This is a genomic window from Nocardia jiangxiensis NBRC 101359 (genome assembly GCF_000308615.1).
In the GTDB taxonomy this organism is placed as follows: Bacteria; Actinomycetota; Actinomycetes; order Mycobacteriales; family Mycobacteriaceae; genus Nocardia; species Nocardia jiangxiensis.
The window spans coordinates 230,687-286,906 of record NZ_BAGB01000174.1; the positions used below are offsets into that span (position 1 = coordinate 230,687).

General features: G+C 66.3%; 62 protein-coding genes (2 of these 62 only partly in view). 25 read left to right on the forward strand and 37 right to left on the reverse strand.

The genetic code is table 11. From position 1 onward, the window contains the following. Both ON40_RS47305 and ON40_RS47310 read left to right on the forward strand, forming a co-directional pair. Positions 1-523, forward strand: the 3' end of a protein-coding gene (locus tag ON40_RS47305) for an AMP-binding protein (protein ID WP_040832573.1). 1,025 nt of this gene lie to the left of the window's left edge; the window shows 523 of its 1,548 coding nt (coding positions 1,026-1,548); its start codon lies off the left edge, out of view; the stop codon is at positions 521-523. A gap of 48 nt (positions 524-571) precedes the next feature. Further along, the gene (locus ON40_RS47310; protein ID WP_040832575.1) at positions 572-2,185 is read left to right on the forward strand and encodes an MFS transporter; all 1,614 of its coding nucleotides are present in this window, start codon (positions 572-574) and stop codon (positions 2,183-2,185) included. A 52-nt stretch (positions 2,186-2,237) separates the two neighbouring features. Here the strand turns inward: ON40_RS47310 and ON40_RS47315 are convergent, their stop codons facing one another. The 14 genes from ON40_RS47315 to ON40_RS47380 form a co-directional block, all read right to left on the reverse strand. Continuing rightward, positions 2,238-3,266 carry a phosphotransferase gene (locus ON40_RS47315; protein ID WP_040832577.1) on the reverse strand — a complete coding sequence of 343 codons (1,029 nt, stop codon included), beginning with the start codon at positions 3,264-3,266 and terminating at the stop codon, positions 2,238-2,240. Further along, positions 3,263-4,333, reverse strand: coding sequence for a phosphotransferase family protein (locus ON40_RS47320; protein WP_040832579.1), 1,071 nt, complete (start codon positions 4,331-4,333; stop codon positions 3,263-3,265). The genes ON40_RS47315 and ON40_RS47320 overlap by 4 nt, the downstream gene beginning before the upstream one ends. A gap of 12 nt (positions 4,334-4,345) precedes the next feature. Further along, positions 4,346-5,026, reverse strand: coding sequence for a TetR/AcrR family transcriptional regulator (locus ON40_RS47325; RefSeq protein ID WP_040832581.1), 681 nt, complete (start codon positions 5,024-5,026; stop codon positions 4,346-4,348). A gap of 14 nt (positions 5,027-5,040) precedes the next feature. After that, positions 5,041-5,475, reverse strand: coding sequence for a nitroreductase family deazaflavin-dependent oxidoreductase (locus tag ON40_RS47330; protein ID WP_040832583.1), 435 nt, complete (start codon positions 5,473-5,475; stop codon positions 5,041-5,043). A gap of 21 nt (positions 5,476-5,496) precedes the next feature. Further along, a complete protein-coding gene (locus ON40_RS47335) occupies positions 5,497-6,744 on the reverse strand; it encodes a cytochrome P450 (RefSeq protein ID WP_040832697.1) in 1,248 nt (415 codons plus the stop codon). Positions 6,745-6,748: 4 nt separating this feature from the next. Then, positions 6,749-7,519, reverse strand: a complete 771-nt coding sequence (locus ON40_RS47340; protein WP_040832585.1) for an SDR family NAD(P)-dependent oxidoreductase — start codon at positions 7,517-7,519, stop codon at positions 6,749-6,751. 15 nt (positions 7,520-7,534) lie between these two features. Next, positions 7,535-7,744: a ferredoxin gene (locus tag ON40_RS47345; protein WP_040832587.1), complete on the reverse strand. Its 210-nt coding sequence runs from the start codon at positions 7,742-7,744 to the stop codon at positions 7,535-7,537. Position 7,745: 1 nt separating this feature from the next. Next, positions 7,746-8,951, reverse strand: coding sequence for an amidohydrolase family protein (locus tag ON40_RS47350; RefSeq protein WP_040832589.1), 1,206 nt, complete (start codon positions 8,949-8,951; stop codon positions 7,746-7,748). 26 nt (positions 8,952-8,977) lie between these two features. Beyond that, a complete protein-coding gene (locus ON40_RS47355; protein WP_051194647.1) occupies positions 8,978-10,483 on the reverse strand; it encodes an aldehyde dehydrogenase family protein in 1,506 nt (501 codons plus the stop codon). A 155-nt stretch (positions 10,484-10,638) separates the two neighbouring features. Then, a complete protein-coding gene (locus ON40_RS47360; protein ID WP_040832591.1) occupies positions 10,639-11,835 on the reverse strand; it encodes a thiolase family protein in 1,197 nt (398 codons plus the stop codon). After that, positions 11,832-12,260, reverse strand: a complete 429-nt coding sequence (locus tag ON40_RS47365; protein ID WP_040832592.1) for a Zn-ribbon domain-containing OB-fold protein — start codon at positions 12,258-12,260, stop codon at positions 11,832-11,834. The genes ON40_RS47360 and ON40_RS47365 overlap by 4 nt, the downstream gene beginning before the upstream one ends. Next, a complete protein-coding gene (locus tag ON40_RS47370) occupies positions 12,257-13,468 on the reverse strand; it encodes a CaiB/BaiF CoA transferase family protein (RefSeq protein ID WP_040832593.1) in 1,212 nt (403 codons plus the stop codon). The genes ON40_RS47365 and ON40_RS47370 overlap by 4 nt, the downstream gene beginning before the upstream one ends. 316 nt (positions 13,469-13,784) lie before the next feature. Beyond that, positions 13,785-14,063 (reverse strand): hypothetical protein, encoded by a 279-nt coding sequence (locus ON40_RS47375; RefSeq protein ID WP_040832594.1) that lies wholly within the window; start codon positions 14,061-14,063, stop codon positions 13,785-13,787. Positions 14,064-14,105: 42 nt separating this feature from the next. Further along, positions 14,106-14,993 carry an NAD(P)-dependent oxidoreductase gene (locus ON40_RS47380; protein ID WP_040832595.1) on the reverse strand — a complete coding sequence of 296 codons (888 nt, stop codon included), beginning with the start codon at positions 14,991-14,993 and terminating at the stop codon, positions 14,106-14,108. 159 nt (positions 14,994-15,152) lie between these two features. Here ON40_RS47380 and ON40_RS47385 point away from each other — a divergent pair, with 159 nt between their 5' ends. From ON40_RS47385 to ON40_RS47410, 6 genes are all read left to right on the forward strand, one after another. After that, entirely contained in the window at positions 15,153-15,767 is a 615-nt protein-coding gene (locus tag ON40_RS47385) for a TetR/AcrR family transcriptional regulator (RefSeq protein ID WP_040832596.1), read from the forward strand. A 103-nt stretch (positions 15,768-15,870) separates the two neighbouring features. Then, positions 15,871-16,839 carry a LysR family transcriptional regulator gene (locus ON40_RS47390; protein WP_040832597.1) on the forward strand — a complete coding sequence of 323 codons (969 nt, stop codon included), beginning with the start codon at positions 15,871-15,873 and terminating at the stop codon, positions 16,837-16,839. A gap of 188 nt (positions 16,840-17,027) precedes the next feature. After that, a complete protein-coding gene (locus tag ON40_RS49080) occupies positions 17,028-17,510 on the forward strand; it encodes a hypothetical protein (protein WP_051194648.1) in 483 nt (160 codons plus the stop codon). Between the two features lie 48 nt (positions 17,511-17,558). After that, a complete protein-coding gene (locus tag ON40_RS47400; protein ID WP_040832598.1) occupies positions 17,559-18,296 on the forward strand; it encodes a hypothetical protein in 738 nt (245 codons plus the stop codon). 165 nt (positions 18,297-18,461) lie between these two features. Further along, positions 18,462-19,583 (forward strand): RNA-guided endonuclease InsQ/TnpB family protein, encoded by a 1,122-nt coding sequence (locus ON40_RS47405; protein WP_040832599.1) that lies wholly within the window; start codon positions 18,462-18,464, stop codon positions 19,581-19,583. Further along, positions 19,583-20,629, forward strand: coding sequence for a phosphotransferase family protein (locus ON40_RS47410; protein WP_040832600.1), 1,047 nt, complete (start codon positions 19,583-19,585; stop codon positions 20,627-20,629). Before ON40_RS47405 ends, ON40_RS47410 begins: the two co-directional genes overlap by 1 nt. 28 nt (positions 20,630-20,657) lie before the next feature. On the opposite strand, the gene ON40_RS47415 is transcribed toward ON40_RS47410, so the two are convergent. The 7 genes from ON40_RS47415 to ON40_RS47440 form a co-directional block, all read right to left on the reverse strand. Next, entirely contained in the window at positions 20,658-21,491 is an 834-nt protein-coding gene (locus tag ON40_RS47415; protein ID WP_040832601.1) for an enoyl-CoA hydratase/isomerase family protein, read from the reverse strand. A gap of 19 nt (positions 21,492-21,510) precedes the next feature. Beyond that, positions 21,511-22,395, reverse strand: a complete 885-nt coding sequence (locus ON40_RS47420) for a TIGR03619 family F420-dependent LLM class oxidoreductase (protein ID WP_040832602.1) — start codon at positions 22,393-22,395, stop codon at positions 21,511-21,513. Positions 22,396-22,410: 15 nt separating this feature from the next. After that, positions 22,411-23,847, reverse strand: coding sequence for an aldehyde dehydrogenase family protein (locus ON40_RS47425; RefSeq protein ID WP_373282099.1), 1,437 nt, complete (start codon positions 23,845-23,847; stop codon positions 22,411-22,413). 214 nt (positions 23,848-24,061) lie between these two features. Beyond that, positions 24,062-25,135 (reverse strand): quercetin 2,3-dioxygenase, encoded by a 1,074-nt coding sequence (locus ON40_RS47430; RefSeq protein ID WP_040832604.1) that lies wholly within the window; start codon positions 25,133-25,135, stop codon positions 24,062-24,064. After that, complete coding sequence (locus ON40_RS54220) at positions 25,132-25,692, reverse strand: prolyl oligopeptidase family serine peptidase (protein ID WP_308418323.1); 561 nt, start codon at positions 25,690-25,692, stop codon at positions 25,132-25,134. Before ON40_RS54220 ends, ON40_RS47430 begins: the two co-directional genes overlap by 4 nt. Further along, entirely contained in the window at positions 25,581-26,051 is a 471-nt protein-coding gene (locus tag ON40_RS54225) for an alpha/beta hydrolase (RefSeq protein WP_218009009.1), read from the reverse strand. The genes ON40_RS54220 and ON40_RS54225 overlap by 112 nt, the downstream gene beginning before the upstream one ends. A gap of 54 nt (positions 26,052-26,105) precedes the next feature. After that, complete coding sequence (locus ON40_RS47440) at positions 26,106-26,993, reverse strand: LysR family transcriptional regulator (RefSeq protein WP_051194651.1); 888 nt, start codon at positions 26,991-26,993, stop codon at positions 26,106-26,108. 146 nt (positions 26,994-27,139) lie between these two features. Between ON40_RS47440 and ON40_RS47445 the strand changes: the two genes are divergently transcribed. Next, complete coding sequence (locus ON40_RS47445) at positions 27,140-27,367, forward strand: hypothetical protein (protein WP_040832605.1); 228 nt, start codon at positions 27,140-27,142, stop codon at positions 27,365-27,367. Positions 27,368-27,425: 58 nt separating this feature from the next. On the opposite strand, the gene ON40_RS53010 is transcribed toward ON40_RS47445, so the two are convergent. After that, positions 27,426-27,659, reverse strand: coding sequence for a hypothetical protein (locus tag ON40_RS53010; protein WP_245568304.1), 234 nt, complete (start codon positions 27,657-27,659; stop codon positions 27,426-27,428). A gap of 344 nt (positions 27,660-28,003) precedes the next feature. Between ON40_RS53010 and ON40_RS51055 the strand changes: the two genes are divergently transcribed. The 3 genes from ON40_RS51055 to ON40_RS47460 all read left to right on the forward strand — a co-directional run bounded on the left by ON40_RS51055 (position 28,004) and on the right by ON40_RS47460 (position 29,680). Beyond that, positions 28,004-28,219, forward strand: coding sequence for a helix-turn-helix domain-containing protein (locus ON40_RS51055; protein ID WP_083896471.1), 216 nt, complete (start codon positions 28,004-28,006; stop codon positions 28,217-28,219). Positions 28,220-28,226: 7 nt separating this feature from the next. After that, positions 28,227-28,802: an N-acetyltransferase gene (locus ON40_RS47455; protein WP_040832607.1), complete on the forward strand. Its 576-nt coding sequence runs from the start codon at positions 28,227-28,229 to the stop codon at positions 28,800-28,802. A gap of 188 nt (positions 28,803-28,990) precedes the next feature. Further along, entirely contained in the window at positions 28,991-29,680 is a 690-nt protein-coding gene (locus ON40_RS47460) for an LppX_LprAFG lipoprotein (RefSeq protein WP_169542029.1), read from the forward strand. Between the two features lie 56 nt (positions 29,681-29,736). On the opposite strand, the gene ON40_RS47465 is transcribed toward ON40_RS47460, so the two are convergent. From ON40_RS47465 to ON40_RS53020, 4 genes are read right to left on the reverse strand one after another with little or no spacing between them, the layout of a single operon-like run. Further along, on the reverse strand, positions 29,737-30,183 hold the full coding sequence (locus ON40_RS47465; RefSeq protein ID WP_051194652.1) for a 3-hydroxyacyl-ACP dehydratase FabZ family protein: 447 nt from the start codon (positions 30,181-30,183) through the stop codon (positions 29,737-29,739). Positions 30,184-30,192: 9 nt separating this feature from the next. Next, positions 30,193-30,645, reverse strand: a complete 453-nt coding sequence (locus ON40_RS47470; RefSeq protein WP_040832609.1) for a hotdog family protein — start codon at positions 30,643-30,645, stop codon at positions 30,193-30,195. A 5-nt stretch (positions 30,646-30,650) separates the two neighbouring features. After that, positions 30,651-31,289 carry a hypothetical protein gene (locus ON40_RS53015; protein ID WP_051194653.1) on the reverse strand — a complete coding sequence of 213 codons (639 nt, stop codon included), beginning with the start codon at positions 31,287-31,289 and terminating at the stop codon, positions 30,651-30,653. Continuing rightward, positions 31,286-31,498: a hypothetical protein gene (locus ON40_RS53020; protein ID WP_157186850.1), complete on the reverse strand. Its 213-nt coding sequence runs from the start codon at positions 31,496-31,498 to the stop codon at positions 31,286-31,288. The genes ON40_RS53015 and ON40_RS53020 overlap by 4 nt, the downstream gene beginning before the upstream one ends. A 268-nt stretch (positions 31,499-31,766) precedes the next feature. On the opposite strand from ON40_RS53020, the gene ON40_RS53025 reads away from it, so the two are divergent. The 13 genes from ON40_RS53025 to ON40_RS47545 all read left to right on the forward strand — a co-directional run bounded on the left by ON40_RS53025 (position 31,767) and on the right by ON40_RS47545 (position 44,708). Next, positions 31,767-32,210, forward strand: a complete 444-nt coding sequence (locus ON40_RS53025) for an SCP2 sterol-binding domain-containing protein (protein WP_157186851.1) — start codon at positions 31,767-31,769, stop codon at positions 32,208-32,210. A gap of 364 nt (positions 32,211-32,574) precedes the next feature. Next, positions 32,575-32,859, forward strand: coding sequence for an acyl carrier protein (locus tag ON40_RS47490; protein WP_040832612.1), 285 nt, complete (start codon positions 32,575-32,577; stop codon positions 32,857-32,859). 7 nt (positions 32,860-32,866) lie between these two features. Then, on the forward strand, positions 32,867-34,024 hold the full coding sequence (locus ON40_RS47495; RefSeq protein ID WP_040832613.1) for a StlD/DarB family beta-ketosynthase: 1,158 nt from the start codon (positions 32,867-32,869) through the stop codon (positions 34,022-34,024). Continuing rightward, on the forward strand, positions 34,021-34,980 hold the full coding sequence (locus ON40_RS53030; RefSeq protein ID WP_051194654.1) for a hypothetical protein: 960 nt from the start codon (positions 34,021-34,023) through the stop codon (positions 34,978-34,980). Before ON40_RS47495 ends, ON40_RS53030 begins: the two co-directional genes overlap by 4 nt. Further along, positions 34,977-36,656 carry an FAD-dependent oxidoreductase gene (locus tag ON40_RS47505; protein WP_157186852.1) on the forward strand — a complete coding sequence of 560 codons (1,680 nt, stop codon included), beginning with the start codon at positions 34,977-34,979 and terminating at the stop codon, positions 36,654-36,656. Before ON40_RS53030 ends, ON40_RS47505 begins: the two co-directional genes overlap by 4 nt. Next, positions 36,653-37,159 (forward strand): SCP2 sterol-binding domain-containing protein, encoded by a 507-nt coding sequence (locus ON40_RS47510; RefSeq protein WP_040832615.1) that lies wholly within the window; start codon positions 36,653-36,655, stop codon positions 37,157-37,159. Before ON40_RS47505 ends, ON40_RS47510 begins: the two co-directional genes overlap by 4 nt. Further along, positions 37,156-38,412, forward strand: a complete 1,257-nt coding sequence (gene fabF, locus ON40_RS47515) for a beta-ketoacyl-ACP synthase II (RefSeq protein ID WP_040832616.1) — start codon at positions 37,156-37,158, stop codon at positions 38,410-38,412. The genes ON40_RS47510 and fabF overlap by 4 nt, the downstream gene beginning before the upstream one ends. A 2-nt stretch (positions 38,413-38,414) precedes the next feature. Beyond that, positions 38,415-38,888: a DUF3237 domain-containing protein gene (locus ON40_RS47520; protein ID WP_040832617.1), complete on the forward strand. Its 474-nt coding sequence runs from the start codon at positions 38,415-38,417 to the stop codon at positions 38,886-38,888. Between the two features lie 7 nt (positions 38,889-38,895). Further along, positions 38,896-39,666, forward strand: coding sequence for an ABC transporter ATP-binding protein (locus ON40_RS47525; RefSeq protein WP_051194655.1), 771 nt, complete (start codon positions 38,896-38,898; stop codon positions 39,664-39,666). A 3-nt stretch (positions 39,667-39,669) separates the two neighbouring features. Further along, on the forward strand, positions 39,670-40,407 hold the full coding sequence (locus tag ON40_RS47530) for an ABC transporter permease (RefSeq protein ID WP_040832618.1): 738 nt from the start codon (positions 39,670-39,672) through the stop codon (positions 40,405-40,407). Between the two features lie 33 nt (positions 40,408-40,440). Continuing rightward, positions 40,441-41,433: a DUF1702 family protein gene (locus ON40_RS47535; RefSeq protein ID WP_040832619.1), complete on the forward strand. Its 993-nt coding sequence runs from the start codon at positions 40,441-40,443 to the stop codon at positions 41,431-41,433. Beyond that, entirely contained in the window at positions 41,430-42,854 is a 1,425-nt protein-coding gene (locus ON40_RS47540) for an ABC1 kinase family protein (protein ID WP_051194657.1), read from the forward strand. Before ON40_RS47535 ends, ON40_RS47540 begins: the two co-directional genes overlap by 4 nt. Positions 42,855-42,947: 93 nt before the next feature. Then, positions 42,948-44,708 carry a sigma-54-dependent Fis family transcriptional regulator gene (locus ON40_RS47545; RefSeq protein ID WP_040832620.1) on the forward strand — a complete coding sequence of 587 codons (1,761 nt, stop codon included), beginning with the start codon at positions 42,948-42,950 and terminating at the stop codon, positions 44,706-44,708. 90 nt (positions 44,709-44,798) lie between these two features. Here ON40_RS47545 and ON40_RS47550 read toward each other — a convergent pair whose 3' ends face one another. The 11 genes from ON40_RS47550 to ON40_RS47600 all read right to left on the reverse strand — a co-directional run. Continuing rightward, positions 44,799-45,125, reverse strand: a complete 327-nt coding sequence (locus ON40_RS47550; protein ID WP_040832621.1) for a putative quinol monooxygenase — start codon at positions 45,123-45,125, stop codon at positions 44,799-44,801. Positions 45,126-45,139: 14 nt separating this feature from the next. Then, entirely contained in the window at positions 45,140-46,789 is a 1,650-nt protein-coding gene (groL, locus tag ON40_RS47555) for a chaperonin GroEL (protein ID WP_040832622.1), read from the reverse strand. A gap of 45 nt (positions 46,790-46,834) precedes the next feature. Next, positions 46,835-47,860: an NAD(P)-dependent alcohol dehydrogenase gene (locus ON40_RS47560; protein ID WP_040832623.1), complete on the reverse strand. Its 1,026-nt coding sequence runs from the start codon at positions 47,858-47,860 to the stop codon at positions 46,835-46,837. Beyond that, on the reverse strand, positions 47,857-48,603 hold the full coding sequence (locus tag ON40_RS47565) for an iron-sulfur cluster assembly protein (RefSeq protein WP_040832624.1): 747 nt from the start codon (positions 48,601-48,603) through the stop codon (positions 47,857-47,859). Before ON40_RS47565 ends, ON40_RS47560 begins: the two co-directional genes overlap by 4 nt. Next, positions 48,600-49,637: an amidohydrolase family protein gene (locus ON40_RS47570; RefSeq protein WP_040832625.1), complete on the reverse strand. Its 1,038-nt coding sequence runs from the start codon at positions 49,635-49,637 to the stop codon at positions 48,600-48,602. The genes ON40_RS47565 and ON40_RS47570 overlap by 4 nt, the downstream gene beginning before the upstream one ends. 83 nt (positions 49,638-49,720) lie before the next feature. After that, positions 49,721-50,062: a propane 2-monooxygenase effector subunit MimD gene (gene mimD / locus ON40_RS47575; protein ID WP_040832626.1), complete on the reverse strand. Its 342-nt coding sequence runs from the start codon at positions 50,060-50,062 to the stop codon at positions 49,721-49,723. Further along, entirely contained in the window at positions 50,059-51,165 is a 1,107-nt protein-coding gene (locus tag ON40_RS47580; RefSeq protein ID WP_040832627.1) for an aromatic/alkene monooxygenase hydroxylase subunit beta, read from the reverse strand. Before ON40_RS47580 ends, mimD begins: the two co-directional genes overlap by 4 nt. Before the next feature lie 45 nt (positions 51,166-51,210). Then, positions 51,211-52,260, reverse strand: coding sequence for a 2Fe-2S iron-sulfur cluster-binding protein (locus ON40_RS47585; protein WP_040832628.1), 1,050 nt, complete (start codon positions 52,258-52,260; stop codon positions 51,211-51,213). A gap of 75 nt (positions 52,261-52,335) precedes the next feature. Then, positions 52,336-53,967, reverse strand: coding sequence for an aromatic/alkene/methane monooxygenase hydroxylase/oxygenase subunit alpha (locus tag ON40_RS47590; RefSeq protein WP_040832629.1), 1,632 nt, complete (start codon positions 53,965-53,967; stop codon positions 52,336-52,338). Between the two features lie 710 nt (positions 53,968-54,677). Continuing rightward, on the reverse strand, positions 54,678-55,403 hold the full coding sequence (locus ON40_RS47595; RefSeq protein ID WP_040832630.1) for an aspartate/glutamate racemase family protein: 726 nt from the start codon (positions 55,401-55,403) through the stop codon (positions 54,678-54,680). A 4-nt stretch (positions 55,404-55,407) separates the two neighbouring features. Continuing rightward, positions 55,408-56,220, reverse strand: partial view of an NCS1 family nucleobase:cation symporter-1 gene (locus ON40_RS47600; RefSeq protein WP_040832631.1) — the 3' portion only. Its footprint extends 687 nt past the window's final position; the window shows 813 of its 1,500 coding nt (coding positions 688-1,500); the start codon falls outside the window, past its right edge — the gene reads right to left on this strand; it ends in the stop codon at positions 55,408-55,410.

Below are 56,220 nucleotides of genomic sequence, written 5' to 3' on the forward strand. Positions count from 1 at the left end.
GATCTACACCGACGGCTGCCCGGCGTGCGGTGTAGAGGTGCGCCTGACCGAGGGCGGCGAAATCCTCAGTCGCGGACCGGATCTGTGCGTGGGCTACACCGACGACGCGCTCACCACCGCGCGATTCGACGCGCAGGGCTGGTATCACAGCGGGGACGTCGCCACGCTCGATGCCGACGGCTACATCACGATCACCGACCGCACCACCGATCTGATCATTCGCGGCGGGGAGAACATCAGCGCACTCGAGGTCGAGGACGTACTGATCACCATGCCGGGCGTGGTCGAGGCGGCGGCCGTGGCCGCACCCGATACCCGCCTGGGCGAGCACGTCGCCGCGGTGCTGCGGCCGGCCGCCGATATTCCGGCTCCCACCCTCGAGGATTTGCGCGCGCATTTCGCGAACGCCGGTCTGGCCAAACAGAAATGGCCAGAGGAGATCCACATCGTGACCGACTTCCCGCGCACGGCGAGCGGCAAGGTCCAGAAATTCCTGCTGCGCCGGAACCTGCGTTCCGCGTAATTCCCGGCGTCTTTTCGCCGTTCGTTCCATTCCTTCCGGGAGACACCCATGTCCACAACCCAGACCAGTCCGGTGCCGGACGATACCGGCGCAGCGGTCACCCACAGCGCCGGCCGACTCGACGACGCCTCGAAATTCCGCATCGCCGCGATACTCCTGGTGATCGTGCTCTACACCGAAATCGCCCCGCTGCAGTACACGATGGTCGCCGCGGCGCTGCAGAAGATGACCACGACGTTCCCCACGGTCGGCGGCAACATCAACTGGGCAGTGATCATCCTCGGACTCGTAGGCGCCTCGGCCACACCGGTTCTCGGCAAGGCGAGCGATATCTGGGGTAAGAAGCGGATGCTGCTCGTATGCGGGGTGCTGTTCCTCGCCGGATGCGTGATCTGCGCCTCGACGAGCAACTGGACCATTTTCCTGATCGGGCGCGGATTGTCCGCATTCGCCATCGCGACCCAGTTCATCTCCTACGGACTGGTGCGAGACCTGTTGCCCCGCAAGTATGTTCCGATCGGGCTCGGCTTCATCGGAACCGGCGTCGGCTTCTCCGGTGTGGCCGCGCCGCTGATCGGCGGAGTGCTGGTCGACCATTTCGACTGGCGGTCGATGTTCTGGTTCCTGGCCATCTTCACCATCGTGCTGACCCCGCTGGTGATCTTCGTGGTGCCGGAATCCACTGTGCGGCTGTGGGACCGGATCGATCCGTTCGGCGCGGTGCTGCTGTCCGCGGGTGCGCTGCTGACCCTGTTGTACCTGGACAACGGGCAGAACTGGGGCTGGACGCGAGCGACGAGTCTGCTGTGGCTGATCGTCGGCCTGCTCCTGCTGGTGTCCTTCGTCGTCGTCGAGCGTCGGGTGTCGCGGCCGATCATGGATATGCGGCTACTGCTGAATCCCAAGGTCAGCGTCGTTTTGTTGATGACGGTCATCGGTATGGGGATCACCGCCGTGCAGCCGCTGGCGCTGGGATACATGACCCAGACGCCGAACAGCGATACGTTGCGCGGGCAGATCGCCGAGGGTGCGGTGGCGCACGCGCAGGCCGCGGGACATCCGATACCGCGGGACATGATCCGCGTATTCCTGGACCCCGGTTACAGTTACGGCAACGGGTACGGCATGGTCCAGTACGCGGTGCACATCGGTATGTGGGCCGGGGTGCTGGGGATGATCGTCGGGCCGTTCGCCGGAGCGCTGATCCGCCGGATCGGCGGGCGGATACCCGCGATCATCGCCTTCGCGCTGCTGACCGTGTCCGCCATCGGATTCGCCGTCTCGCAGTACAGCCTGGTCACCTATCTGGTGCTGTACATCCTGTCCGGCATCGCCTTCGGCTTCCTGTACGCCGCGCTGCCTTCCCTGATCGTCGAGGCGGTGCCGCCGGAGCAGCAGGGCATCAGCAGCGGAATGCTCGGTGTGACAACCAGTTTGGGCACCGGTGCGGCCATGGCGGTGACGACGGCGCTGCTGAACAACAACCCGGTCGTCGCGCACATCGATATCGCGGGTCATACGACGAGCCAGGTGATTCCGCAGGTGTTCGCCGATCGCGGATACACCGACGGTTTCTGGGTGATGGTCGGCACGACCGCCGTCGCCCTGGTCATCGCGGTGCTGATGCGGCACGGCCGCAAACCGGCCACCGGCGGGGAGTGACGCGGCGAGGTGAATAACGCAGCGCCCGTTCGTATTCGAACGGGCGCTGCGCTCAGACGTCGAGTAGATCCAGACTGCGATGGCGTTCGACCGCGCGGGCCAGCCGGTCGGTGAGATGTTCGATGATCGGGCGTTCGACCGCGCGGGTGATCGCCCACATGAACAGGCCGTACGGCAGGAATGCGCGGTACAGCCACCAGGCCCGGTCGCGATCGGGCGGGGTGATGCCGTGCGCGGCCAGGCGGTCGAGGTAGTGCTCGACCAGTTCGCGTTCGTGCCGGGCCAGATCGTCGGGGTCCAGGACGGTCGCCAGATGGTAGGCGACGTCCAGGGCCCAGACGCCGTGCTGGACGACCTGCCAGTCGATCAGGCCCGGACTGCCGTCGGGGAGTTGGTAGATATTGCCGGTGTGCAGATCGCCGTGCACCAGGCAGGTCGCCGATTCCTGCGCGAGTGCGCCGATCGCGCCCATCGCCGCGATGAGCCGGTCGGCGTTGTGTACCTCGGTCGAGATCGCCTGTGCTCGGCCGTCTTCGAGCTGTGCTTGCAGTTGTTCGACGGTCAGGTGTTTGGCGAGCGATACCGGGCGAGGCGGGAAATTCCCGTCCAGCACGGGGAGTTTCCCGTTCCAGGTGGCCGCGTGCAGGGCCGCGAGCTGATCGAGTGTGGCCGCGGCCTGCTCGGCCCGGTACCCCACGCGCGGATCCAGGAAGTTAGCTCCGGCGGCGACGAGGTCCCGCATCAGTACCAGTGCGTGACCGGTCCGCTCATCCACCGCGGCGTGTACGCACGGCGGGGTGCGTACCGGAAGATGGTGGGCGACAAGGCGATAGAAGTCGGCCTCCGCACGGGTGGCACGCCGCAGGGCGGGGTTGAAATATCCCTTGGCGCACAGGGCCGTGGGCGCGTCGGTCGGCTGGGCGTAGTCGACCCGGAAACGCACCTTCGTGGCAACGGTTTCCAGCCGCTGGACCACATCGGTGCCGGTCACGACGGCGTCGGAATGATCGGTGCTCAGCAGGGCGGTGAGCCATTGCGGCGAGAGCACGACAGCTTCGTCGTCGGGTGCGGGATTGTTCATCGAATCCCCTCGGGCACAACCAGACCGGCCAGATCGCAGGCGTGGCGCAGATAGGAGAAATGCCGGGTGCTGGTGCGCGCCATCGGTGGCAGCGAGCAGCGGCTGTGCAGACTCAGCAGTCCGGCCTTCAAGCGCGCGAACACCTCGTGCCAGTGCAGATCATCCGGTGTGCGGCCGGTGGATTCGCGCCACAGCGCGATCGTCTCCTCGCGCGTGCCCAGCCCCTCCAGGCGCGGTATGCCCTGTCCGGCCGAGAGCGATTCGTCGAACAGCAGCCACCAGGCCAGATCGGCGACCGGTCCGGCCAGCGAGACCTGTTCCCAGTCCATCACCCCGAGCACCTGGAAGTCGTTGTCGTACATGATATTCCCGATCCGGGCATCACCCCAGGACAACCCGGGTGCCGAAGCCGCGGGTCGGTGCGCGTCCAGCCAGTCGAACAGCGCCACCGTCACGTCCGGAGTCTTCTCCCCGAAAGCCCAGTCGGCGTACGCCTGCCAATAGGACAGCTGCTGCTCGTCCCCGGACGCACCGTGCTCGGGCCGGTCGACGAACGCCACCTCCGCGATCGGCACGCGGTGGATCGCGCCGAGCTGCTGCATCGAGTTCTCCCACAGCGTCCGGCGTTGCGCGGGGGTGGCCTCGAACAGCCAGCCCGAGGAGTTGTAGACCGGCATGCTCACCGGAACCCGTCCGCGCATACGCCGCATCACATAGAACGGCCTGCCCAGGACGGTGGGATCGGATTCGAACCAGAGTGGTTCGGGCACCCGGACATCGAATCTGCCGAACAGTGCGCGCAGGATGTCGTACTGCAGCGCGAACCGGGGTTCGTAGTACATCTGATGGTCCGGACCGGGGGCGATCCGCACGGCGAATTCCGCGGTGCGGCCATCGGCGCGGGCCCGGATCAGGAGGGTTTCGTTGGAAGCGCCCGCACCCTGCGGATAGCTGGGCGGGTCGATCTCGACCTCGGCTGCGTCGAGTCGCGCGGCCAGCCAGGGGCGCAGGGAGTCGAGTGCGGCGTCGAGATCACGGCCGGTGGAAAATACGGGTGCTTGCTCCATTGCGCGGCACCATTACCTCTCGGGGAGATGGCCGCCGAAGGCGGCCAGACAGAATGACCACAGGCGTTCGCCGAAATCGCCGGTATCGGCGGGGGAGGGTGCGAACGCGTAGTGGTGGTACACCGACATGACGAGTTTGGTCGCCAGCCACGCATCGGCGGCGGGGTCGGCGGAATGCAGCAGGTTCTGCTGGTTGGCGTTCCGCAGTTCCTGCTCGATGAGATCCGCGAAGGACTGGTTGGCCCCCGCCATCTCGGTGGGGAACAACTGATACAGCCGCCAGTGCTCGGCGGTGACGAATTTCGGTGCGGCGCCTTGGGCGCCGTCCAGTGAATGCAGTGCGGAGGAGATGTAGAAACGCAAGCGGGACACCGGATCCGGCAATTGCATCGCGGCCTCGGCGAGCCTGGCCGACGCCTCGATCAGGAAGTCCTCGAAGACGGCCAGCAGCAGTTGATCCTTACTCGCGAAATGCCGGTAGAAGGTCTGCAGGGCGATGCCGGCCTCCTTGGACAACTGCTGTGTGGTGAAACCGGAGCCCTCGGTCTCGAGCAGGCGGCGGGCCGCGGCGACGATCGTCTGCGCCTGCTCGATACTGCGGATGCGCGAACGTTGCACCGAGCGTGAGCGCGCCGCGGCGCGATCGGCCCATGCCGGGGAGTCGCGCGTGACCGAGGAATCCGATGTGACCACTGCGGACCTGCCTTTCAGACGGGGCTGAGCGTGACGACCGGAATCACCCGGCGGGTGCGTTCCTGGTAGGCGTCGTAGTTCGGCCAGTATGCCGTGACGATGTTCCAGAGCCGGTCGCGTTCCTCGCCGGTCGCGGTCCGCGCGCGGACCGGCAGGTGCTCGGCCTTGATCTGGATCTCGGCCTCGGGATGTGCCCGCAGGTTGAGATACCAGGCCGGATGACGCGGTGCGCCGCCGGTCGAGGCGACCACGAGATAGTCCGCGCCGTCCCGGCCGTAGATCAGCGCCGAGGTCCGGCGGGTGCCGGTCTTGCGTCCGGTCGTGGTCAACAGCAGGATCGGAACGCCGTTCCAGGAATAGCCGACGTCGCCGTCGGTTTCCCGGTATCGAGCCACATGTTCGGCGCCCCGCAGGGTGATGTCGGGCGATCGGTAGGTGGAATCGGGCACTGTGCCTCCAGGGTTGTGCGCTCAGCCGAACAGCACGGGAATTTCGGTCGCGCCGCGCTCGTACAGGCCGATGATGCGCGGCGGTGGGGCGTCGGGATCCAGGCGCAGATTCGGCAGCCGGTCCAGCAGTGCGCCGATTCCGGTCACCATCTCCGCCTTGGCCACATGCATGCCGAGGCAGGCATGCGCACCGCTGCCGAAGGCGAAGGAGGGCCGCGGTTTTCGGGTGAGGTCGTAGACGTCCGGATCCGGCCAGCGCGCCGGATCCCGGTTGGCCGCGGCCACGCCCAGGTGCAGCACCGCGCCCTCGGGCAGGTGGACGCCGTGAAAGTCGATGTCACGCATGACATATCGGGAAAACATCGGATCGGTCGGCTGCCAGCGCAGTGCCTCGTCGATGGCCGGGCGCAGCAGCGTCCGATCGGCCCTGACCGCTTCGAGTATCTCGGGTCGCTGCAACAGCGCGGTCAGGGTGATGCCCATCTGCTTCCAGGTGGTGCCCGATCCGGCGGTCAGCAGAAGCACTGCGAACGAATGGATCTCGGCATCGGTGAGCCGTTCGGGCGCGCCGTCCTCGCCCGGAAGTTCGGCCTGGACCAGCACACTGAGCAGATCGTCGCGCGGGGATTCGCGGCGCGCCGCCACGAGCGGGCGGATCAGTTCCACGACCCGGTCCGGCCGCTGCAACGCCGCGCGGATCTCCAACGCCTGATCCACCGGAACACCGAAGCTGCCGGTGATGGTGAGCACCGGGATGGCCGCGCAGAAATCCACGTTGAGTTCCGCGCGGCCCTCATCGATGAAGCCATCGATGAGCTCGTGCACGGTCCGCTCGATCCAGTTGTGGATCCACCAGCCCGCATTCGACGGCGTGAACGACGGCTGCACCAGGGCCCGATATCTGCGGTGCTGGGCGCCGCTCATCGCGAGCATGCTGTTCGTCGCGCCGACCGGACCCTGATTGGGATCCACCGGATGAGGTGCGGATACGAACACCTCCGGATTGCGGTACGCCGAATCGCAAGCGGCGAAACCGAATGCGGAGAAATGTTCCCGATCCGGTTCGGGCAGCCCGTGGAACACCGCCCGACCCGGATAGCCGGTCAGTTCGTGCACCGTGCCCGGTTGGACCGGCGCCTGTGCGCGGAGCCGATGCCAGACCGGATAGGGATCGTCCTGGTAGTCGCCGCCGGTCTGCACGAGATAGGAACCGCGCAGGTCGAACAGTTCGCGGACCCGTGCGCGGTCCAATCGTGTTGCTGCGGACATGATCTCACCTCGCCACATATCCGCCGTCGACCGGCAGCAGTACGCCGGTGATGTTCGCGGCGCGTTCGGATGCCAGGAAGACCGCGGCCTCGGCGCAGTCCTCGGCGGTGATCGGGCGGCCGAGTGGATGGTTGGCCGCGGTGCGCTGGGCGACCGTGTCCGGATCCCCGGACAGGCCACCGGCCGCCATGAATCCGGTGTACGGCATACCCGCCGGGCAGATCGCATTGGCGCGGATGCCGAACGGCGCGCCCTCGATCGCCACGGCCTTGGTCAGCTGATGGACCGCGCCCTTGGTGGCGGCGTACACCGCACCGCCCCAGGCCACCAGTCCCGCGACCGGGCCGGTATTGAGTACGACTCCGCCGCCGTCCTGCCGTTTGAACTGTGCGACAGCGTGTTTGGAGCCGAAGAACACCCCGCCCACATTGATCGCGAACAATCGCTGGAAATCCTCGGCCGTGTGGTCCTCGAGCTTCGAGCCCAGTCGCGGCGTCGGCACGCCCACGTTGTTGTACACCACGTCCAGGCGGCCGAAGTGCTCGGCCGCCGCGGCGATCATCGCCTCGACCTCGTCCTCGTGCGCGACATCGCAGGCGATGGGAACCGCTGTGCCACCGTCCTTCTCGATCCGGCGCACGGTCTCCTCGGCCGCTTCGAGCCGGATGTCCGCGCACAGCACACGGGCGCCCTCGGCGGCGAACCGCACCGCCGAGGCCGCACCCACGCCGGACCCGGCGCCGGTGACGACCGCGCCCTTACCTTCGAGCATCATTCGAATTCACTCTCGTCACTCGGCATCGCTGCCGATCACCAATTGCAGTGCGCCGGTGGGACATGCGCTCACCGCCTCCCGGACCCGGTCCAACTCGTCGCCCGGCGGCTCGCGCAGCACGGCCTGCCCGTCCTCGTCCTGCGCGAAGCTGCGCGGTGCGTAGTCCAGGCAGACGCCACAGCCCAAACAGGCGGATCGGTCGACCCGGACCGTCCAGTCCGCCATCTCAGACTCCGGCGAGAACCGGAGGTTCGGCCGGGGTGAAGCGGTACAGCCGTTCGGCGTTGCCGCGCAGGATCTTGTACTGCGTCTGCTCGGGCAGATGCTCGATGACCCGCCGCACGGTCTGGATGCAGTTCGGCCAGGTGGAGTCCGAATGCGGATAATCGGTCTCGCACATGATGTTGTCCTCGCCGATCACATCGATACTGGCGATCCCGTGCACATCCTCGATGAAACAGCCGAAGACGTGCTCCCGGAACGTGCTTCGGATGTCGAGCGCATCGAGATCGACGTGGTGACTGGCCGCGTGATCACCCCACTTCATCCCCTTCTCGACCCAGTGCCGCTGCTTGTCCAGCACCTGTTCGGCGCGTTCGAGGAAGTACGGCATCCAGCCGATCTCGCCCTCGGACAGTGCGATCTTGAGCTTCGGATAGCGCTGGAACATGCCGCTGAACAGCCAGGACAGCATCGCTCCCGAGGTGCGGGTGGCACCCCAGGCGAGGTTGGCCAGGAACGGCGCGTCGGGGGCGATCTGCGGCACGGTCGAGGACGAGCCGACGTGCATCGAGACGACCATCTCCAGATCGTTGGCCGCGGCCATCACCGGATCCCAGTAGCCCCCGGCATCGTGGATCGTCGGAAGTCCCAGGGGCGCGGGATTTTCCGAGAACGCGAAGGTGGTCGCGCCCTTGGCGGCGCAACGCTCGAGTTCGGCGGCGGCGAGCTCGGGATCCCACAGCGGGATCAGCACCAGCGGGATGTAGCGCCCCGGGGCCGCGCCGCACCATTCCTCGATCATCCAGTCGTTGTATGCCTTCAGGCAGACCAGGCCGAAGTCGCGATCGCTGCCCTCGGAGAAGAGTTGGCCGCAGAACCGGGTGACGGTCGGGAAGCACAGCGAGGCAAGGATTCCCGCGCGGTTCATATCCTCGACGCGAGCCTTCGCGTCGTAGCAGCCGGGCCGCATCTCGCTGTAGGGCAGCGGTTTCGGGCTGAACTCCTCCTTCGACTTCCCGGCCACGGCGCTCAGGCCAGAGCTGGGGAAGCGCTTGCCGTCGTACACCCAGCAGTCGATGCCGTCGTCGCCTACCTCCAGATGCGGTGCGCGATCGCGGTCCGCGCGTGGCACCCGGTCCACCCACAGATTGCCGGGCTCGAGGATGTGGTCGTCGACCGAGATCAACCAGTCGAGGGACAGTTCGGACATGGTTCCTCCTTCGGATGGGTTGGTGGTCAACGGAATTCGCCGATGACCAGGTGTTTGACTTCCTGGAAGGCCCGGATGCCGTCCGGGCCGCGCTCGCGGCCCAGGCCGCTGTGCTTGTAGCCGCCGCTCGGCGCGTAGGCGCTGAACAGGGCGGTGTTGACGTTGACCGCCCCGGTGCGCAGTCGCCGGGCCACGGCGGTCGCCGCGGCGGGATCGGCCCCGTACACCTGGCCGGACAACCCGTAGCGGCTGTCGTTGGCGATGGCTATCGCGTCGTCGACGTCGCGGTAGCCGATCACCGATAGCACCGGTCCGAAGATCTCTTCTCGCGCAGCGGGATTGGCGTTGTCGGGCACGTCGAGCACGGTCGGCTGCACGTAGTAGCCACGCTCGAGTTCCGTGGGGCGTCCGCCGCCCTGGGCGAGGATCGCGCCCGCCTCGACGGCCTGAGCGATGATGCGCTCACAGCGTTCCCGCTGAGCGGCGCTGATCACCGGGCCGAGCGCGGTCGCCGGATCGGTCGGCGCGCCGACCCGAAGTGCGGCGTACACCTTCGAAACCTGCTCTATCACCTGGCTTTTTGCCCCCTGTGGCACCAGCATCCGAGTGGCCGCGACACAGGCCTGCCCGGCCATCCCGCCGACCACCGCGGCAGCCCCGGCGCCTGCCTTGGACACCGCGTCGGGCAGGTAGATCTGGGCCGATTTGCCGCCGAGCTCCAATGCCACCCGCTTGATCGTCGGTGCGGCCTGCGCGGCGATCACGGCTCCGACGGCCGTGGATCCGGTGAACGAAACCATGTCCACCGCAGGGTGACTCGTGAGCAACTCCGCACCCGCGGATCCCGCCTCGACGACGACGCTGAACACCCCGGGCGGCAGTCCGGCCGCCTCGGCGGCAGCGCCGAAGATCAGCGAGGAGATCGGTGTGAGCGGACTCGGCCGCAGGATCACCGAATTGCCGGTGAGCAGTGCCGGGACGATCTTCTGCAACGCCATGATGAACGCGGCGTTGTAGGGCGTGATCGCGGTGACCACGCCGACGGGTTCGTATCGGCGGATGCTCAGCGCGACCCGGCCGCGGGTCAGCTCGTCCACCGGAACCGGATTGGTCCGTTCTTCGGGCATCGTGAGGTACAGCTCGATGGTGTTGCGAGCCAGCGCTATTCCCGACAGGAACTGGGATCGTTCGGCGAATGCGAGCGGCTGCCCGGCCTCGGCGACCATCGTCGCGACCAGAGCGTCGCGGTCCTGCTCGAGCCGGTCCAGGAAAATGCGCAGGACACGTGCGCGCTCGGCCGGTGTGGCCTGGGCCCACACGCCGCTGTCGAAGGATCGCCTGGCCTCGGTGACGGCGCGTCCGATCTCGGCGATCGGTGTGGCCGGTAATTCGATGACCACGGATTCATCGGCCGGATTCTCGACGGCGAAGGGAGTCTCACCCGTCACCCATCGACCGGCCACATACGATCGCCGCTCGGCGAGGATCGTCGGCACGTTCTGATCTCCTTCGTCGTTGCCGCACAAGGTCATCGGGGATCCGCCCGGGATGCTGCGCCGTTCACGGCGGCGAGGAAAAGGCGGACATGTCGCTTCTGCCGCATGGCAGCAAGCGGATCACCTCCTGTGGGTGGATGGTTCGGTTGCGGTCTGAGCTGGAAATCTCCCGCCTTCAGGCGGGAGAACCGTTAAAGCGGCTCGCTGGTGTAGAGCACGGCGCCGCCGTAGTGCGGGGAGGACTGGCAGGCCAGGCCGACCCTCGCGTCGGTGCGCTGCCGGGCGCCCGCGCGCCGGGAAAGTTGCAGATAGCACTCGAGCATCTGCGGAATTCCGTGCATGCGACCGGTGCCCAGGGCTCCGCCGCCGGACAGCACCGGCAGGCCGGTTGTCGAGTCGATGCCGCCGTCCTGTACGAAGCGATGCGCCTCGCCGACGGGGCACAGGCCGAGTGATTCGAGCCAGAAGTAGACGAACGGGGAGAACCCGTCGTACAGCTGTGGCAGATCCACGTCGGCGGGGCGCAGGCCGGTCGCCTCCCAGAGCCGTCGTGCGGTGGCCGCGCCCCCGGTCATGATGTCGTCCAGCGGCCAATGCGATGGCAGGCGAGGCGGTGTCGGCCCGCTCCCGGCATATCCCGCCACGTAGACCGGGGGATGCGGCAGATCGCGGGCGCGCTCGGCGGAGGTCAGTACGAAGGCGGCCACGCCGTCGACCGGGATGTCGCAGTCCAGGCGACGTACCGGATCGCTGATCATCGGGGCGTCCAGATACTCCTCGATGGTGATCGGCCGCTGATACCAGTACGACCAAGGCAGCGCCGCCCCGTTCCGGCGGGCCTCCACGACGACGTTCGCCATCGCCGCCGGATCGGCCTTGTACCGTTGCAGATATTCGTTGTAGGGCAGCCCGATCATCGACAGCGGACCGCTGTACCCCTGCGGGGCGGTCCACTGCTGCGCACCGGCGATCGCGGTCGCCGGATTGTCGTGGTAGCCACCGGCCGGGTTGTGCAGGGCACGGTGCAGCACAACGTAATCCGCGGCACCGGCGGCAATCGCGTTGACCGCCATGGCAACCGAGCCGGACATCTGGCCGATGCCCTGGAATCCCGCGACGTAGCGCGGATCCGAGCCGATGCGCTGGGCCAGCCACCCCGCGGTCACGGTGCTCACACCGTCCTGGACCGCATGCGCCCCGGCGGTGGGAAACAGTGCGGCAGCGACGAACCCGTCGATATCCGCCGATCGCAGTCCCGCATCGGCGATCGCCGCGCGCGCGGTGTCGAGGGTGACCGCGCCCAGCGGCCGGTCGAAGTGCCGCCGCACCTGGCTGTGCGCGAATCCGACGACGGCCACCGTGCCGCCCGCGCGGAACCGGCCGGTCATCGGGCCCGCGCTTCGGTGGCCAGGACGAAGGCGGGAATCGCGACGTCATCGGCGATGTCCTCGAAGCCGACTCGAACCGAGTCACCCTGGTGCAGAACACTGTTCGGACCATCCAGCAGACGGCCGATCATTCGCAGATCGGGCTGCTCGGCGAGTTCGACGTCGACGAGCAGGTACGGCGCGTCATCGTCGAATCCCGGCAGTGTCGCCCGATACACCGTCGTCCACGACCGGATCGTGCCGTCCCCGCTCACTCGCTCGAAATGGAAGTCCGGCGAGGTAGATCCGCAGTGCTGACAGATCGCTTCTGGGGGAAGGGAATACGCGTCACATCGGGCGCAGCGGGGGATGCGCAGTTCGTGCCGGGCGGCCGCGGCCCAGTACTCGGCGCAGGAGTCGTCCGGGATCGGCACCGGGCGCGTCACGGGATGACTCCGGCGTCTTTGAGTTCGGTGATCCGGTCCCAGGAATAGCCCATGTCGAGCAGGCACTGCTCGGTGTGTTCGCCGTGTTCCGGTGCGCGCCGCAGTTGCGGGGGACGTTCGTCGAACTGCACCGGCCCGGTGGGCAGGGAGTAGGAGCGACCGTCCTCGAGCTCCACCCGGCCCAGGTAGTGATTGGCCTGCACCTGCGGATCCTCGAGCAACTCCTCCACGGCCTGCACCGGCGCCCAGGGCGCGTCCAGATCCGCGAGCAGATCCTTCCACTCCTGGAGGGTCCGCTGGGCGAATTCGGCCTCGAGTTCGGCCACGCACTCCGCGAGATTGGTTCCGCGAGCGGCCAGGTCGAGGAACCGCGGATCGTCGATGAGTTCCTCGCGGCCGATCAGCCGGCAGAAATCGGCCCAGTAGCGATCCGATTCGAGGAAGACCAGTTGGATGTGCCGACCGTCCTTGGTGCGATAGCTGCCCACGAGCGGATTCACCGATCCGCCGCGACCCGAGACCGCTCGCGGCCGACTACCCGACAAGGCGGCGAGCACATCGGAGGACAGCATCCACATCGCGGCGGCCAGCAGTGAGACGTCCACGATGCCGCCGGTGCCGGTGCGTTCACGTCGCAGCAGGGCGGCGGAGATGCCGAATCCCAGTGCTACAGCGCCGTTTCGGTCGCCCATCGCGCCGCGCTGACTGATCGGGTGGTCCCGCTCGGGCGGGGTGAGCACATGCGCCACACCACCCTGCGCCCAGAACGCGGAGGAGTCGTACCCCGGCTTGTCCGCACCCGGCCCGCGCACCCCGAACCCGTGACCGCGGGCGTACACCAGCCGGGGATATCTGGCGGTGAGCCGTTCGGCGTCGAGTCCGAGCCGCTCCAGCGCGCCCGGCCGGAAGTTGGTGAGAAATACGTCGGCGGTGGCCAGCAACTCGTGCAGCAGTTCGCGGCCGCGCTCGGTGCTCAGATCGATCGACATCGACCGTTTTCCCCGATTCGCCAGGGCCACGGACAGATTCACGCCGTCGCTGTCCGATCCGATGCGCTGGGTGGCCAGCTGCCGATAGGGATCCCCGGTGGGCCGCTCGATGCGGATCACCTCCGCGCCCCAGTCCGCCAGCAGCGCTCCCGCCACCGGCACGAACACCCACTGCGCGAGCTCGACCACCCGAATCCCCGTGAACGCTTCGGAGTCCACGAACCACCTCCACCGAGCAACTGAAAGAATCTAATTCTCACTCAGAGTAGAACACGACTCTCGTTTTATGGAAGCGAAACTCTAAAGATGCAGGTAATCGAAGGATTCTTCGGCGCTCGCGGCCGGATCGCCCTCCGTCGCTCGAGGTGTCCGGCCCAGTGTGATCCGCGTTGAGACAACGAAAAGCCCACGGGCTCAGTGTGTCCCGTGGGCTGTGCGATATCGGTGATGTGATCGGTGCGTCCCGTGGTCGGGAAGCGTTGGCCGAGACGAGCTATCGGGCTCGCTCGGCCCGTCGTCGCTGGTGGGCGTGTGCCTATCGCCGCCCGCGCGCGTGCGTCATCCTGGTGACGGTCGCCGGGCCCTGCCAGCCGCACGGCTGTCCGCAGGTCGCGATGATCTCCGAATCGGAGCTGCCATCCGCGTAGGTGTGCGCGAGATGTGCTGCGGTGGCGGGGTATCCGCAGCGTGGGCACTTGCCGAAGTAGTCCAGGATCTCGGTGACGGTGGAGTGGATCGGCGAGCGTGGCGCGAAGCCGCGGTCGGGGCGGTGGCCGATGTGGCGGGTCGACGAGTTGATTTCGACGGTGGTCATGGGAACTCCCGGTTGGATGACGAAGCGGAACAGGTTGGTGTGTCAGGAATTTCGGGGCCGGTCCACCCAGCGGGCGATATCGGTCTGGTCGGCGGCGGGATCCAGGTCCGCGGCCGCGCGGCTCCACAGCTCGACCGCCTGCTCGCCGAGCGTCGCGGGCGCGCCGACCGATCGCGCCAGATCCGTCGCGATCCGCATGTCCTTGAGCATGAGCGCCAGAGCGAATCCGGAGTCGTAGGTCGCGGGCAGGATGTTCTGCGGGAATTTGAGCTGGGTGGCAGCGCTTCGACCGCTCGCGGTGTTGATCGTCTCGATGATTACGCTCGGGTCGACGCCGAACCGGCGACCGGCCGCCACCCCTTCCGCGGCGGCGAGCAGATTCGTCGCGGCGAGCAGATTGTTGATCGCCTTCACCGCGTGGCCCGCTCCGGTCCCGCCGACGTGCCGGACCGTGCCCAGCGGGGCGAGGATCGGTCGGACCGCGGTGATCGCCTCGTCCGGACCGCCGGCCATGATCGTCAGCGTCCCGGTCTCCGCGCCGCGCACACCACCGGATACCGGTGCGTCCACGAGGGTCAGCTTGCGTTCGGTCAAGGCCCCGGACAGTTTTCGGGTCGATTCCGGTTCCGACGAGCTCATATCGATCACGGCGATGCCCGGTTTCAGTGCATCCAGCAGTGCCGCGTCGTCGAGTACGGATTCCACGACCAGGGAACTGGGCAGCATGAGGATCACGTAGTCGGCGCCGGTGATCGCCTCGGTCGGCGTCGCGGCCGCACGTCCCCCGGCCGCGACCAGATCCGCGCGGGCCGCCTCGACCGGATCGAAGCCGATCACTTCGAATCCCGCCTCCACCAGGCGTCGGGACATGCGCGAGCCCATCGTGCCCAGGCCGATGAATGCGATACGGTCCGTGCTCTGCTCACTCACGCCCGGCTCCTTCTCGGATATTTTGGTTCTATCTCAACGAGAATAAGATTCTCTCCAACGAGAGTTTAGCTTCTCGAGCGCGGAAGTGGGTGCGGCTTGTGACGTCGATGCGATAGACCTACTGTTGAGTCGGTAAGTTTCGCCGAGCTAAGGAGTCCGGTGCCCCCTCGCGAGTCCACCCGGCCTTATCAGGCGTTGCTCGCCAAGGGTGAGCAGCGTCGTTCGCGGATTCTGGTGGTCGCACAACGCCTGCTCACGCGGTACGGATGGCGGAACACCACGCTCGCGCAGATCGCGGAGAAGGCGGGCGTCACCCGCGCGGGGCTGCTGCATCATTTCGAGTCCAAGGACCAGTTGCTGCGCGCGGTGCTCGATGCCCGCGACGCGGACGACGAGCAGCACGCCGACCTCGGCGGCGACGTCATCGCGGAGATCGAGAACGTGGTGGAGCGTTTTCGTCGCGCACCGGATCTGATCGGCATGTACACCGTCCTGCTGGCCGAAAATCTCGACCCCGACGCCCCGCTGCGCGCTCGGCTGCTCGATCGGCACCGGGCGAGTGTGGAGGTCATCGCTGAAGGTATCCGCAGAGGTCAGCGCACCGGCCGGTTCCGTGCGGACATTGATCCGGCGGTGAAGGCCGTCGAGGTGTCCGCCTTCCTGAGCGGAATGGAAACCACCTGGCTGCTGGACCCCTCGATCTCGCTGGATCGAGTCTTCCGGGACTACGCGCAGGCGCTCGAGCGTGAGCTCACGCCTGTGGCCCCGTGCTGAGCCGCCGGAAATTCGTTGTCCGCGCGAGACTCGCAGAATCTGAATGAGGTATAGAGAGAAGGCGATTCTCGCAATCTCGAAAACGCCTCGTCAGGAGCAGCGCATGGATCTCAAACAGCTCAAGGCGCTGGTCACCGTCGCCGAGGTGGGGAGTGTGACGCGTGCGGCCGAACTGCTGCACCTGGTCCAGCCGGCCGTGACGCGCCAGATTCGTACCCTGGAACACGAACTCGGCGTGGAGCTGTTCGAGCGCAGCCACACCGGTATGCGGCTGACCGATGCGGGTGCGGTGATGGTCGAGCGGGCCGGGCGGGCGCTGCGGGAGTTGGGCCGGGCGCGGGCGGAGATCACCCCGCCGCCCGGTGTGGTGGGCGGAGTGGTGACCGTCGGCCTGCTGGAGAGTGCGGTCGATCTGATCGCGGGCCGGCTGACCGCGGCGGTGCTGAGCAGCCATCCCGGTATCGAATTGCGTATTCTCACAGCGTATTCCGGCCATCTGCAACGGTGGATGGACGACGGCGACCTGGATCTGAGCCTGCTGTACAACATGTCCGACTCGCCGTCGCTGAATGTGGCTCCACTGGTCAGCGAGCAGCTGTGGGCCGTGGCAACCGTGGATGCGGGGCTCAGTGCGGATCGGCCGGTGGCGCTGGCCGAGGTGGCGGCGCATCCGGTGGTGATGCCCTCGGCCGGACATGCGCTGCGGGTGTTGATCGATGCGGCGGCTGCGAAGGCTGATGTGGTCTTCGACATCGGGGTGCAGACGAATTCGATGCATCTGCAGAAGTTGCTCGTCATCGACGGGCACGGCTGGACGATTCTGCCCGCGTCGGGGATCGTCGCGGATGTCGCCGAGGGCAGGTTGAGTGCAGCGCCGTTGCGGCAGCCCGAGATTCGGCGATCGATCGTGCTGGGCATGTCGCGTACGGGGCGGATGCCCGCCGCGGTGGACATCGTGGCGCAGGAGCTCGCTCGGTCGATGCGCGCGGCCGTGACGGCGGGCGGGTGGTTGTCGGCGCAATGGCACGGCGATCCGGAGGCGATCGAGCCGATGCCCCCGCGTCGGCCGTGAGGTGATCGCGCGGGCTGATCGCGCGCGTGCGGGTATGCCGATCCCGTATGGGCGCATAGCAAATTTTCATTTTTCAAACGCACGCCTCATCGCCCATTATTCTCCATGTCAGAGAATCTCATTTCCACCTTTGTTCGCACGCATGATGAGGACCTGCGACGATGTATCACATTTCTCGAGCTACCGCTATGGCCGCAATGATTTTCGCGGCGTCGGTGATCTCCGCAGGCGTTGCGAACGCCGATGCGGCGAATCCGGCGCAATCCGCATCGGAATCGAATCCAGCGGCCCCCGCCGATAATTCGCCGCAGACCGCGCCGGTCGATCCGGGCGCCGAATATATGAAGGCATTCGACGGCGTCGCGGGAACCTTCTCGAACGACTCCACGGTGGGACGCGTCGTCGGCACGACGGCAGGCATCCTGGTCGGATGCCCAGTCGGTGCCGTCACCGGTGGGACGCTGTTCATCCCCGTCGCTCCGCTCACCCCGGTCGGAATCGTCGGCGGCTGCCTCATCGGCGCGGCCGCTCTGGGATTCGTCGGCGGGACGGTCGGCAGTGTCGTCTCCGGATCGCCCGCGACATTGAACGCATTGAATCAGCAATATCAATCATTGCATTCCAAGGGACTGATCGCCGCACCCGTTCCGGTGCAGAATGTCGCGCAGTAATTCCGGTATTCCATCCGATTTCCGAACTATTCATATTGTGAGTAAGAGATGACATTCAAAAATCGAGGAGCGGCGGTCACCGCATTGACCGCGATGGCGGTGGTCGCGGCGGCAGGTGTCGCGAACGCCGATAGCGCTGTCCCCGCCGGCTCGGCGAAAACACCCACCGTCTCCACCGACGTCGCACCCGGCGTTCGATACAGCGACGATGCGGCTACCGGTCTTGCCGTATTGCGCACTCCGTTCGGGACGGTCGCCGTCCAGGGCGGCCAGTTCGGCATCCAGGACACCGCGGGTCACACCGTGGCCGGGGCGGCGATCCCGGCGGCCGGTCCGTCGGCACAGTCGACCGCCGCGCACACCGCTCCTGCTCGAGTCGCGGCACCGGCCCCTGTCCAGGTCGCCGCCCCGGCACAGCAGCCGCCCGATGACGTGATGTCCGACCTGAATCAGGCTGTGGAAGCGGCCAATCCGCACATGGGTATGGCGATGGGCGTGGGTTCGCTGGCCGGTTCGGTGGTCGGGGCGGCCATCGGCTGCCCGTTCGGCGTCGCGACCGGCGGAACGCTGATGGCGCTGGCGACGGCGGGCACCATGACCGTCCCGGCGTTCGCTGCCACCTGCCTGGTGGGTGCGGTCGCGGTCGGCGGTGTGGGCGCGTTGGTCGGCGGCGTCGCCCTGGCCATTCCGGTCGGCATCGCCGCGGGCGCGCAGAAGTTCAACGAATTGCAGGCCCAGCATCACGCCCCGCCTGCCGCGGCTCCCGCGGGTCCGGCGCAGGGCTGAGCCGAACCTTGACTGTCGTGCGGACCTATCCGATGTTCATCGATGGGAAGGACCATTCGCCCAGCGGTGGTGAATGGTTTCCCAGCGACACCTCGTCGTTTACGGAGGGAGATGAAGGCAGGGTTGTCTGTGGCACATGGCAACTCCTTTCGATAGTATGTTCGAATGGATGAGGTGGTGCGGTACATGTACCGGTTGCGGCCCGGCCGCACCGCCGAGGCCGCCTTGTTGGCCGAGTGGGGTCGCTGTCGCTGGTTGTGGAACGAGGCGGTGCATCAGCAGAAATCCGGGCAGATGCCGACCTTCGCGCGGCTCGGGAAACTGCTCACCCAAGCGCGGGCGAAACTCCCGTGGCTGCGCGAGGGATCCCAGGTCGCCCAACAACAAACGTTGCGCGATTACGCGCAGGCGCTGGATCGCTCGTTCAAGGTGAAAGTGCATGGCCGCCCGAAAGTGAAGTCCCGCAAGACTTCCCTGCCGTCACTGGAATATACGACGCGTGGCTTCTCTGTCCGTGATGGCCGCTTGGTGTTGCCGAAGGGGGTCACTGTTCCGGTGGTGTGGTCGCGAGAGCTTCCCTCGCCGCCGACATCGGTTCGCGTCTACCGCGACAGCTTGGGCCACTGGTATGCCTCGTTCGTGATACGCCGTGAGATCACGGCTTATCCGGAGGGTGAGGGTGGGATCGGTATCGACTGGGGTGTTTCCACCACGGCGACGACCACCGATCCGGTCTTCGATCTGCCGTACTTGGGGTATCGGAAGCGATGTGCGGCCGAGTTGGCGAAGGCGCAACGGAAGATGGCGCGGCGTCACCGGAATGGGCGCCCGCAGTCGCGGGGTTATAGCGAGGCCAAGCGGCAGGCTGCCCGACTGGCAAAGAAAGCCGCCCGGCAAACCGTCCACGATTCCCGGGGGTGGGCGAAAAGAGTTGTTGCCACTCACGACCTGATCGCGGTCGAGGACTTCAAGCCGCGGTTTCTTGCAAAATCCACTATGGCGCGCAAGGCCGCTGACGCGGCAATGGGTGCGGCGAAGCGTGAACTTGTTGATCGTGCCGTGCGGGCCGGGCGGAAGGTGGTGATGGTCCGGCCCGCTTACACGACCATGACGTGCAGTTCTTGCTTCGCGAGAGCCAAGAAAAGGCTGGAGTTGCACGAGAGGAATTTCCGGTGCGAAGACTGCGGATTCGCAGACAGTCGTGATCGGAACGCTGCCAGAGTGATTCTGGCCGTGGCAGAACGGGGCCACGTCGGTGTCGAGGATGTAAGACAATCGGATAGGTAGTGAGTTCGGAGTCGTCCGGGACGCCGGTCGGAATCGATGTCGTGTCGGTGGGACGGTGGCTGGCGGAGCGGGTGGCCCACGCCGCGCCGCCGTTCACCTACCAGCGGATCATCGGCGGGCATTCGAACCTCACCTATCTGGTGACCGATCGCGATCGGCGGCGGTATGTGCTGCGCCGTCCACCGGTCGGTCACCTGCTCGCCACCGCGCACAATGTGATTCGGGAGCACGACGTCATGCGCGCGGTGGCCGGGTCCGGTCTGCCGGTACCGCGGATGCTCGGCGCCTGCGAGGACGAAAAGGTCACCGGCGCACCGTTCTACGTCATGGAGTACGTCGACGGTGTCGTGGTGGATTCGGAGTCCGACGCCGAGGATTTCCTGCCCGCGCCCGATGCGCGCGAGCGAGCCGGACAGGAGTTGATCGATGCCCTGGTGACCCTGCACGGCATCGATGTCGACCGCGCCGGGCTCGGCGAATTGTCCCGTCGCAGTGGATATCTCGACCGACAACTGCGGCGGTGGGCAGCGCAGTGGGAGTCGGCCGGACTGGACGAACTCGAGGATATGGCCGTCCTGCACGCCTGGCTCGTCGAGCATCGCCCGGCCGAGACGACGTCGTGTCTGGTGCACGGTGACTTCCGGCTCGGCAATGCGCTGATCAACCGCGACGGTCGTCTACTGGCGGTCCTGGATTGGGAATTGTGCACTCTCGGTGAGGGATTGCTGGATCTGGCGTACTTCCTGCGGTCCTGGACAGCGCCGGACCTGCGGCCGGGATTCTCCCACCCGCCCGGTCGCCAACCCGGTTTCGCCGAAGGCGACGATCTGATCCGCCGCTACGCCGAACGCTCCGGTCGCTCGGTCGCCGACCTCGACTACTGGCGGGCGTTCACGGCGTGGCGATCCGCGGCGATCTTGGCGGACGTGTACCGGAGATATCTCGACGGGCAACTCGGCGAACGGCCCGAGAATCTGGAATCCTTTCGTGCCGAGGTTGTTTCGCGGATCCGGCAGGGGCTCGATATTGCCCGCGCGATCGGGTGACCGGCGATCGGGTCGACCGCCGGGACGCTCACAGTCGCCCGTCGAGTCGCAGCTCGGGATGCACCCAGTCCGGTGAGCGTCGTTCCTTGAATGCCCGGAACCCTTCGGCCGCTTCGGGTTTGCGCAGACTCGCCTGCATGCCGATCCGGTCGTAGAGGCCCAGATAACTGTCCAGACTGGACTTGATCGCCGCACGCGCGTCCGGCGCGGTGCGACAGCACTGTGCGAGGACCTCCCGGGCGGCCTCGGCCAGTTCCTCGTGCGGGACGACGCGGGCGATCATGCCCCAGTCCAGCGCCTCGTGTGCGGTCAGGGTGCGGCCGGTGAACATCAGGTCGCGGGTGCGCACCGGCCCGATCAGCCGGGCCAGCATCTGGCTGTAGTACGTATCGGCGATCCCGCGGTACAGCTCGGGTACCCGGAAGGTGGCGCGTTCGCTGACCACGGCCATATCGGCGCACAGCGCGATCTGCAGCCCGCCGCCCTGACACAATCCGTTCACCGCCGCCACCACCGGTTTCGCGGATTGGCGCAAGGTTTCGAACGGCAGGGCGTCCATACCCAGCGCTGAACCGAAACTCATCCAGTTGTCGCTGCCGCCACCGCCCATATCGCCGCCGGGAGCGAAGACGTCGCCCGTGCCGGTGATCAGCAGCCCGGCCAGACCGGGATCGGAGCCGACGTGATTGACCGCGTACTTGATACCGAAATACATCGCCGGGGTCATCGCGTTGCGGGCCTCGGGGCGATCCAGTGTGCATACCCCGAACGGACCCTCCCGAGTGAACCGCAGATACGGCGTGCCCAGCCAATCGCCCTGCGGCGGCCTCGGATCCTGTTGTGCGGCGGGGGTTTGCGTCATCTGATCTCCTTGGTGGGCGCTACGGCATCCTGGACAGGATGTCCTGCGCGAATTTCTCGATCTGCGGTCGGTAACGGTCGGCGGGCGAACTGCCGGTCTGTTCGGCGGACGGCTCGGTCGTTCGTGCCCACGGGCTGCACATCACCGCGGTCACCCCGAGGTCCTCGGCGCGTTTGAACAGATCGACCGAATGCTTCTCGCGAAATGCCAACATGATCTCGAAAGGTTCGCTCTCGCGGCCGTATTCGCGGCGCAGCGCGGTGAGCCTCTCGACCCGGTGCACGGCCTCGTCCCAGGTGTAGGCGCTGCCCACCCATCCGTCGCACAATCGTGCCGCGCGCCGCATCGCCGCCTCCGATTCGCCGCCGCACATGATGGGAACCGGCTCGGGCGGGTGTGGCTCGATCATCAGTTCCGGTATGCGGTAATGCTTTCCGGTCCAGGACACCCAGCCCCCGCGCCACAGCGCCGGAAGCGCCTCGATCATCTCGTCCAGGCGTCTGCCGCGAGTGCTGAACTCCTGACCCATCAGCTCGAACTCTTCGCGCATCCAGCCCGCCCCGACGCTCAGCGCGACGCGGCCGTCGGCGATGACCGCTGCGGTGGCCACCTGTTTGGCCACCTCCAACAGCGGTCGGGCCGGTGCTACGTAGACGGCGTTGGTGAACCGGATCCGTTGTGTCACAGCGGCCATCGCGCCGATCAGGACCCAGGAGTCGGGCCAGGCGGTATCGGGCGTCCACATCGGTTTGCCGGTGGGGGAGGGATACGGCGAGGTCAGCTCGCGCGGATAGATCAGGTGATCGGAGACCACGATCCCGTCGAAGCCGACCTCGTCGAGTATGCGCGCCAACGCGATCGCGTCCGTGGTCGGCGTGAACGCCGTGCCGGTCCAGAATTTCACGACAGTGCCTATCGGTCAGGCGGGCATGCCGACGGTCTTGGATTCCAGGTACTCCTTGAAACCTTCGTCGCCGTTGCGTCGCCCGAGTCCGGATTGTTTGATGCCGCCGAACGGGCTGCCGACGCCGAAGTGGCTCTTGCCGTTGATCGTGACGTTGCCGGTGCGCATGCGCCGCGCCACCGACACCGCACGGTCCACATCGGCGCCGGACACCTCGCCGGAGAGCCCGTAGATGGAGTTGTTCGCGATGGCGACGGCCTCGTCCTCGGTGTCGTACGGCGTCACGGTCAGTACCGGGCCGAAGATCTCCTCCTGTGCCACACGCGAATTCGGATCCACATCGGCGAGCAGCGTGGGTTGGACGTAATAGCCGACCGGCAGATCCGCGGGGGTGCCGCCGCCGGTGACAACCCTTGCGCCCGAATCGATCCCGGAGCGGATCAGACCGAACACCTTCTCGCGCTGGGTCCGGCTGATCTGCGGGCCCTGCATGACGCCCGGAGTCCACGGGTCGCCGACCGGGAAATTGGCCATACTCGTCTCGAGGATTGCCAGACCCTCGTCATAGCGCCTGCGGGGCAACAGGATTCGTGAGGGCAGAATGCAGGACTGCCCACTCATGACACAGGCCATCATTGCCGCGAGCGGCAGCGATGCGGACAGGTCGGCGTCGTCGAGCACGATATGCGCGGATTTACCGCCCAATTCGAGCAGCGTCTTCTTCACCGTCGCCGACGCGGCCGACAGAATCGCCCGGCCGGTCGCTGTCGAACCGGTGAAGGTGATCATGTCCACGCGCGGATCCGCGCTCAGTGCCGCGCCGACCTCGTTGGCGTTGGAGGTCACGACATTGAACACCCCGGCCGGGATATCGGTCTCCTCGGCGACGATGCGCCCCAGTTCGCTGCCCGACCACGGCGTGAGCTGCGCGGGTTTGAGCACGACCGTGTTGCCTGCCATCAGCGCGGGCATCGTCTCGGCGATGTTCAGGTAGAACGGCACATTCCACGGCGTGATGGCGCCGACCACCCCGGTGGGCTCGTAGAAGATCTTCCGCAGCGCCGGGCCCAGCGGTGTCTCGTGCACACCGTTGTCGGCCACGTATTCGAAGGCCCGCCCATATTCGGCCCAGTGCCGCACCTCGTCGATCGGCTCATCGATCTGACTGCGCGTCACACTGACCGGGCACCCCACCTCGGTCACCAGAACCCGCCGCAGCCACTCCTTCTGCCGCTCCAGCGCCTCCGCCAACTGGATCAGGCAGTGGTACCGGAACTCCACATCGCGTGCCCAATCGGTGGTATCGAACGCCCGCCGGGCCGCCCTGACCGCCCGCTCCATATCGCCCACGGTGCCGTCACTCGCCCGCCCGACGACCTCCTCGCTCGCGGGATGAACCACGTCGAACATGGCCCCACCCGCCGTGACCTGCAGCTCCCCATCGATGAGCATCCGCTCGTCCCCGGCCGCCACGCCCGTCTCGTTCTCCGCACTGGTCACTTCGGCCCACTCCTCGCCGCGACAATATAGTTTCCAGTAAAAGAGAATAGTGTTCTCTCCGGAGTCTCGTGGCGCTTCCGGCTCGATCAGCCCAACGTCATCGAGCGATCAGACGGTATTCGTGCGGCAGCGGAACGGGAGTGGATCGCCGGGCGAGGTTTTCCGACTACAGGTCGAGCGCTCGGGTGCGAGTGGGTGGTGGGCCGACCACGACGAGGTCGAGATCGGCGGCGTTAGCGATCAGGCGCTGCTGGAACACTTCCGGGGTGATCAGACCCTCGGTGTAGATGTGCTCGTTTGTCGGGTCGCCGGTGACTTCGAAGAACGGCTCGAAGATGTCGCTGGTGAGCATGCCGAGCAATCGGGTGCCGTGCCGTTCGATGGCGAAGGTGTGAATCGTGCCCGCCGGGGCGTGGACGAAGTCGCCGGGGGTCAGCAGCACTTCCTCGCCGTTGACGTACACCCAGATCCGGCCGGACATGCAGAAGAAGTTCTCGGTGTGGCGCTGATGGAAATGCCGGATGAAATACGGCTGCGGCGCTGCTGAGGACAGCACCGAGAAGTACCGGCCGCCGGTGTTGCGTCCGCGGGCGTTGAACGTCTGGATGGTGTCGGGCCAGTCCAGTCGTTCGCCGGTCATCGCGCGCAGGAAATACGGTTCGATGCCGTCGGGGAGCGTGTCGTCCCAGTCGTCGGTCGCCGGGGTGAAGGGCTCGTCGGTGTGGCGGCGCGCGCCGCGGGGAAGCACCAGTTGTTCGCTCGCCGCATTGCCGCCCGCGGTGTACATGTGTGCCTCGACGCGGGCCTGGGCCAGCGCGTCGTCGTCGAGCAGAACATCGAGCGCTCCGCCGGGAGCCGAGAAGAACAAGATCCGGCTGCCGTGGCCGAGAATGCGATAGGCGACCGGGACGCCGGGCGGAACATGGATCGAATCACCCTGTGTCAGAACGCGGCTCCGACCGGGCAGCCAGAATTGCACACTGCCTTCGAACACGTGGTAGGTGCGCTGGTGTTCGGCCAGACTGTGGAAGGGGGCGCCCGCCCCGCGCGGGCCCAGAATGAAGGCGGCGTCGAACAGTTCGCCGGTGTCGGCCGGTCGCGCGATGACCGTCCACAGTTGCCCGTCGACCTCGTAGCGCTGCCCTTCGCCGCTGGCCAGGTAGTAGGGGGCGGGCTCGCCGGGCAGCGCGTTGATCAGCGGACGGGTTCGGTTCATCGCGTCGCGATCGTTGGCTGTCATGGCGTATTTCCGTCCGAGAGGTGACGAGCGAAGAAGTCACCGATGTCGTCGAATCCGAACGTGGTGTGCTCGTCTCGCAGATCCGTGCGGCGGACGCGGGCGGCTGTCCGGCCTTCGCGGAGCAGGCGGCCGTCATCCATCACATCCGTGAGCTCGGCGTCCATTCGCCCGCTCGGGTTCAGGAATCCGTGCTTGTAGTCCTCGACCAGGTACAAGGTGCTCTCGACACCGGCGGCGATCAGTGCGGCGTGCAGCCGTTCGCTGTGGCGTTGGGAGACAACGGGATCGGCGGCGCCGTGTGAGATCTGGAACGGCGGCGCCGACGCCACGACCCGGTGCAGTGGGCTCGCGGCGAGCGCGGACGCGCGCCGCTGCTCCGGAGGACCGCCGAGGAACGCCGCCTCGTGACTCGGCCTGCCATCGGGCAGCAGCGCCCGGGCCGTGGTCAGGTCGGTGGGACCGTACGATTCGGCGACCGCGGCCACCCGGGCGTCACCGGACTCGGGCTCACCGTCGAGCCGGTCGAGATGACCGGTGAGCCCGGCCAGCGCGGCCAGATGCCCGCCCGCCGACGAGCCCCTACTCCGATGCGGTCGGCCCGCAGATTCCAGGTGGCTGCGTTGCCGCGCAGAAACCGGATCGCCGATCGCACATCGTGTAACTGGGCGGGGAACACCGCCTGACCGCTGAGCCGATACTCGATCGACGCCATGGCTATCCCGCGTTCGACGAAGAATCGCCCGAAGTCGGGTGCCAGGGTCCGATCGCCGGTGAACCACGCGCCGCCGTGCAGCCAGACCACGACCGGAGTCGGCCCGTCGGCTCCGATCGGGGTGTAGAGGTCCAGAAGCAGCGCGCCGGTGGCTCTGTCGGCAAACGGCAGATCCCGTGTGACAGATACCGAATTGTTTTGCACACCTGCGATATTGCGGATCCTCGACACCGAAGACCAGCGGGAAATCCCGAACCGCTATTCGGCGAATCCGGATGATGCCGACTGTGCGACCCGCACCGCCAAACGGGTGAAGCGCCGCAGCGCCGGGGTGGAGCGCCCCGCGCCGACACACAGGTGGGTCGGCCGATCGTCGAGATCGGCGATGGGCACGAATCGCACACCCGGCCGCTGATAGATGCGGGCGCCCAACGCCCCGGCGACGTTCACGCCGATACCCGCCGCGCACAATTCGAGGACCTCGTCGAAGTTGTGCGCGGTCGGGAGCGTGCGCGGGGCGTCGCGAAGTACGTCCCCGAGCCACCGGTCCGAGGTCCGCGCGTCACCGACCGTGACGAAGGTCTGGTCGACCAGCTCGGCAACCGTGACGGACTCCCGCGCAGCCAGCGGATGGCTGTCGGCGACGATCAGCACACACGGATCGCTCCACAGCGGCGTCGCATGGATCGTGGGCGGGACGGTCCCGGCGCCGGGGATCAACGCACAGTCGACCGTCCGGTCGAGCAGCGCCCGATACGGATCGGAGAACCCCAATTGTTTGATGTGCCACTCGATTTCGGGCATCTCGTTGCGCGCGGCGGTCAGGATCTGTCTGGACTGTGTACTGAAAACAGCTATGCCGATGCGCAGTTCGGGCCGACCGATGTCCGACCGCGCCCAGAAGATGACATCGTCGACCGCGCGGACCGCGTTCTCCGCCAACGGGATCAGCTGGCGGCCCTCGGCGCTGAGGCTGACATTTCGGGATGTCCGCTGGAAGAGTGTTTTGCCGAGCCGTCGCTCCAGCGCGGCCACGTGTTCGCTCAGTGACGAAGGGCTCACGTTGAGCCGCTCCGCAGCTCGACCGAAATGCAGTTCTTCGGCGACTGCCAGAAAGCTGCGGAGGTGCGCGACGGTGACGTCCACACTCCGAGCCTAATGCGGTGCGCCCGGGGTGTCGGGATCCTCGCGCGGTCCGTGCGGGTATCCGCCACGCTGATCGGTGTCGGCTGCCGCTGAATGGGTCCTCACGGGTCCTGTCGCGGGTGGTTGGACCGAGGTGCGGCCTCGGCATGGCTGCGGTCGCGATCGGCCCATTCGTCCAAGCCGACGGCGACCCGGATCAGCAACGCCAACGCTTCCGACGTCGCCCGGTGCGGGGTGCGGTGAGCGACTGGTATGCGTTGCGGCAGTTCGGCATTCACTTCTCGCCCAGCGTCGGATCGATGCCGTTCGAGGCATACCTGCGAGCCTGGTACCGATGGATGCAGGAGACGCCGCAGAATGCGCGGTCGTCGTAGCGGTGTATCCGCAGATTCCTTTTTCCGCACCAATCACACCAGAGATCGTCTTCGCAGCTCACACGCCCTCCGATCCCCGGGACGGCTCGTTCAGTTCGCCGCCCCGTGGAGCAGGACGCTGTTCGAGTATGCGTCCGCCGTCGACGAGCACGTCCCATGCGGCGCGTTTGCGGCCGCACTCGGCGACACTGCATCCGAGGTGTCGCTGCATCGTGGCATGCGCTTCCGGGGTACTCATGACGGTGTCGGGGGAGTCGTGCGGCCACTCTGCGGGCCAGAGGCTGGTGTCCATGATGAGTTCCTTTGTCGGCCAGAGGAATTCAGCGGACGACACTCCCATGCGATGAAGCCGAAAAGTCCGACTGTCAGCGCGCCGAGCAGGATCCATGTCGTCCACATCGAGACCTCCAGGGGTGTCGGTTGGTTCGGGTTCCCAGATGCCGGTGCCGGATCGGTCACCCGGGCTACGAGTCAGGTGGCCGGTGCGGCAATACCCTTGTGGGACTGAGGAATCCCGGTATCGGAGGCTCCTTCGAGCGTCGCCGAGACACGACCTCCAAACCAGCGACAGACCACTACCGAACTCCTACACTTCCCTTACGGCATTTGCGTCGCATGGACAGGGGTGGATAGGGGATGGTTGTCAGTCAGTGGACTCGATGTGAAGTCCGGGCGCTGCGGGTCGTGGCGCTACGGCTCACGCAGGAAAAATTCGCTGAGCGAGTGGGCTATTCGGCAGCCGCGGTAGGCAAATGGGAACGCGCTACCTCGGAGCGCCCGGTGCGCGGGGAGTCGGCGCAGGATCTCGACACCCTGCTCGCCCAGCGTACGAAAGCCTCGATCAGAAAGTGATCACTGCATGAATACGCCGGATGACCTCGAGTTCGAGCACCTCACCGCCGCGCAGGCGCGAGGGCGCGGGAATATGGTCGAAGACACCTATCGGGCTTCCTATGTCGATGCGATCGCGTCCGGAGACCTCTTCGATTCGCCGTTCGAGTTCATGCGCAGGTTCGATTCGTACACCGGTCCTCGGAACGGGGACAGGTTCGCGTATGTTCTCGCGCGGGTGAGGGGTGAGTCGGCGGGGCAGACCTGGGGGTGGTCGCTTCCGCCGGATGCGGCGTGGTGGAGAGGGTTTCAGCCGGATCCGGGCCTTGCGGGGGATTTCACCGTCGAGGATGGTGAGCGCACGTTCGCGCTCAGCGAGATCATGGTGTGTGCCGGGTATGCGGGCCAGGGGATTGCGCGTGCCATGCATGACGAACTGCTGCGTTCGCGGCCGGAAGGTCGCGCCACTCTGCTTGTGGAAGCGGACAATTCGCGGGCCTATCAGCGGTACATCCAGTGGGGCTGGCGCAAGGTCGGGCATCTGCGGCCCGACTGGCCCGATGCCCCGCGGTTCGATGTTCTGCTTCGCGATCTCGCGGACTGAAACTTGCAGAGTGGAAGTAGGAGAACGTAGGACGTCGGTCTGTTGGCGTTGCGCGCGCAACCGTACCGAGCGCGCGACGAATCCAGTGCACCTGTTTACGTGAATTATGTTGGTGCACTACATTATTCGCCTGTGATTCGTCCGATTGACTATGGTGTCGTGCGGTGTCCTCTCGATAAAATGCGGGGGTGGATACGAGCCGAGCGTTGAAGACGATTCTGATGGCGGCCGTTGTCTCGGCCGGGGTGGTGGCCTGTGGCGATGGGTCCGGAGGGCTGCCTGATCCGCACTATCTGTTGCGGGGGGCCGTGGCGGGGGCCGGGGATGTGAGCAGTGCTCATATCGAGATGACCAGTTCCGGGGTGGTTGCCGGGTTGCCGGTGCAGAACATGAGCGCTGATGTGGTGGCGCCCAAGGGGAGTGCTGCCGGTGCCTCGGTGGGGACCGTCGAGTCGGTCGGGGTTCGGGTGAACTTCGTGGAGCGGAAGGGGGTATTGTACTCGCGTGGTCAGGATGGGAAATACGCGCCGGTGCAACAGATTCACGGTGCCGGTACGTTGCCGCATCCCTCGACGCTGCTCGATCCGGACCACGGTCTGGCGCACACCCTGGCCGATCTGAAGAACGTCGTCACCGAGGTGCGCGAAGACCACGACGGCACGCTCGCCTTCCGCGTGACCGGGGATCTGCCCGCCGCCGATGTGGGCGCATGGCTGCCCGGCGTGCATGCGGACAAGCGGATCGCGGTGTGGTTCGCCGCGACGGGCCGTCATCAGCCGCTGGGAACGCGACTCACGGTGCCGGGCTCCACGCCCGCGTCGATCGATTTCACGCTGTCCAACCTGAACAGGAAAGTTCAAGTACCCCAGGTGGTTTGAGTGAAAGCCGCGCCCCGGCGGCCATCGCCGGGGCGCGGTCGACCACCACGGGAAGCTCACGGTGCGGGTGTGCGCACCAGGCTCGAGGCGAGAACGAGCACGCCGATGCTGGCCACGATCTCGCCGTCCACCCGCGCCTGCATCTCCCACTGGGTGTCCTCGGGCAGTTCCGGCTCACCACTGTGCGCCGACACCGTCAGCTCCACTTGATCGCCCGGAACAACGAAGCGGCGGAAGCGAAGTCGCTGCGCACGACGTAGTCGTGCGGTGTCCGAGCCCGCAGCCAAGCGCGCGAGGGCCACGGCGCTTTCGACCAGGAGTACGCCCGGCAGTACCGGATACCGGGGGAAATGCGTCGCGAAATAGGGCATGGTGGCGGTCACGTTCAGATACGCCACCGCGCGAACACCGGGTTCGACCGCGCCGATCCGGTCGAAGGCGGGTGTGCCCAGCGTGGCCAGGGGGCCGGTCGTCAGGGTTCCGGGTATCAGCGTTCCGGTCATCTCTGCCTCCTAATCCATCGGGCCGCGGCCCAGCAACATATCCGCCATCCGCGCGGTATCCACGGGATCGTCCAGCCGCTCGGCGTCGACGAACGCGCACATCAGGCTGTGCACCAACAGGATCGGCTCGCCGCCGACCTCGACCCGGCCGTCCATCATGGCGGTGCGGTTGCGTTTGGAGGTGACCTGCGCGGTCATGCGCAGGACGTCACCGGGCACCGCATCGCGCAGTACACGCACCTCGCCCAGGCTCAGCAGGGCCGCGCGTTTGCGATGCTCGGAACTGAGCAGTACCAGCCACGCCCCGGCCTGGCACAGCGCTTCCAGCGCCAGACCGAACGGCAGCACCGGGCCGGATTCATCTGTCTGCCAATGGTTTTCGTATACCGAAACCGCCTTGCGGGCCACGATGCTGCGGTCCGCATCCCACGATTCGATGCGATCGATCAGATGGAAACGCACGTCGATCAGCCCTCGCTCGTGTCGGCCCGGGAATGCAGTGCCCGCAGCTGGTCGGACAGGGGTGTGGTGGTCACCGCCGCGAGGCGGTCGAGGGCGGCCGGGTCGTAGACCAGGCGCGCGGCCGAGAGGATCTCCTCGACATCCAGCGCCCGCAGGCAGCGTTCCAGCTGTGTCGCGGTCGCGACCTCCATGACCGTGCCGAGGGTGAGCCAATCCTGCCGGTCGGCCAGCGCGCGGGCGATCGCGACCGCGAGATCGACCGGCAGTCCCGCGATCAGCGCCGCCGATCGATGCAGGTCCAGATAGGCGGCAACGCGAGCGAGCAGCTCGGGCCGCAAGCGCTTGGCCACCGACAGCGCCCGCGCGGGTTCGAGCACGGCCGCCAGATGCGCGGTCATGAGCGCACTGTTGTTGTGCGAGGCCACTTTTGCGGCCACGGGCGGCGGCAGCACCCTGGTGGCGGCGACGATCTTGCCGAGGCCGTCCTCGGTGACCGAGAAGAAGTGGTCGTAGACCAGATGCAGCAGGGCGTCCAGATCGCCGGTGGGCACCTCGGCCAGGTAGTCCAGGCGCTCGACCGGAATCTCCAGCGCGCGTGCCAGCCGGTCCCGCGCGGCGGCCCTGGTCTCGGCGGAGTCGATCACAGACCCACCGCCCTGCGAACCGCGCCGCGCAGGAATCCGGGCACGTTGTCCAGCGCGCCGAACGCATCGGTGGTGAGCTGCTCGGCCCTGCTCTGCGCCGCCTGCGCGATCAGCCGGGCGAGATCATCGCGATCCGCCTGCGATAATGCTGAAATCGATTCCGGTACAGCATGTTTCAAGATGCTGGTCAGGTCATCGGAATCGGTCATGGGAACCTCCCGGAAATCGAGCTGCATCGACTGGAGTGACGGCGGAGCGACGTCGGGCCCGCGCGCGTGTCGAGTGGTGCGGAGAAGGCTGGGATGGGGCATCTTCGACCGGAAGAATGTCGTCCCGAAAGTACCACGCGTACCAGCGCTCTGCGAGTTGACCGGCGCTCGTGCGCGTACCTACTCTGACCCTCGCGCGCCGGCCTCTCGGCGACGCCGCCCGATGTACTCACATTGTGGCAATTCATCGAATTTCGGGGAGATGTTCATGTCCGAGAACGATACTGCCGTGCCTGTCGACCGATCCCTCGCGGCCGAGTTCAACGCGATCGTCCGGGGGATCGACGACGACACGCTGAACAGGTCGATGTCCGACGCGCTGAGTCGAGAGTTGGTGCTGGCAGCGGTATTTCGCGAGATGCCCGCTCGGATGCGGGCGGATCGAACCGCCCGCAAACGCGCCGTCGTACGGTGGCGGATCGGAGATCCGGCCGCGGTCTGGACCGTGGTCGTCGACGTCGGCGGGTGCACCACACACAGTGGTCCGACCGACGAAATCCCTGATGTCACAGTAGAACTCGAGATGGTGCCGTTCCTGCGGCTGATCGCCGGACAGGTCGGCGGCTTCGCCCTCACGGCCACCGGTCGGCTGCGAATCAAGGGCAACCTGCTGCTCGCCCGCAAGCTCGAGGATTGGTTCGCGCGCGAGTGAGGATTTCATTCGAAAGTGTGCATCCTGCAACATGTTCGGGCGTGCGGGTAGTTAATGACGTGTCCCGCAACCTCTCTGGGCTGGGAAGAGGCGCTCGGATGTAACCAGCGGTTGACGGTCCGAAGGTCGTAACTTAGTCTTTGTAAAGACCGGAAGCAAAGGCGCTCAGCATCATCCGACCCCCCAGTGTTGTGGCGGTTGTTTCTCTGTACCTCGAACCGATCGACTTCTCGAATCCGACCGATCTCGCAGTCGGATCATATTTCCCGGAATGCGGCGGTGGTTATCCGTCACATGATTTCTCCGCTGGATTCCGTGCTGCTCACAGAGCATCTCCTTGCGTACCCTCAGGGAAGGCTGGCACATGCAGGTCGAGACATCGATCCGCGATGATATCGCGGAATTCTTGCAGGCACATTATCAGATCGATCTGGACTCCGTATCCGCGGATGCGACGATGGAGGACCTCGGTCTCGATTCCCTCGGAGTGCTTTCGGTCGCGGATCTGATCGAAACGAAGTATGGCATTTCCCTGGACGATGAACGTATCGCGTCGGTGCGAACGTTCTCTGATCTGATGGACCTCATCCGGGTCAAGGTCGAAGAAGGTAAGGCCAACGAATCCGCACGTGCGGAAACGAGGGGCTGAGTATCAGATGAACGATGTTTACATCACTGCCACCGGCCGTTTCCTGCCGGGCGACCCGATCACGAACGACGAGATCGAGGAATACATCGGAAAGGCCGGTCGTGCGTCCTCGGATCTGAAGGATCAGATTCTGCAGAACAGTGGCATCAAAACTCGCCACTACGCGATCGACAAGAATCAGCAGACGGTGTATTCGAATGCCGCGCTGGCCGCGGCCGCGGTCCGCGACGCGGTGGAGCGCGCGGGCGTATCGGCCGAACAGGTCGAGATGCTGGCCGCGGCGACGACACTGCCCGATCTGATGGGCCCCGGGCACGCCAGCATGGTGCACGGCGAGCTGGATTACCCGCCCATGGAGATCGTCACCGCGCACGGCATCTGCAGCTCCGGCATGATGGCGCTGAAGAATGCGTATCTGCAGGTCAAGGTGGGTGAGAAGGCGACCGCGGTGGCGGTGGCCAGCGAATTGGCCTCGCGTGGGTTCAAGCACACGCGCTACGAGGAGATGAACGCGCTCACCGAGGACGGCTCGCTGCCGATGGAGACCGCGTTCCTGCGGTACATGCTCTCCGACGGCGCCGGCGCGGCCGTGGTGTCCGACACCCCGGCCAGTGACCGGATCAGCCTGCGCATGGACTGGATCTCGCTCACCTCCTACGCGAACACCGAAAAAGCGTGCATGTATTTCGGCAGCAACAAGAACACCATCGACAAGGCGTGGGCGGATTATCCGAACGCCACCGCCGCCGCGCAGGACGGGGCGCTCGTGGCGCGGCAGAAACTGTCGCTGCTGCCGCATCTGGTCCGTGTCGGCATCGACGAATACGAGCGTCTGGCGGTGGCCGGGAAATTCGATCCGGACAAGGTGACCTGGTTCCCCGCGCACTATTCCAGCGAGCGGATGAAGACCATGCTCACCGGTGAATTGCGGCGGCGCGGCGTCTCGGCCGGTCGGCCCGAGGCGTGGTACAGCAATCTCACCCGGGTCGGAAATATCGGAAGTGCGAGCATTTACGTGATCGTCGACGAAATGCTGCGCGAGAATCTCATTCGCCCGGGTGACACTCTGCTGTGCATGGTGCCCGAATCCGGACGTTTCGCGATTTCCTTCATGCATCTGACCGCGGTCGCACCGAGCGAATCGGCGGCGAAGGAAACCGCATGACGGGCGAATCCGTCCGTACCGTCGTCGTTGTCGAATATTCCCAGACCGGGCAGCTCGACGAGGCGGTGGATGCACTGGTGGGGCCATTGCTGGCGGCGGGATGGCAGGTGCGTCATATCGGGATCGAACCGATTCCGGCATTTCCGCTCCCGTGGCCGGTAACGCGATTCTTCGGAGTGTTCCCGGAATGTGCGGACGAGAACGCCACCGTGCCGATCACCTCGGCCGGGTCCGAATTGGCTACTGCATCAAGTGATTTGGTGATCTTCGCCTATCAGGTCTGGTATCTGGCCCCTTCGCTGCCGATGCGCAGTGCGCTGACGCGTCATCCCGAACTGTTCGCCGACCGGGAAGTGCTGACCCTCGTGGCCTGCCGGAACATGTGGTACTCGGCGGCCGCGGAGGTGCAACGCCGATTGCGGGCGATCGGTGCGCGTCAGCTGGGCACGGTGGCCGCGATCGACACTCGTCCGCAGGCGCTGACCTTGGTGACCACGCTGCGCTGGTTGCTGCTCGGCCGCCGGAACGGCGCGCTGTTCGGGCGGGCGGGCATCGGCGACGACGAACTCGAGCGGCTCGGCGCGCTCGGTGCGGGACTGCTCACCACCTCGTCCGCGCAGGACGTGCGCGCGCTGCTGCGCGAGCAGACCTCGGCCCCGGTCGTGCCGGTGCTGGCCGCCGCTGATCTGCTGGCGGGCAAAGCATTCCGTGGTTGGGGTGCGGTGATCCGGCGCTCCTCGACGTTCGGCTCGGGCGCGCGGGCGGCCAGTCTGGGCGCCTTCGTCGGCTCGCTGGGACTGGCGATCGTGCTGGGACTGCCGAGCCTGGCGCTGGCACGCGCGCTCGGTGGTCGCCGATTCGACCGGTTCGTCGAGGCCCGCGTGGCCGCGACGACGAATCCCGAGAACTCGGTCGACAAGACGGAATCCGTTGTGGAGGAAGGGGTTCCATCGTGACTGTGTTGCGCACACAGGTCGCCGTCGTCGGCGCGGGGCCGACCGGGTCGGCCACCGCGTTGTGCCTGGCCCGCGCCGGAGTCGAGGTCGTGGTGCTCGAACGCCGCACCGAGCCGCCGCGCCACCCGCAGGCGACGCTGGTGAACGTCCGCACCACCGAGATCCTGCGCGAATTGGATCTGCTGGACGCGGCCCTGGCTGTGGGCACCTCGCTGGAACAGGCGGCGCGCGTGCGCTTCCTGCACCAGGCCGCCGGTGCGGAACTCGGCCGACTGGAACTGGTGCAGACCACTGACAAGCTGATGCGGCTGGCCCGCCAGAGTCCGACGATGCCGATGATCTGCCCGCAGAACCGGATGCAGGCGGTGCTCACCGAACAACTCCGGCTCAGCCGCAATGCCACCCTGCTGACCGGTGTGCGGGCCGAGGAGGTCGCGCCGACGGCGAGCGGGGTCTCGATCGGCTACGTCGACACCGACGGCATTCAGGGGCGCGTGGTGGCGGACTACCTCGTGCTGGCGGAGGGAATGCACGGCGGGTTGCGCGGCCGATGCGGGATGGGCCGGGCCGAGACCGCGGCGCTGGGTTCGCTGCTGGACATCTATTTCCGCGCGGACCTGCGGGACCGGCTCGGCGCGGACAGCGTCCTGCAGTGGATCGTCAACGACCGGATCCGCGGGGTCCTGATCACCGTCGCGCCCGACGCGGGTGAATGGCTGCTCGAGATCCCGATCGAGGAAGGCGCGGCGGTACCCGATGCCGATGTGGCGCTGCGGCAGGCGCTGGGTGCGGGGATCGACGCCGAGATCCGCTCGTCCCGCACCTGGACCATGGGCTGCACCGGAGTGGATCGCTGGCGCGACGACTCCGGCCGGGTCTTCGTCGTCGGAGACGCCGCGCACACCTTTCCGCCCACCGGCGGATTCGGGATGAACACCGGCATCCAGGACGGCCACAATCTCGCCTGGAAACTGACCGCGGTACTGGGCGGTTGGGCCCAGCCGGAGCTGCTGGACTCCTACGGCGCCGAGCGGGCGCCCGTCGCGAACTTCAACGCCGAGCAGAGCACCCGCAATGCGGTGGCGATGCGCGAATTCGGTGATGCCGCCGCGGCATTGCTGGCCGATTCGCCCGACCTCGACCCGAGCGCGCTCGCCGACGGCATAGAGGCCCAACGCCCGCATTTCGACTTCTACGGGCAGGCGCTGGGTTTCCGTTACGGCGCCGACGAGCCGGTCGAATCGGTGGTCGATTACCGTCCTCGCGTCGAGATCGGTTGTCGCGCACCACATCACTGGCTGCGCGACGAGTCCGGTGAGTACCTGGGCGTGCTCGATCTCGCCGCCGGGGGTTTCGTGCTGCTGTGTGGTCCGGAACAGGCCGAGCGGTGGGCGGATTCGGTGGGATACGTCCATCTGATGAACACCGTGCCGGTCGTCACGGCCGCCGTGTTCCCGGATGATCGCGGCGAAAAGGTCAGCGGTGCAAGGACATTGATCGACACAACCGGTGAGCTGCTGGCCGAGTACGGACTCGCCGGACCCGGTGCGGTGCTGATCCGTCCCGATGGCCACATCGGCGCGCTGCTGGCCGGAGCCGACCCGTACAACGAAACGATCCGTGCCGTGATCGACTGCACGGCAACGGGTCTGCAGAGATCCGAGGTGCTGACATGAACTCCGGGGCATTGGACCGGGCCGTGGCGATCGCGGCGGAATCCGGTAAGGCGAGCCGGTCACAGATCGAGGACCTGCTGTCCGGGGAGCGCCCGCGCGTGCGCTCCGTGGTGGAGGTGCTTCCCGAGGCCGATCTGATCTGGGCGCTGGGCACCGATGTGGGGGAGCAGGCGCTGCGCAACGCCTTCGACCTGATGCCCAGCTACTACGTCGCCGGGAACTTCGATCGCGACATCCTGGTGCGCTACAAGGTGACTCGCGCCCCGGGCGAGCCGGTGGTGCAGGACGTGCGGTTCGGGCCGCAGACGTGCGGACTCGTCGAGCCCGGCGACACCCCCGATCTCACCGTATTCCTCGACGGCACGGGTTTCGTGAAGATCGCGACCGGTCTGGTCAAAGGGATGGAGTTGCTCATGCGAGGAGAACTCGAGGTCTCCGGCGACGCGCAGGTCGCCATGAAGATGGAGGCGTTCTTCGGCCTGGCCCCGGCGGGTAAGCGATGAGCGCGCCCCGCCGCCGCGTGGTGGTGACCGGTATCGGCCTGGTCACCCCGCTCGGAATCGGCCTCGAAAACTATTGGAAGCAGCTGATTTCCGGCGTCAGTGGCGTTCGGGAGATCACCTCCTTCGACGCGTCGTTCAACCGGGTGCGGATCGGCGCGGAGGTGCAGGACTTCGATCCGTCGCAGTGGCTCGAATACAAGGATGTGCGGCGCTTCGACCGGGTCGGGCATTTGGCGGTGGCCGCCTCGGAACTCACGCTCGCCGACCAGCACCTGGACGGACTGGATCGCGAGGATCTGGCGGTCATCATCGGATGCGCGCTGGCCGGGGTGAACACCGCGACCACCGGAATCGCCGATCGCCTTGCCGGACGCAATGTTTCACCACTGTTCATCCCGATGGCCATGGCGAACTTCGCGGCCTCCACGGTAGCGTTCCGGCACAAGTTCGGCGGGCCCTGCTACGCCCCGCTGAGCGCGTGCTCCTCCTCGGCCGACGCGGTGGGACAGGGATATCGCATGGTGCGTGACGGTTATGCCTCGGCCTGTCTGGTCGGCGGCGCCGAAGCCGCCATGAATCCGACTGTGCTGGCAGGGTTCACGAGTATGCGAGCGTTGTCAAAACGCAACGACGATCCGGCGGGCGCGTGCCGCCCGTTCTCCGGAGATCGCGACGGATTCGTCCTCGGCGAGGGTGCGGGCATGCTGCTGCTGGAGCCACTGGAGTCCGCGCGGGCACGCGACGCGCACATCTACGCCGAGGTGTGCGGCTACGGGCAGGTCGTCGACACCCACCATGTGACTGCGCCCCGCGAGGACGGCGCGTGTGCGGCCAAGGCGATGAGCAAGGCGATGCAGGAGGCGGGGGTGGAGCCGAGCGAGGTGGACTACATCAACGCGCACGGCACCGGAACGCAGCTGTCGGATCCGGCCGAGACCAAGGCGATCCACCTCGCCTTCGGCGAGCATGCCGGTTCGGTCGCGGTGAGCTCCACCAAGGCGATGACCGGACATATGCTCGGCGCGACCGGTGCGGTGGAGGCCGCCACCTGCGCGCTGGCGATCGACCGCGGCCAGATTCCGCCGACGATCAACCACACCGTGCCCGATCCGGAGTGCGATATCGACTGCGTTCCGAATACCGCACGGACACAGGAGGTTCGGATAGCCTTGTCGAATTCGATTGCCTTCGGTGGCCACAACGTGACGTTGGCTTTCCGCAAGGTCAGCGAGAGCCCGGAAGACGAGGAATAGGTATGGAACTCACTCCCATCGGCACCGTCACCGCTCATCTCAAACCGCCCATAATGATCGGACCCGGCCCCTACGGCGTGCGGATGTTCGTCGAGATCCTCGACGGCGATCTCACCGGCGCATCGGAGGCCGCGGACGTCGCGCAGCTCACCGGCAAGGTGCTCTCCGGCGGTGGCGACTGGGCGCTGATCGGTGCCGACGGCTGGGTGCGCTTGGATGTGCGCGTGCAGTTCCAGACCGGTGAGGGCGGCGTCATCTTCGCCTCGTTCCCGGGGTTGATCGAGATGACCGACAAGGTGCAGCAGGCGTTCATGGAGGGCAGCAGCACCGAATTCGACGATCAGTACTTCCGGGTGACCCCGCAGCTCGAAACCGGCGACAGCGATCTGAGCTGGGTCAACCACACGCTGTTCGTCGGCGAGGGCCGGTTCCTGGACGGATTCGGCTTGCAGTACAACATGTTCCGGGTCGGGTGAGGGTTCGGTGACGACGGAGACATCCGATGCGGTGGCGGTGCAGGATCTGGTCGTCACGCGGGCTCGCCGCCCGGTGCTGCGCGGCTTGTCCTTCCGGATGCCGGTGGGGAGTGTGACGGGCCTGCTCGGTCCCAGCGGATGCGGCAAGACGACGCTGATCCGCGCGATCGTCGGGGTCCAGCGGATCAAATCGGGATCGGTGACGGTGCTCGGACTGCCCAGCGGTTCGGCCGCGTTGCGCGCGCGGCTGGGTTACGTGACCCAGTCGCCCTCGGTCTACGACGACCTGACGATTCGCCAGAACGTCCGGTATTTCGGTGCGGTGTACGGGGTTTCGAAGGCCGCGGTCGATCGCACCATACGTGACGTCGGGCTGGTCGAGCACGCCGATCGGCTGGTGGACCAACTCTCCGGCGGACAACGCGCGCGGGCGTCCCTGGCCTGCGCGCTGGTCGCCGAGCCGGATCTGCTGGTGCTCGACGAGCCTACCGTCGGCCTGGATCCGCTGCTGCGCCGCGATCTGTGGGATCACTTCCGCGGCCTGGCCGATGCGGGCACCACGCTGCTGGTGTCGAGTCATGTGATGGACGAGGCCGATCGCTGCGATCGGCTGCTGCTGTTGCGGGAGGGACGGTTGCTGGCCGACCAGCCGCCCGCGGAGTTGCGCGCCGTCACCGGCGCGGACAATCTCGAGGCCGCGTTCCTGGAGCTGGTGCTCGCGACCGAGCGCGGCGAAACTGTCGAAACCGTCACGGCGGCACGCGAAGTGGAGGTCTGAGCGATGTCCGTCCGGCTCACTGCCTGGACCGCGCTGCGGGTTCTGAACCAACTGCGGCACGACCGGCGCACGATAGCGTTGATCCTCGTGGTCCCCAGCGTGCTGCTGGCACTGCTGTGCTACGTCTTCAACGGGCGCCCCGACATCTTCGATCAGGTCGGTCTGCTGCTGCTCGGGGTGTTCCCCTTCACCTCGATGTTCCTGATCACCAGTGTCGCGATGCTGCGCGAACGCGCCAGCGGCACACTCGAGCGGCTGCTGAGCATGCCGCTGCACAAACTCGATCTGATCCTGGGCTACGGCATCGCGTTCGCCGCGGTCGCCGTGGTGCAGGCGATCGTGGCCGCCACGGTCGCGTACGAGCTGCTCGGCCTGCAGACCCAGGGACATGTCGTGATCGTGCTGCTGATCGTGGTCTCCACGGCCGTGCTCGGTTCCTCGGCCGGACTGTTCACCAGTGCCTTCGCCCGCACCGAATTCCAGGCGCTGCAGTTCGCGCCGTCGGTCATCATCCCGCAGTTGCTGCTGTGCGGGCTGATCTGGCCACGTGAGGAGATGGCCGCGCCGTTGCGTGCGGTCAGCAATGTGGTGCCGCTGCGTTATGCCGCGGAGGCGCTGGATCAGGTGGGCACCTATCCCGAGCCCACCACTCTGCTGTGGCGCGATCTGGTGGTCGTGCTGGCGTTCGGCGTCGTACTGCTGGCCGCGGGCGCCGTCACACTGCGCCGCCGATCCAGTTGACGCACACCGTATTACCCGAAGCGAGGTAGTTCGATGGTTACTGCGCTCACCGTGGCACGGCACCTGGTGCCCGCGCCGACGATGAACGACATGAAATTCGCCAATCGTGGCTTTCCCGTCTCCGCCAACGACGTCAGCAGGCGTTTCGAGGGCGTCTCGCGTGCGGTGATGGAGGGCTTCGAATACGGCGCGGATGTGGCGAAGCAGGACGAGGTGGTGCGGCGGCTCGACTGGATCGACCCGTTCTACCAGAGTCTGGCCTACGAGGGCGCGGTGGCGGCGCTCATCCTGCGCGATCTGCTCGTGTTCGGAAGTACCAGTCGCGCAAAGGTATTCGTCGACGGCCCGGCCGAACCGCATTCGCTGATGGCATACGTCGGGTACGGATTGGTGATGTCGCGGCTGCCGCGCTCGATGTGGCGGCGTGCGCTGCCCCGGTTCGATTCCAATGCGCTGGTGAGTCAGCTGAGCTGGCTCGCCGTGGACGGATACGGGTTCGATCGCGCCTTCTTCGACCCCGGGCGGTGGATCGATGGCGGTCGTCGCGCGCCTGAAATCGATTGGGAGGGTTACCCTTCCTACTTCCCCAGGGCGTTCGACCAGGGTATCGGGCGAGCTCTGATGTTCGTGCACGGCGGAGACAGTGCCGCGGCGGGTGCGGCGGTTCAGCGATTCGCCCCGGACCGTCGCGGTGATCTGTGGAGCGGAATCGGCGCGGCGCTGGGCTATCTCGGCGGGCAGCCGCGTGCGGCACTGCTGGATGCGATGTCCGACGCCGCTGCTCACGCGCCGGAGGTGGCGGTCGGGGCCGTGATGGCGATCAAGGCCCGGCACTACGCCGGATATGTGCCCGAGAGCACCGAACTCGCCGCCGAGGTGATTTGCGGCAGCAGCGTCGAGGAGATCTCGGCGTTGGCGGACAGAGCCGCGCAGGATCCACCGGGTGGGGGACCGGCGCCCGACTACGAGGTGTGGCGTCAGCGAGTCCGCGCCGAGTTCGCCGATTCGGCGGTGCGATCGGCATGAGCACCCGATCCGTTTCCGCGCCCCCCGACGACGACCTGCACGGTTTTCCGGCGTCCGCGTTCAGCGTCGACCGGCCTTCCCTGGACCGCTTCGGTCCGGTTGAGGCGCTGCGGATACTGGTGATCGCGATGACGTTCATCGCCTGTGCCGCACGGCGTTTCGGCGGATATGCGCTGGCGGCGGCGTTCGGGCGACGTCGCGAGCGCACGGTGCGCTCGGCGCTGGCCGACGGGGCGGTCGACGGATTCGAGCGGCTGGGCCCGATGTTCGTCAAGCTCGGGCAGCTGATCGCCTCCTCCTCGGGTGCGTTCCCGCGCGAGCTGTCCGATGCCTGCCTGCGGTGTCTGGACGACGTGCCGCCCGCCTCCGCTGTTCGGGCTCGGGCGGTCGTCGAGCGGGATCTGGGTCGCCCGATCGCGGAGCTGTTCACCTCCTTCGACAGCGTTCCAATCTCGGCTGCCTCGGTCGCGCAGGTGCATGCCTGCGTCCTGCCCGACGGGCGCGAGGCCGTGCTGAAGATCCAGCGTCCCGGCATCGCCCGGCGGATGATCGTGGATCTGCGCGCCGCACTGGTGCTGGCCCGGTTGCTGCACTGGCGTTTCGAGTCCGCTCGCATCGCCAATGCCGTCGGCGTGGTGCGCGATCTGTACGAACTGTCCGTGGCCGAGGTGAACTTCCTGGTGGAGGCGGACCGGCAGCATCGCGTCCGGGAGCAGCTGGGATTCTTCGGCGACAACGCCGATGTCGTTGTGCCCGAAGTGTTCTGGGACTTCTGCGGCCCGCGTGTGCTGTGCATGGAACGGTTGCGCGGGGTGCCGCTGGACCGATTCGACGACGTGCGCGCCCGCGCCGACGCGCCGATGCTGATCCGCCGCATGGTGAAGATGTGGCTCGAAGGGGTCACCGTGCACGGGCTGTTCCACGGTGACGTGCACGCGGGCAATCTGTGGCTGCTCGACGACGGCCGCCTCGCGATGCTCGACTACGGCATCGTCGGGGAAATGAGCGAACCGTGGCGGGCACTGGTGCGGGCGATGTTCTACGCCAGCGCCTTCGACGGCGATTTCACTCCCGTGGCCCGCGCCATGCGCGAATTGGACCTGTTCCCGGACCAGAGCGCCGACGACGAGGCGATCGGCGCCCAGCTGGCCATGGTCGCCGGTCCGATCCTGTCCGGCGAGCTGGCCGATATGGACCTGCGCACGATCACCGGTCTGCTGCTGGACTTCGGCAAGGATCGCGGCCTGGCGGGCCCCGAACAGCTGATCCTGCTCGGCAAACAACTCGGCTATTTCGAACGCTACGCGGTCGCCCTGGCTCCGAATTGGCGACTGGGCCGAGACCTCTACCTGCTGCGCAACATCTTTCCCGAGAAGGTGGCGGCCGAGGCTGCTCGGCAAGGCGTTTCGCTGCCCTCGTGAATCGGGTGCCGCCGACGGCCGTCTCAAATTGAGATCTGCATCACAGAGTGAGGCGGTAACGTGAGTTACTCGGGGGTGAAGTCGAGGTAGCAGATGGTGAGCAACGTGGAGACGAGCACGCGCTTGCGGCAGGCAAGGGACGAGTTCCTGAGTTCGGGTTCGGTCGATGACGGATTGATCTCCGGTACCGTCCGGGATTCCTGGCAACGCTCCCGCGATCTACGCGTTCATCCCGATCGAGTGGATCTGCCGTTCGTGCGGGAGCCGGATCTCGATTCGCCCCTGGTGGTCGCGGCCTCGCCGGTGGTGCATCGGTTGGGTGAGGATCTGGCAGCCCAGTCGGTCAGCATCATTCTCACCTCCGCGGACGGATTGGTCCTGGACCGCGCCGCCGCCGATGCCCGAATCCGGGCCGTGCTCGATTCGGTGCAACTGGCCTGTGGGTACAGCTATGCCGAGAAGTTCGTGGGCACCAACGGCATCGGGACGACGGCCGAGACCGGGCGCGCGACCTTCATTCGCGGCGGCGAACATTACCTCGGGACCCTCGGGCGGCTCGCGTGTGCCGGCGCGCCCATCCGGGATCCGCTCTCGGGCCGCGTCGCGGGCATCCTCGATCTGACCTGCTGGGCACGGCAATCGGATCCGCTGCTGGTCACGCTCGCCAAGACCGCGGGCTCGCAGATCGAGGATCGGCTGCGCGCGCTGGCCACCGAAAGTGAAGCCGCACTGCTGGATACGTATCTGCGGCAGTGCCGCCGCTATCCCACCGGTGTGCTCGCGGTCGGCGACGACATCGTGCTGATGAACCGCTATCTGCGCGAATCGCTGGACGGGCTGGATCAAAGCGCGTTGCTCGGGCACGCGACGGACCTGCAACGCTCGCAGTCGACCACGGCGGCTGCCGTGCTGCCCAGCGGATACCTGGCCAAAGTCACCGTTGCCGAACGGATTACGTTACGCAGCGGCCGCACTCACATCGTGGCCCACGTGGCCTTGACCGACAGTGCGCTCAGCAGAACCCGACTCGTGGCCCGCTCCGCGGTGGTGCCCGGACTCGCCGGCGGCAGCAGTTCCTGGCGGAGAAGTTGTCAGCAGGTCGAACGATGTTGCGCCGATCGCGACTGGGTGGTCCTGGACGGCGAATCCGGTTCGGGGCGAACGAAACTCGCGGAGATGGTGGCGCACCACGTCCGTTCGGACAGGACGGTTCGAGTGCTGCGCCTGGATCGGAGCCGGGGCGCCGAGGAGATGCTCAACGCGCTCGAAGCCGAGGTCGCCCGGGACGACTTCGACATCGTGCTCACCGATATCGACGAATTGCCCGAGGACGTCCTCGAATCGGTCTCGACGGTTCTGCAGTCGTGCGCTGGACGCGGTTGGATTGCCGCCACGATGAATTCGACCGTGCCGTCCCCCGCCGTGGAGACCCAGCTCCTGCCCCTGTTCATGCACACCGTCCCGGTGCCCGCGCTGCGGCATCACATCGAAGATCTCGACGAACTGGTGCCCGATCTGCTCCGGGAACTCACCAAGGGCGCTGACATCACGATGTCTCCCGCGGCGCTGCGACGGCTGGCGAAATTGTCGTGGCCGGGGAATATCGCCCAACTGCGTCAGGTGCTCGCCGAAATCGTCACCTGGCAACGCTCGGGCGTCATCACACCCGACAAACTGCCACCCGAATGCCATTCGCTGACCCGCCGCACCCTCACTCCCATGGAGGCCCTGGAACGGGACGCCATCGTGCGCAGCCTGCACGACCACGACGGCGACAAGCGCTCCGCCGCAGCCGATCTCGGCATCTCCCGCGCCACCATGTACCGCAGGATCAGGCAGTACGGCATCACCTAGTCCGCGCGCGGGTTTCGGTCCTGCACCGGCCATGCCAGCGCGACCGCGGGGTCGTCGAGGACCCCGCGGTCGCGGCAGTGGTCTGTGCGGCTACGGGGTGATTTCCAGTTCACCCATGCGAGACCACTCGACGCCGGGAATCTCGGTGTTGATGATGCGCGGCGTCTCCTGGAGCGCCGGGCGCATCGCCGCCAGCCCTTGCCGGAAGTGCTCGGAGCCGACGTGCTCGGCACCGGCTGCGCCGTCCCGAAACGCCTCCACCAGCACGAACTGCGCCGGATCCGCCGTGCTGCGACTCCATTCGAACCAGAGATTTCCCGGCTCGGATCGGGTCGCTTCGGTGAATTCCCGGGTGAGCACCGTCCACTGATCCTGGAATTCGGGGCGGACCTTGAATTTCACGACGATGAAAATCACGCTGCTCCTCCTACTCAGTAGATGTTCGACGGCCGAACCATACCTTCGGCGAGATCGCCGAAGCCGGGCGCGATGATCGCGCCGGGGTTGACGTCGATCTCCTCCACGATGGCCGTCTCGGTCGTGATGAGAAGGGCCGCAATCGACGCGGCGCTTTCCAGCGCGGCGCGGGTGACCTTGAACGGATCGATCACGCCGTGCTCGAACATGTCGCCGTAGGTGCCGGTCAGGGCGTTGAACCCTTGTCCGACAGCGAGTTCCGCGACGGCCCGGACCACCTCGTCGCCGTCGAAACCGGCGTTGATCGCGATCCAGCGCAGCGGCTCGGCCAGCGCCCGCAGCACGATATCGCGGCCCATGGCCTCGTCGCCGGGGAGTTCGAGATCGGCCAGGACACGGTGCGACTGCGTGAGGGCGGTGCCGCCGCCGGGCACGATGCCCTCCTCGACCGCGGCGCGAGTCGCCGCGAGCGCGTCCTCGACCCGCAACATGCGCTCCTTCAGCTCGACGCTGGTGGCGCCGCCGACGCGGATCACCGCGACTCGTCCGGTGAGCCGGGCGATGCGCAGTTCGATGCTGTCCCGGTCGGCATCGATCCGCGCGCGATCGAACTGGGCCCGCAACTGTGCGACGCGGGCGTCGAGCAGTCGTTGATCGCCACGCCCGCCCACGATCGTGGTCCGGTTCTCGGTCACCGTGATGCGGTCGCACGAACCCAGGTGCTCGCGGGTCACCTCGGACAGTTCGATCCCGGTGTCCTTGGCCACGACATGTCCGCCCAGCGCGACCGCGAGGTCCTCGAGTTCGGCGACACGGCGGTGCCCGAAGCCGGGGGCCCGAACCACCACCGAGGCCATCGTGTGGTGCATATTGCCGCCGACGAGCAGTTGCAGGGCCGGTCCGTCGACGTCCTCGGCGAGCACGACCAGCGGCCGATCGGCCCGCTTGGCCACCTCGATGCTGGGCATGATGTCCTGCACCTGGGTGATCTTCTTGTTGGTCAACAGAATCAGCGGCTCGGCGTGCACTGCCTCCATCCGCTCCGGATCGGTGACCATGTAGCCCGAGGTGTAGCCGTGGTCGAATTCGATGCCGTCGACGATGTCCACCGACAGCCCGAACCCGTCGCCCTCCTCGGTGCTGACGATCCCGGATCTGCCGACGTAGTCGACGGCCTCGGCCACGGCCACCCCGATGGTTTCGTCGTCGCTGGCCGCGAGTGTCGCGATGCGCTGTAGGTCATCGCGCCCGCTCACCTCGCAGACCTGTTCGCGCAGTGCGTCGATGACCGCGGTCACCGCGCGTTCGATACCGCGGCGCACCCGCATCGGATTGGCGCCCGCCTCCACCGCGCGCAGGCCCTCGCGAACCATGGCCTGCGCGAGGACGGTGGCCGTGGTGGTTCCGTCGCCGACCACCCCGTTGGTCTTCATCGCCACTTCCTTGACCAACTGCGCGCCCATGTTGGCGAACGGCTCACGCAGCTGTATCTCGCGGGCGATCGTCACTCCGTCGTTGGTGATGGTGGGCGGACCGGTGAGCTTTTCCAGAACCGCGTTGCGTCCCTTGGGGCCGAGAGTCACCTTGACCGCGTCGGCGAGGGCATTGACGCCCTGCTCGAGCCGTGAGCGGGCGTCGGTGTTGTAGCGCAACTGCTTTGCCATGGTTGATGCGTCCTTTCGAGCGGATGCGGATCGCGGAGGGGTCGGCTAGGGAACGAGAATCGCCCGGCCGCGCACACGCCCGGCATCGAGATCGTCGAGTGCCTGCTGGAAGCTCGCGAGTGGATAGGTGGTCGTGTGCAGGGTGACCTTGCCCTGGGCGGCGAGCGTCATCAGTTCCTGCAGATCGTTGTAGGAGCCGACCAGATTGCCGATGAAGTTGATCTCCGTGGAGATCACATCGATCGTCGGGACATCGATGTTCTCGCCGTATCCGACGACGTAGTAGTTCCCGGCGCGGCGAAGCATCGCGATGCCCTCCCGGGTCGCGCCGCCCTCGCCGACGAAGTCGACCACGGCCTCGGCCCCGTGCCCGCCGGTCAGTTCCAGCACGCGGTCGATGTGCCCGCCGTCGGCCACGATGCCGTGATCCGCGCCGATCTTCACCGCGAGTTCCACGGCGGCGGGATTGCGATCGACGACGACCACCGTGACCGCCGAGATCGCCTTCAGCACTTGAATTCCGATGTGACCGAGCCCGCCCGCGCCGATCACCACGCACACATCGCCGGGCCTGGTGGTCTGCGCGACCTTCGCGACCGCGTGATACGCGGTCAACCCGGCGTCGGCCAGGGCCGCGACGTCGGCGGGCTCGAGCGAATCGTCGATCCGGACCACGCTGCGCGCGGTGGTGCGCAGGTACTCGGCGTAGCCGCCGTCGACGTCGATGCCCGGGAATGTGCTGTTCTGGCAGTGCACGTCGTCGCCGGAACGGCACGCCCGGCACAGGCCGCAGGTGATCAGCGGATGCAGGATCACCTTGTCTCCGACCGCGACATTGCTGACCGCGTCGCCCACCGCGTGGACCCATCCGGCGTTCTCGTGGCCGATCGTATACGGCAGTGCGACACCGCTTTTGGCCTCCCACTGGCCTTCGAGGATGTGCAGATCGGTGCGGCACACACCGGCGCCGCCGATCCGCACGATCACATCGAGGGGCCCTTCGACGGTGGGTTCGGGGATTTCGGTGAGCTGCAATCCGGTGTGGTAGCCCACCACCTGCACGGCCTTCATCGCGGGCTCCTGACTGTTCTGAGATCGGTGATATGCGTTGTGCCGCCGACTGTTTCGCCGTCGGCGTAGCGGGTGGCCAGCAGGCCGCGGCAGAAGTGCGCGTTGCCCTCCATGGAGATGCGCACCGACCTGGCGAATCGCAGGCGCATCGGCACCGCATCGGGCGGCACCCGTTGCCCGGTCTCGTCGACGAACACCCGGCCGGCCGGGCAGATGCTCAGCCCGATGTCCATGCGGCGGCGCAGCAGCGCTTCCTTGTACTTCCCGGGCGGCAGATCGCTCAGCGTGAGCCGATAGATTTCGTCGGCGCCCAACCCGGTTCGCTTCAGGAACGCCTCGACGCAGCGTTCCATGGCCGCGGTGTGCGCCTTCACCCGGAACGTTCTGCGCAGCTCGTCCAGGCTCTCCTGCGCCTCGGATCCGAAGGTACCCCGATACCCGGCATCGGCGGCCAGACCACCGTTGATCTTGTCGCTGTCGTGGTGGTCGTCCAGGTACACGCGCACCTCGCCGACGCCCTCGATCAGGCGTAGCGCATCCCGGGCGTCGGAGGCCATCAGGTAGGCGAAGTTGGGGGAGCAGAAGGCCGTGGGCAGCCGCAGGTGGACGGTGACGCCGTCGTCCTCCAGCAGCACCGATCGCACGAAGCCCAGATCGGTGATCGGCTCGTCCAATTCGGGGTCCACGACCGTCGAAAGAGCCTCGAGCACAGCCTGTTCGGTGGATATCGCCGCCGTCGTCACGACGCCACCGATTCCCGTGTCCCGTTCGCGATGCCGTCGGCGCGCTGTCCGCTCACCCGCAACTCGGCGGGAACGTCGATGTCGTACAGGGCCGCGGCGTTCAAGCCGAGGATCTTCTTCTTCTCCTCGACGGTGATCGGATCGTATTCGCCCTGCATATCTTCGGGGATCTGGAAGTCGACGAACTTCTCGATCAGCCACTTCGGCGTCCACAGCGCGTAATCGCTGCCGAACAGGATCTTGTCCTCGCCCAGCCAGTACAGCAGCTCACCGATGATCTGCGCGAAATACCGTGGCCGCGTGTGGATGAACGGCAGGGCCACCGCCAGACCGCCGTAGACGTTCGATTCCTGCGTGCCGATCCAGCAGAAGTCCTCGAGCCGCGGCAGACCCACATGCTCGACGACGAAACGCAGGTCCAGATAGTCGGTGGCGACCTTGTCGATATCCGCGACATCGAAGGCGTCGCGGTCCAGCGGGCGGATCGTGGGCCCCTTGTGCACGTGAATGTTCTTGATACCCAGCTCGATACATTCCTCGAGGTAGCGCCGCGACCACGGGTCGTCGAGTTTGTATCCGCGCGAGTCGCCGTGCCATTCGGCGGTGTAGAGCTTGACGCCCTGCAGATTCATCCGCTCCGCGTCCCGGCGCAGCTGTTCGAGCCCGGCCTGCTCGTGGCGCGGATCGTAGGCGTGGTTGTAGGTGAGCTTGCCGGGATGCCTGCCGACCAGGGCGAGTGCTTCCTCGGTCTGCCCGAATCCGGTGCGGTAGAACTCGCTCAGCAGGGTCGCCTGGAAGATCGCGTGATCGACGTGCCCCTCACCGAAGATGTCACGCTCGAAACGCGCACTGCCGTAATACTGGTACGTCTCGTAGTCCCACAGGTATTCCTCGGGGCTGAGGTTCTTGTGATAGTCGTAGAAGCAGTCGATGAACTGCTTGCCGTGCACATTCTTCTGATTCGACTCGCGTGCGTCCCAGATGTGCACATGTCCGTCGACGATGAAGTACTTGTCGTCATTCTTCTCGTACATGCTGAATACTCCGATAATCGGGCTGTGGGGTGGTGCGGCGCCGTCGGGCGACGGCGCCGCACACGGAGACTGTGGGTACCGCGTCAGTGGACGGTGAGGTCGAATCCGATGTATTCGGCGGCGTCCTCGGGGCTGGCGAACAGCAGGGTCTTGTCGTCGAGGTGAACCATGCGCCCGTAGTGGGTGGAGCTGATCTCCTCGAAGGTGGAGCCGTCGAACTCCTGCCCCAGCGCGTCGGTGAGCTCGTCGTAGTTGAAATCGAGCAGCCGTCGGCCGTCGACGCGGATCATCGACGGGTACTCCGTCAGCTCCACGCCGTCCTTCGCGCCCATCACCTCGGCCACGACCCGGCCGATGGGGGTGTTCATCAAGGTGACGCCACACATGTTCGAGAACTCGGTGGACGATCCGAATTGCATGCTCACTTGTCCAACTCCTTGGGGATGTCGAGCCCGAGGTCCTCGAGCAGGGAACGGAACTTCTCGATCGCGGTGTCCAGGCTCGAGGCGAAGGTGACCGCCTTCTCGGCAGGCTGCGACCAGATCGGTTGCAGGGCACGGGCCGCGTCCAGGCAGCGCGGCACCCAGGTCTGCAGCCAGGCGCCGAACAGTGCCTTGTTCGACTCCCCGAATTCGGGGTCGCGGGTGAGCAATCGGTACAGGTTGCGGGTGTAGGCGAGATCGCGGGCGTAGTCGTGCTCGCCGGTGCCGACGATCGTGGGCGTGATGTAGTCGCCGTTCCCGGCGGCGATCTGCATGACCAGCTCGCTGCGGAACAGCGAACCGACCAGCTGCTCGAAGACGATATTCGCGCCGAACAGCAGTTCGCACCAGTCCGGTACCGCGGTCAGGCGTTCGACTACCTCACGCGTGGGCTGCCACTCGGGCGCGGACTGCCACACCTGCTTGTGCACGGCGCCGTCGAAGGCGTCGGCGGCCTCGGACAGGTCGAGGTTGAACAGCGCCAGATCCTGCGCGAACCGCATCTTGTGCGCGGCGTTGACCGCGACCGCCGTATTGATCATATTCGTCGGGCAGGACCGCTGTACGGACGTGAAAACATGCAGTGCCAGACCGTTTTCCGCATGCATCCACGCGCCCAGATTGCGGGCGATGAAAGTCAGCCACGAGGCGTTCCACCCGTCGTACACGCGAGCGCGCTTGGCATTGGCCAGGCACAGGTCGACCTGGTGCACGACCTTGGAGTTGTTGCGGTAGATGGTCTGGTCCCACTCCTCGTTCGGGTCGCGAAACGCGTGCCAGTTCGAGGATTTCGCGGCGGTCCATTCCTTCGGGTAGCCGCCGGGGCCGTCGGCGAAGCCGTAGATCCACCCCTGGGACAGGTGACGTTCGGGGTCCGGCTGTACGTCGACCGTCACGTCCTCGTACATCGTCGCGCGCAGTTTGGCGGGCTCGTAGTAGTTGTAGGAGCGACTCCTGGAGCCGGGAAATTCCAGCGCTCCGGCCTCGGAATCGGTGAATTCTATTGTGGGAAAGCTGCGTTGCTTCGCCCCGGTGCTCGTGGTCATCTCGTTCTCAGTTCTTTCTCGGGTGGCAGGAGGGGGTTCCTGCGTTTACCGGTCGAAGGCCGGGCTGGTGAACTTGTCGTAGAAGATCTGGTCCTTCGGAGTGCCGCCGGCCTCGAGCAGTTCGAGAGCGGCGTCGACCATCGGAGGCGGACCGCACAGGTACACCTCGGTCTTGCCGATGCCCGGTTCGCGACGACGCACGACGTCGGTGACGTTGCCTTCCTCGACGGTGATCGAGCCCGGAATCTGTTGTGGGTCCATGGATTCCGAGAGGCAGGCCACGAATTCGAAACCGGTGAGCTGCGCGCCGATGTCGAGAATCTCGTCGAGGTAGAACAGGTCCTGCGGGGTGCGGGCCCCGTAGTAGAAGTGCACTCGACGGGTGTTGCCGGTCTCGCTCATGTGCCGCAGCAGCGACAGGATCGGAGCCATCCCCGCCCCGCCTCCGATGAACACCAGCGGCAGGACGTGCCCCTCCTTCAGGGTGAATGACCCGTACGGGCCGGTCAGACTCATCTCGTCGCCCACCGAGATCCCGTCCTCGAGCAATCCGGCGAACCGGCCGCCGGGATACTTCTTGATGAGGAATTCGACATGTTCCGAGGTCGACGGGGTAGTCGCCATCGAGAACGATCGATGTTCCTCGGTTCCGGGGATCCGCAGGTCCGAGTACTGGCCCGATCTGAACTCGTAGGTCGCGGGTTCCACGGGCCGCAGTCGCAGCGACACGATGTCCTTGGTCACCGGCTCGATCGCGACCACCTCTGTGCGCACGTCCTGAATCGCGATTCCGCGCAGGAGTTCGTCCTCGTCGAAATTGAGCAGTTCGATGGTGCAGTCGCTGAAAGCGTGTGAGCGGCAGAGCAATACGAAGCCCTCCTCGACCTCGGCGTCGTTGCACGCGAAGGTCGAGTAGTTCTCCATCTGGATATCGCCGTCGAGGACGTAGGACTTGCAGGCCGAACACCGCCCCTCGCGGCAGCCGTGCATGAGGTGAATTCCCTGCCGGAATGCGGCATCGAGGATGTTCTCCTGTTCGCCGACATCCATCTCGATGTCGACGGGCTCGAAGTTGATCCGGTGATTGTCGGCCACGGGTATATCTCCTGGGCTCGGAAAACAGTGGTGGCAGCGGGTGACGCCGAATCCGGCGTCACCCACCGAACCTGGTCAGGCCGCGGTCCCGCCCGCGCGGTACGCGGCGACGTGGGCTTCGCGCTCGGCGGCGGACATCTCGTTCAGCAACACGTTCGGGCTGTTGAACGTGTTGCCCCGGACGTCGTCGAGGGTCCACATCTTCTTCGGGTCGTCCAGATCCAGATGCGGTTGTCCCACAAGGGTTTTGCCGTCGTCGCGGACGTAACCGAGATCGGCGACGATATCGGCGAGGTCCTTGCCGTGATGCAGGGTCTCCCACTCGCGGAATCCGGTGAGCCGGCCCATGTTCGGGGTCGGGCGGCCCTGGTACTCGCCGCGGAAGGCCACCGCGTCGGTCCAGTGGCAAGTTTCCGAGCAGTAGGTCCGCCACTGGCCGTCGACCTCGTCCACGACCATGTCCTCGCGAATCAGGCACGGCACCATGCAGGTCCAGCACCGGTGCGGGTACTGGTACCCGACCTCCTCGAACGCGATGGGCTTGTTGCGCCCGGGGTAGGCGAGGCGGTTGTACTCCTCCCACCACTTGCCGTACTTCGAGTACCAGCCCGGGTACTTGTGCTCGAACCACTCGAAGTCGGTGTCCGTCATCGCATCGATCCGCCAGTAGTTCACCGGCCAGCCGGTCGCGAAGAACTGGGCGACCTTGTGCACGTAGCCCTTGTCGACGATGCGCGACCAGGACTCCTCGACCAGGTCGTGCGGAATCTCCAACCCGTACTTCTCCAGCGGGATGAGGTAGCTGCGGTAGTAGTCGTCGTAGATCCACCGCCGCCACATCTCGGCGTAGCTCTCCCGGTCCTTGCGGCGGTCCTTCGTGCCGTACTCGATGAAGGTGCCGATCGCCGCGTCGACCACGCAGTGGTTGTTCCACCACGCGTACCGCAGATCCCGCTCCAGCAGCGGACGGTTGCGCTCGTCGGCCAGGGCCATGAGCAGAATCGAGTAGCCGTTGGAGATGTGCCGCGACTCGTCGGACTGCACCGAGTGGAACACCGTCGGCAGCAGGTAGTCGCCGTTGGCCGCGGCCTCGTCGGGCATGGCTACGAAAAGCGTGTTCGTGAAGGCGGTTTCGGCGACGACGGTCAGATAGATGTTCGCCGCGGTGATCGCGTCACCGGTGATGAACCCCTCACCGAACTGCCTGCCGATGGTGCCCGCGTAGTTGTTCGCGAACGCCTTCTCGGTGATGTCGAATCCGGCGGGATCGATGTAGTTGTTCATGTACAGCTTCTTGAGATTCATCTGAATCGTCGAGTGCCGCACCTCGTCGATCATCTGCACCGCCAACCCGTTGTGGATCTCCGGGTTGGGCACGGCGTCGATGGCCATCGGCATCGCCCGCGCGGCGGAGATCTCCGGGAACGGAATGATCGACAGGAACAACTTCTGCCATTCCAGCCACCGCTGCTGCACCTGCCGGAACATGTTGCCGCGGATGGCGCCGTCCATCGCGCCGTAGACGCGGTTGTCCTTCTCCTCCTCCATCGGGAAGTAGGACCGCATGATCTGCTTGAGCGGGTCCTTCTTCGGGGCTTTCTCGAAGGTGTAGTCGGTACCGAAACGAGTGGCCGGCGTCGCGAAGGTCGGTTCCCACGACAGCTCGGTGATCTTCGCATGGGCCTTCGTCAGGCTTTGCCTACTCAATGTGCGCCTCCTGGATCGACAGTCGGCCGATATGCCGGCTGTGGCGACGTTTGCCTGATCCATTGGAGCCCGCGAACCACCCGCTCAGCGTCTCAGCATGAGACTCGCATCACAGAGGACTGCGTGTGTGCATGAGTCGAGGAAAGTGTGGGGTGGGTCTCGATCGGGGGTGCTGACGCGCATCGACAGCGCTCAGGTCTCGAAGTCTCGTTCGTGCGTGTTGCGATTCGGGTCGAGATGCTCGAAGTTCTTGCGTGGCAGTGCTGTTCGCTATTCGTGAATCAGCTCATGCCCAGAGTCTGCGGGTTCCGGTCACAGCGTCCGTGCCGTCGAGGTTGATCTCGAGACTGTCGCTGGTCACGGTGTACGGGACCAGGATGTCGATAGGATTCGTGGTCGGGACGCGCCGCGGACCATGTGAGTTCGGTCTGGACCGAGCTGCATCCCCGATTGGCAAGTCACATAGGCAGATTGAGCATCCACGCCGCTGGCCTGTCCAGCGCTGCCGACGGATTCCTGACCCAGGACGATCGGAACGCGGCCCCCATCACCTCGGCGATATCGAGTCTCGATCTGCCGACCCGGCTCCCCAAGTGCGCAGGGAAGCGCTGCGCGCCCTGGACAGGCTTCCCGAATAGGCTTACGCCGCAACGGTTTCAACGCCACCGCCGATGGTACTCGTCGAGTGCCGACGTCTCCGGCGCACGCGTTCACCGTGTGAAACCGGCGAGCAGACCGGTGTACTGCTTGGGTGGCGGCGCGGCGAACTCACCACGACCGGACTTGCGCAGCCCCAGCGTGAGCAGTCCTTGCACCATGACGGTGGCCGCGCCGACGCCGTCGACGACCGGCACGCCGACCTCGGTCGTCAGATAGTCGCAGAGGTCGGCCATCCCGGCGCAGCCCAGCACGATCGCGTCCGAGCCGTCGGCGGCCACTGCGGATCGGCAGGCCTCGGCGATCACACCCCGCACCTTCGGGTCGTCGAGTTCCAGTACCGGGATGTCGGTGCCGTGCACGCCGAGACAGGAGTGCCGCATTCCGTAGCGCTCGGCCAGATCCATCGCGTGCCCCGCGGTGCGCCCGAGTGTGGTGACGACGCTGAACCCCCGGCCGAGGAAACCGGCCGTGTGCATCGCGGCCTCGGCGATGCCGAGCACGGGTCCGCGTGCCAGTTCGCGTGCGGCATACAGGCCGGGGTCGCCGAAACAGGCGATGACATAGCCGTCCGCACCTTCGGCCTCACCCCGGACGATCTCGGCCAGCAGGCCGGGAACGGCCAGCGCGTCGTCGTAGTGACTTTCGATGGACGCCGGGCCCATCGTGTTGGTGACGGCCTCCACCACGGTGCCCGGTGCGGCGACGGCGCGAGCGCACCGCTCGATCGACGCGGTCATCGATGACGTCGTATTCGGGTTGACGACACGGATTTTCATCGCCTCAGCCTCCTTGCGGCACAGTTGTCGGCGACACCGAGCTGCGGATGGTCAGCAGTCGATAGCTCAGCAGGCCCAGGCCGCAGCCGATGAACCAGCTGTATTGCGCGGCGGTGTACATGCCCGCGAGATGACCGGAGGTCAGCACCGGGAACATCGCGGCGATCGCCGCGATCACCGTCGCGATGATCGCGGCCGGGTGGTAGCCCCCGCGGTACCAGTAGGTGCCCTGCGGCGACAACGTGAACAACTCGTCCACCACGATGCGCTGCTTGCGCACCAGGAAATAGTCGGCGATCAGCACACCGAACAGCGGACCGATGAACGCGCCCAGTGTTTCCAGGGTGTAGTGGATCACCTCCGGGCTGTTGTAGAGGTTCCACGGTGTGATCAGCAGTGAGCCGACCGCGGCGATCATGCCGCCGGCTCGCCAGCTGATCCGCTGTGGGGCGAGGTTGGAGAAGTCGAACGCCGGGGCGACGAAGTTGGCGACGATGTTGATGCCGATGGTGGCGACGGTGAATGTCAACGCGCCCAACACGATTGCCGTGGTGTTGTCGATGCGGGCCACGGTCTGCACCGGATCGGTGATCAGCTGCCCGAACACCGGGACCGTCAGCGACGCGGTCACCACCACCAGCAGCGAGAACACCAGGAAGTTGAGCGGCAGGCCGAGCAGATTGCCCCGTCGCACCGCACCGAAACTCTTCGCGTAGCGGGAGAAGTCGCCGAAGTTCAGCATCGGGCCGGAGAAATACGAGACGACCAACGCGATCGCGCCCAGCATCACCGTCACCGCGGACCAGCCGTGATGGGT

Excerpts from the sequence above, each read along its gene's own strand:
- ON40_RS47355 (WP_051194647.1), bottom strand. The coding sequence starts at position 10,483 with ATGACCTTGTGCGGCAACGACGAAGGAGATCAGAACGTGCCGACGATC.
- ON40_RS47455 (WP_040832607.1), top strand. The coding sequence starts at position 28,227 with ATGAATACGCCGGATGACCTCGAGTTCGAGCACCTCACCGCCGCGCAG.
- ON40_RS47530 (WP_040832618.1), top strand. The coding sequence starts at position 39,670 with ATGTCCGTCCGGCTCACTGCCTGGACCGCGCTGCGGGTTCTGAACCAA.
- ON40_RS53010 (WP_245568304.1), bottom strand. The coding sequence starts at position 27,659 with ATGGACACCAGCCTCTGGCCCGCAGAGTGGCCGCACGACTCCCCCGAC.
- ON40_RS47580 (WP_040832627.1), bottom strand. The coding sequence starts at position 51,165 with ATGACCACGAGCACCGGGGCGAAGCAACGCAGCTTTCCCACAATAGAA.
- ON40_RS47535 (WP_040832619.1), top strand. The coding sequence starts at position 40,441 with ATGGTTACTGCGCTCACCGTGGCACGGCACCTGGTGCCCGCGCCGACG.
- ON40_RS47540 (WP_051194657.1), top strand. The coding sequence starts at position 41,430 with ATGAGCACCCGATCCGTTTCCGCGCCCCCCGACGACGACCTGCACGGT.
- ON40_RS53020 (WP_157186850.1), bottom strand. The coding sequence starts at position 31,498 with ATGACCGATTCCGATGACCTGACCAGCATCTTGAAACATGCTGTACCG.
- ON40_RS47340 (WP_040832585.1), bottom strand. The coding sequence starts at position 7,519 with ATGATGCTCGAAGGTAAGGGCGCGGTCGTCACCGGCGCCGGGTCCGGC.
- fabF (WP_040832616.1), top strand. The coding sequence starts at position 37,156 with ATGAGCGCGCCCCGCCGCCGCGTGGTGGTGACCGGTATCGGCCTGGTC.
- ON40_RS51055 (WP_083896471.1), top strand. The coding sequence starts at position 28,004 with ATGGTTGTCAGTCAGTGGACTCGATGTGAAGTCCGGGCGCTGCGGGTC.
- ON40_RS47415 (WP_040832601.1), bottom strand. The coding sequence starts at position 21,491 with ATGACGCAAACCCCCGCCGCACAACAGGATCCGAGGCCGCCGCAGGGC.
- ON40_RS47405 (WP_040832599.1), top strand. The coding sequence starts at position 18,462 with ATGGATGAGGTGGTGCGGTACATGTACCGGTTGCGGCCCGGCCGCACC.
- ON40_RS47345 (WP_040832587.1), bottom strand. The coding sequence starts at position 7,744 with ATGGCGGACTGGACGGTCCGGGTCGACCGATCCGCCTGTTTGGGCTGT.
- ON40_RS47360 (WP_040832591.1), bottom strand. The coding sequence starts at position 11,835 with ATGACCGGCCGGTTCCGCGCGGGCGGCACGGTGGCCGTCGTCGGATTC.
- ON40_RS47545 (WP_040832620.1), top strand. The coding sequence starts at position 42,948 with ATGGTGAGCAACGTGGAGACGAGCACGCGCTTGCGGCAGGCAAGGGAC.
- ON40_RS47560 (WP_040832623.1), bottom strand. The coding sequence starts at position 47,860 with ATGAAGGCCGTGCAGGTGGTGGGCTACCACACCGGATTGCAGCTCACC.
- ON40_RS47445 (WP_040832605.1), top strand. The coding sequence starts at position 27,140 with ATGGCTGCGGTCGCGATCGGCCCATTCGTCCAAGCCGACGGCGACCCG.
- ON40_RS47490 (WP_040832612.1), top strand. The coding sequence starts at position 32,575 with ATGCAGGTCGAGACATCGATCCGCGATGATATCGCGGAATTCTTGCAG.
- ON40_RS47390 (WP_040832597.1), top strand. The coding sequence starts at position 15,871 with ATGGATCTCAAACAGCTCAAGGCGCTGGTCACCGTCGCCGAGGTGGGG.
- ON40_RS47400 (WP_040832598.1), top strand. The coding sequence starts at position 17,559 with ATGACATTCAAAAATCGAGGAGCGGCGGTCACCGCATTGACCGCGATG.
- ON40_RS47430 (WP_040832604.1), bottom strand. The coding sequence starts at position 25,135 with ATGACAGCCAACGATCGCGACGCGATGAACCGAACCCGTCCGCTGATC.
- ON40_RS49080 (WP_051194648.1), top strand. The coding sequence starts at position 17,028 with ATGGCCGCAATGATTTTCGCGGCGTCGGTGATCTCCGCAGGCGTTGCG.
- groL (WP_040832622.1), bottom strand. The coding sequence starts at position 46,789 with ATGGCAAAGCAGTTGCGCTACAACACCGACGCCCGCTCACGGCTCGAG.
- ON40_RS47595 (WP_040832630.1), bottom strand. The coding sequence starts at position 55,403 with ATGAAAATCCGTGTCGTCAACCCGAATACGACGTCATCGATGACCGCG.
- ON40_RS47320 (WP_040832579.1), bottom strand. The coding sequence starts at position 4,333 with ATGGAGCAAGCACCCGTATTTTCCACCGGCCGTGATCTCGACGCCGCA.
- ON40_RS47510 (WP_040832615.1), top strand. The coding sequence starts at position 36,653 with ATGAACTCCGGGGCATTGGACCGGGCCGTGGCGATCGCGGCGGAATCC.
- ON40_RS47465 (WP_051194652.1), bottom strand. The coding sequence starts at position 30,183 with ATGACCGGAACGCTGATACCCGGAACCCTGACGACCGGCCCCCTGGCC.
- ON40_RS53030 (WP_051194654.1), top strand. The coding sequence starts at position 34,021 with ATGACGGGCGAATCCGTCCGTACCGTCGTCGTTGTCGAATATTCCCAG.
- ON40_RS47315 (WP_040832577.1), bottom strand. The coding sequence starts at position 3,266 with ATGAACAATCCCGCACCCGACGACGAAGCTGTCGTGCTCTCGCCGCAA.
- ON40_RS53025 (WP_157186851.1), top strand. The coding sequence starts at position 31,767 with ATGTCCGAGAACGATACTGCCGTGCCTGTCGACCGATCCCTCGCGGCC.
- ON40_RS47375 (WP_040832594.1), bottom strand. The coding sequence starts at position 14,063 with ATGACCACCGTCGAAATCAACTCGTCGACCCGCCACATCGGCCACCGC.
- ON40_RS47495 (WP_040832613.1), top strand. The coding sequence starts at position 32,867 with ATGAACGATGTTTACATCACTGCCACCGGCCGTTTCCTGCCGGGCGAC.
- ON40_RS47335 (WP_040832697.1), bottom strand. The coding sequence starts at position 6,744 with ATGTCCGCAGCAACACGATTGGACCGCGCACGGGTCCGCGAACTGTTC.
- ON40_RS47520 (WP_040832617.1), top strand. The coding sequence starts at position 38,415 with ATGGAACTCACTCCCATCGGCACCGTCACCGCTCATCTCAAACCGCCC.
- ON40_RS47570 (WP_040832625.1), bottom strand. The coding sequence starts at position 49,637 with ATGTACGAGAAGAATGACGACAAGTACTTCATCGTCGACGGACATGTG.
- ON40_RS47310 (WP_040832575.1), top strand. The coding sequence starts at position 572 with ATGTCCACAACCCAGACCAGTCCGGTGCCGGACGATACCGGCGCAGCG.
- ON40_RS47425 (WP_373282099.1), bottom strand. The coding sequence starts at position 23,847 with ATGCTCATCGATGGGGAGCTGCAGGTCACGGCGGGTGGGGCCATGTTC.
- ON40_RS47350 (WP_040832589.1), bottom strand. The coding sequence starts at position 8,951 with ATGTCCGAACTGTCCCTCGACTGGTTGATCTCGGTCGACGACCACATC.